Origin of the sequence: Acidovorax kalamii (genome assembly GCF_002245625.1) — a bacterium.
Lineage (GTDB): Bacteria > Pseudomonadota > Gammaproteobacteria > Burkholderiales > Burkholderiaceae_C > Acidovorax > Acidovorax kalamii.
In genome coordinates, this window is the sequence record NZ_NOIG01000007.1 from 1 (window position 1) to 56887 (window position 56887).

Genomic DNA, 56887 nt, shown 5'->3' on the forward strand with positions numbered 1-56887 from the left:
TGGCCCCGGCGGCAGCGCCCGCTGCGGCCCCGGCTGAGGTGCCCAGGGCCAGGGCTGTGCCGTCGATGCGGCGCGGCGCGGGCAGCGGTGGGGCCAACTGCGCCGACGGCATGGCAGGCGCGGCGGGCTCGCCATGCAGGGCGCGCAGCGTGGCGTCCAGCGCGCGCACCTGGTCTGCGTACTGCGCAGCGGCGGCATCTGGCGGCAGGCGGGTGAGTGCGGCGCAGGCGCGCAGGTGCTGCGCCAGCGCCTGCAGGGCCTGGCCAAAACGCAGTTCATTGCGTTCCACCCAGGCGGCGCGCAGGCGGGCCAGGGCATGGTGCTGGGCGGGCAAGGCAGGGCTGAGCCGGTTGAACAGCGTGGGCTCCAGCACCCAGCTGGCGCCAAAGTCTTCCCAGCGCAGCGCCACGTGAGGGGCGGCCTGCCAAGCGGGCGGGAGTGGGTCGGCGGTCCAGGCCAGCACGGCGTCCACGGGCTGCCCCGTGTGGTCGGTGAACCGCAGGTGGTCGCCTTCCGGGGTCTGCAGGCTGGAGCCCAGCAGCACCTGGGCTTGTGCCTGCGGGCCGTGCAGGCCGATCACCAGGTCGCCCGGCAGGCTGGCGCGCAGCGTGTCGAAGGCGGGGCCTTGCGGGTCGATGTGGCCCTGCCACCGGAGTTCGCGCCAGCGCGCCCAGGCGGCCAGGGCCAGGCGCGGCAGCACCACGGCCAACAGCAGCAGGCCCACGTACATGCCGACCCAGCGGCTGCCAGCGGCACCGCCCATGCCTGCCGCGCTGCTTTCGCCCGCAAAGTTCTGCGTGGCCGCGATCTCTTGCAGCGTGAAGGGCGCCAGGCCCAGCAGCAGGGTCAGCGGCGCAAACAGCACCGAGACGATAGCGTGCACCTGCGTGGCGTCGAGAAAGGTGCTCTCCCAGCCAAACTGGTAGCGCACCACCAGCCCGCGCAGCAGCAGCGACAGCGCAATGCCCGCGCCCCAGGCGGCGGCGCACAGGTGCAGCACCCGCGCGGCGCGCTGCTGCAGCAGGTCGGCCGCATGGGCCCACCAGCGCTGGTGAAAGTCGGCCGCAATGCGCGCGGCCAGCCCGCGCCCCTGCTCGGCACGGCCAAAGGGATGGTGGAGGGGGCGCAGCGCCTGCCGCAGCCATGCGCCGTGCGCCTGGGGCGGGCGCATGGCGCGCCAGGCGATCAGCAGGTAGACGGCGAGGTTCCAGGCCAGCACGGTGAGCAGCGGGGGCGAGAGCAGGTCTACCCGGTGCGCGTTGCTGATGCGGTCGGTGGCCAGGCCCAGCAGCAGCGCTGCCAGCGGCAGGCCACGCGCCACCCAGGGCCCCAGCCCGCCTGTGCCGGGCTTCTGTGGGTGCAGCGCGGCCACGGTGCTGTCGCGGCCGCTGGCGTGGTCGGCGATGGTGGTGGCGCGTTCCAGCATCACCTCGGCCACCCCCACGCGGGGCAGCCCGCGCGCCCGGGCAGCAGCCATGGCGCTGCGCGTGGCGTCCTGCAGCTCCACCGCGCTGACCAGGGTGTGCCGGGCGTCGGTCTGCTCGATGGCCTGGGCCAGCAGCAGGGTGCGCAGCTGGGGCTCGGTCACGCGCATGGATGCTCCTGATTCAATAGCTATCAGCGCATGGTGGACGCGCGCAGAAGGGCATTTTTAACCTTACTTTGGCCACAGCGCCCACAGCCGCAGGTTCTGCTTGAGGCGCCCGGCAATGTCGCCCGCCTCGGGGCCCCAGCCGGTGAAGTAGTCGGCCCGCACCGCGCCCAGGATGGCGCTGCCCGTGTCCTGCGCCAGCACCATGCGGCTGAGCTGCACCTGCGGGCCGCTGGAGGCCAGCCACACGGGCGTGCCATAGGGGATGCTCTGGCGGTCCACCGCAATCGAGCGGCCGGGGGTGAGCGGCACGCCCTGTGCGCCCTTGGGGCCAAAGCTGGCATCCATGCCCACCAGGGGTTCCTCCTTGAAGAACACGTAGCGCGGGTTGGTCCACATCAGCTCGTTGGTGCGCTGGGGGTTGGCCGCCAGCCAGGCGCGGATGCCGGGCCAGGTGGCGTCGCGGGTGTAGCCCTGGTCCAGCAGCCAGCGGCCGATGCTCTGGTAAGGCTGGTCATTGGTGCCCGCGTAGGCCACGCGCACGGTGGTGGTGCTGCCGTCGGCCTCGGTGATGCGCAGGCGGCCCGAGCCCTGGATGTGCAGCACCATGGATTCCACCGGGTCGCGCAGCCAGGCGATGGCGCGGCCCGCGAGTGCGGCCTGGGCTTCGGGCAGGGTCTCGATCTGCTGGCGCGTGTACCAGGGCTTGCGTGCGCCAAAACCGGCGGGCAGGCGGTAAACAGGCACGGTGAAGCCGTTGCCGGGCTGGCGCGCGGCGTCCATCATGGGTTCGTAATAGGCGGTGAGCAGGCCCTCGGCATTGCCGTCGGTGGCCTCGACGCGGTAGGGCTGCAGGCGCGCGACGAGCCAGGCGCGCTGCTCGTCGGCGGTGGCAATGCTCAGCTGGCGCACGTCGCTGCACAGCGCGGTGAAGGGCGGTACGGGCCGCTCGCAGCTCTTGATCCACGCGTTCCAGGCTTCGTGCAGGGCGTCTTCGGTGAAGCCCGGCAGTTCGGCCCAGCGCACGGGCACCCAGCGGCTTTTGGGTTGCGCCAGCGGCGGCGGCAGCGGGCCGGTGTCGCCGGGCAGCACCACGGAGCTGGCGGGCGGCGGGGGCGGGATGGCCCCGGGGCGGGAGGGGCTTGGGGCGGGCGGCGTGGAGCAGGCGGCCAGCGTTCCTACAATCAGCGCCGTCACAACAAGGCGCAGGGGGTTCAAGGTCATGGGGCTGATTTTGCTTGAAGCGCTGCTGGCGCTGGTGCTGCTGGTGGCCATCGTCTGGTGGACCATGTTCTCGGGCCGCAAGAAGGGTGAGCTGCCAAGCGACGATGCCGATCAGCCACCCAAGTAACTCATTTATTTATAGCTACAAAGCGCCACTGGATGAGCGCAAACGGCCTGAAAAGCTCTGAGCCCGCAGTCCAGGGCCGATGAAGGTCAGCCCGCCCCCCGCAGCAGGTTGGCCAGCTCCACGGCCGACTTCACCTGCATCTTGTCGAACACGCGCGAGCGGTGCACTTCCACCGTGCGCACACTGATGTCGAGCTGGTCGGCGATCAGCTTGTTGGGCAGGCCCGCCACCACCAGGTCCATCACATCGCGTTCGCGGTCGGTCAGCTCGCCCAGGCGCACCTGCAGACCACTGCGCGCACGCAACTGGTTGAGGCGTTCGGTGGACTGGGCCAGCGCCTGCTCGATGCGGTCCACCAGCGCGTTGTCGGAGAAGGGCTTTTCGCAGAAGTCGAACGCGCCGCGCTTGACAGTGTCCACCGCCGTGGGCACGTCGGCATGGCCGGTGAGAAAAATCACCGGCATGGTGGCCAGGTCGCCGCGCGCGGCCAGCAGGTCGAACAGTGCCAGCCCGCTCATGCCGGGCATGCGCACGTCCAGCAGCAGGCAGCAGGGCTGGCGCTGGGCCGGGCGGCTTTGCAGCATGGCGTCAAAGGCTTCGGCGCTGTCGTAGGACTCGCTGGGCAGCCTGCGCGAGCGCAGCAGCCAGGCCAGGGCTTCGCGCACGCTGGCATCGTCGTCCACGATGTACACGGTGGCGTTGGTGATGGGTTCCATCAGGGTCTTGAATCAGGTTGGGACGCAGGCAGCGTAAAAGTGAACACCGTACCACGGGGCTCATTCGGTGCGAACCCGAGAAAACCGCCGTGCTGTTCGATCACCGTGCGGCACATGCTCAGGCCCAGGCCCATGCCCTCGGGGCGGGTGGTGAAGAAGGGGGTGAAGAGCTTGGCGGCCACCTCGGGCGGGATACCGGTGCCCTGGTCGGTCACGGTGAATTCGATCCAGCCGCTGGATTTGCTGGAGGCCGCGTGCCGCACCCGGATGTCGAGCACGCGGGTGCGCACGGCCGGGTCGTCCATGGCCTGCATGGCGTTGCGCGCCAGGTTCAGCAGCACCTGCTCGACCATGGTGCGGTCGCACAGCGTGGGGGACAGGCCGGGCTCCACGGTGGTGTGCACGCGCACGCCCAGCTTGCGCGCCTGCAGGCTCACCAGCGGCAGGATGGCGTCGAGCAGCTGCTGCGCGTGCACCGCCTCGCGCGCCTGGTCGCGGCGGCGCACGAAGTCGTGCACGCTCTTGATCACGCGGCCCGCGCGTTCGGCCTGGCGCGCAATCTGCCGCATGGCCATGCGCACGTCATCGAGCGCATCGGGGGTGGGCGCGGCGGCGGTCCCCGAGGAGGCAGACGCAGATGCCAGGGCGGGCGTGGCCTGCTGCTCCAGCAGGTTCAGCGAGCCGTTGGCGTAGCTGGAGATGGCGGCCAGCGGCTGGTTCAGTTCGTGGCTGAGCAGCGATGCCATCTCGCCCACTGTGGCCAGCCGGGCCGTGGCCTGCAGCCGCTCCTGTGAGGCGCGCGAGAGTTCCTCGACGCGCCGCTGCTCGCTGATGTCCAGGAAGGCGCTCATCCAGCCGGTGTGCTGGCCCTGGGCGTTGATCAGCGGCGCCTCGATGATGAGCACCGGGAAGCGCGTGCCGTCCTTGCGCATAAATTCAGACTCGAAGCCCTCGCGCGGTGGCATATAGCCCGCAAAACGGATGGCCTGGCGCTGCTGGTATTCCTCCACCCGTTCGGGCGGCCAGTAAGGCGCCGACATGCTCAGGCCCAGCAGTTCCTGCGGGCTGAAGCCCACCATCTCGCAAAAGGCCGGGTTCACATAGGTGATGCGGCCCTGCAGGTCACGTGCGCGCAGGCCGGTGACGAGCGAGTCCTCCATGGCCTTGCGAAACGCCAGCGCGTCGGCCAGGTCACGTTCGGCGCGCAGGCGGCGGCGGTTGTCGCGCACCAGCACCACCATCACCGTCACCAGCGCAATTGACATGGCAGTGACCAGTGCCGTGAGCACGTTGGGGAACACGCTGGGCGCGGTGTGCCAGCCGTCCATGCGCAGCACCAGGGTGGCGCCGGGCAGGTCCAACAGATGCTGGGCGGTGAACATGCGCGAGCCCCGGCGGGCCGCGCCCATCACGGCCAAACGGGTGCCGTCGGGTTCGGTGAACGAGGCCTCCTGGCTGCGCGTGAGGTTGTGCGCCACCAGGTTCAGCAGGATGTCCTGCAGCCCGTAGGTGGCCACCAGGAAGCCGGTAGTGCGTCCGCCAGCGGTCAGGGGCACGCACAGCTCCATCATCTCGGAGCCCAGGCCGTCACCGTGCGGCTGGAAGTAGCTGGTGGAATAGGCGGGGCTGCCCAGGCGCCGGGCGTTGGTGCAGGCGATGGTCAGGTCGGACTGGCTGCTGTCGCGCAGCCGCATGTCCCAGGCCACGGGGCGGTAGGGGGATTGCACATGGGTGCGCAGCTTCAGGTGGGCGTCGCGCCACTCGATGCGCACCAGTTCGCGGCGGATGCGCAGCAGCTCCGAGGCTTCGACCTCCCAGGCAAGCTGCCCCGGCGCATCGGCGGGCAGGGCCTGCAGGCTCTGCAGGTTGTGTGTGAGGGCGGTGCGGATGTCGGACACCGCATCGGCCGCGTCGCGCTCCAGGCGCGTCTGCACCTGGCTGGCCTCGTAGCGCCCTGCCAGCCACACCATGGTGGCCAGCATCGACACCACTAGCAGCACCAGCGCCGTCCACAGCGACCAGCGGCGCCAGGCGCCGCGCCAGCGCTGCAGCAGGGTGCGGGGGGGGCGTGGGGCGCGCGGGTCGGTCACGGCAGCACGCGGTGCGTGAGCGCGGGCAGCTGGGCGCGCACAGCGCGCAGCCGCTCGGCGTCGAGCACCCCGGCCACGGTGCCGGGGCCCTGGTCCTGCTGCGCCAGCACGGTGCCCCAGGGGTCCACCAGCATGCTGTGGCCCCAGGTGTGGCGCCCGTTCTCGTGCACGCCGCCCTGGGCGGGGGCCAGCACATAGGCCAGGTTTTCGATGGCGCGGGCGCGCAGCAGCACCTCCCAGTGCGCCTGCCCCGTGGTGTGCGTGAAGGCGCTGGGCACCAGCAGCAGGTCGGCCCCCGCGCGGGCATGGGCGCGGTACAGCTCGGGAAAGCGCAGGTCGTAGCACACCGACAGGCCCACGCGCCAGCGCCGGCCGTTGCGTGCCTGCAGGTCAAACTGCACCAGGGTGTTGCCCGCCTCGATCACGCGGCCTTCGTCGTACAGCTCGCGCCCGTTGTCGAAGTGGAACAGGTGGATCTTGTCGTAGCGCGCCACGCAGGCGCCGGTGGGGTTGAAGACCAGCGTGGTGTTGCGCACGCGATCCGGGGCGGTGGTCTGCAGCGGCAGGGTGCCGCCCACGATCCACATCTGCAGCGCGCGCGCCGTGTCGGCCAGAAAGCGCTGGATCACCCCGTCGCCGTCGGCCTCGCGCAGCGCGAGCTTGTCGGTGTCCTTGTGGCCCATCACGCAGAAGTATTCGGGCAGCACGGCCAGCTCGGCGCCGCCCTGCGCGGCTTCTTCCAGCAGTGCACGCGCCGCGCGCAGGTTGTCGTCGCGCAGGGTGCCGGACACCATCTGGATGGCGGCTACTTTCATGAGGGCTCTCCGGTCTTGGGGGGGCTGCTGCGGGGCGGGGCGTCGGTGGTGGGGTTGGCTTCGCGGCCCCGGCGCGCCACGCGCACCACGCGCGGGTCGGCCCAGGTGCCGTCCACGCGGAACTCCTGCGTGGCGGCCTCGATGAGCGGGCCGCGCAGGAACACCTGGGCCAGGAAGCTGCCCAGCCCGATCACGGGGTTGATGGCCGTGGCCACCAGCGAGGCCGTCATGGCATTGATCTCGGGCACCACCACCACGCGCAGGTCCTGGGTTTCGTGGTCGATGTTGGCGTGGCCTTCCATCAGCACGGCGGCGTTCACGCCCTTCATCTGCAGGTTGTTGGTGGTGGCCACGCCCTGCTCGATGCGCAGGTCGCCGCGCACGAAGTCGAACGCAAAACCTTCGCTGAACACGTCGCGGAAGTCGAGCGTGAGGCGGCGCGGCAGCGACTGCAGGCTCAGCACGCCCAGCAGCTTGGCCAGGCCCGGGTCGGCCTTGAGGAACTGGCCGGACTCGATGTTGAGGTTGATCTGCCCGGTCATGCTGCGGTAGTCGGGGCTGAAAGGCGCGCCGATCCAGGCCACCTGCCCCTCCATGCGGCCCTTGCCGCGCCGCACCACATTGGCCATGCCCATGCGGCCCAGCAGGTCGCCCGAGTCGCGGATATCAAGCTTGAAGTTCAGCACCGTGCGCCGCTCTGCCGCGCGCGGGGTGGCCCCTGCCGCATTGAGCACGGCCCAGTTGCCGTTGGCCGTGAGGCTGGCTTCGGGTGCGGTGATGTTGAACTTGGCGAGGCGCCACTCGCGCTGGGCGCCCTCGCCGCCCCGGTTCTGGGCCTCCATCTCGACCCGGCCCAGGCGTTTGCCGCGCAGCTCGAAGTCGTCCACCACGATGTCGAGCGCGGGCAAGGTGCCGGGCTGTTCGTCCAGCAGCGCCTCGACCTGGGTCACGTCGCTTTGTGGCATGTTCACGCGCGAGAGCCGTGCAAACAGGCGCCCGTTCGGATGGTCGGCGCTGCCCGGCTGGCGGTACTCCAGATAGCCATTGAGTTCGGTGGCGTCCAGGTTGGCGCGCCAGGTCGTACCGTCGCGCAGGGCCCCAGCCACCACGTTGTGCAGGGTGCGGCCCTGCAGCGTCAGCTCGCGCGCGCGCAGTGCCAGGGTGGTGGGCAGGTAGTCCTGCGCCATGGCTGGGCCGGAGGGGCCGGGCGTGGCGCTAGCGGCTGGGGCCGTGCGGGCGGGGGGCTCGGCCGTGGTGGCCTGCGTCAACACCGCCTCCCAGGCGTCCACATCCACCTTGCCCTGGCTGATGTTGGCGGCCACGCCCTGCACAGGCACTGGCGCTGATTCACCGCCGCTCAGCCCCAGACCAATGGCGCCGCGCAGCACGCGGGGCTGGGGGCCGCTCAGGTCACGCAGGTAGGTGGCCGAGCCCAGGGCGCCCAGGTCCAGGGTGATCTGGTCGCGCAGTGGGGGCGCGTTGTTGCCATTGCCATTGCCGTTGGCGGCCAGGCCGGTGAGGGATTCGCGCGCCACCTGGGTCTCGAAGCGCAGGGGCAGGCTGCTGTCGGCGGGTTTACCCAGCGGCGGCGGCAGCGCCAGCGCCAGGCCCTGCAGCGTGGTGCTTACCTGCAGTTCTGGCACACCCCGGCGGAACGCCAGGGCCAGGGTGTAGGGCGTGCTGCCGGTGGCACGGCGCGCCAGCTGCGCCAGCGTGCCCAGCTGCGGCGTCTGCTGCAGGCCTTCGGCGGTGGCTGTGCCCTGGGCGCGCAGCTGCACGGCCGATTCGGTGGCGGGCGCGTTGGGCGCCAGCGCCCGCATGCCGCCTTCCAGCCGCACGTTGCCGCCCAGCGCCTGGGCCTGCACGTTGGTCAGCGAGAACCCGGTTTCGCTGAACTGCACGGCACCCCGCACCCGGCTCAGCGCGGGCGTGTCGGGGGTGATGCGCAGCTCGTTGCCCGCCAGCGTGACGGTACCCTGCACCTTGGATTTGGTGATGTCGCTGATGGGCAGGGCGAGGCGCAGCTGGAAGTCGGCATTGCCGGTACCGCTGGCCTGGTCGAGCGCGTGGCCGGTCATGCCCCCCAGGGGCGAGGTGGTCATGAGCGCGAGCAGCTCGGCCAGCGGGCCACGCGCGTCGGCGTTCACGGCCACCACGGTGTGTTCCAGGTCGGGGATCTTGGCGTCCACCTTGGACAGCCGCAGGCCTTTGCTGCCCGCAAAGCTGCCGCTGGCGCCGCGCACCATCATCGAGGAACGCTCAAAGATCAGCTCGCCGCCCAGTTCCGTGAGCGCGGGCCAGGGCAGGGTGCCCGCTGGCTGGAGCGAAGAGGGCACATAGGCGTAGGTCACATCCTTGACCCGCGCGGCGATGCGGAATTCGCCCAGCTTGGGGTCGTTGAAGGGCAGGTCGTGCAGATCGCCCTTGACGCGGAACTGCACGTTGCTGGCGCTGCCTGCCACCACCGCATCGCGCACATAGTGGCGCGACTCGGCAGGGATGGACAGGGGCAGGTAGCGGTGCACGCGCGTGCCGTCGGCACGGTTGAGCGTGCCGGTGAGGTCCAGCACCCCGGGGAAGCGCGATTTGTGGGGCGCCTTGCTGGCATCGCTGGTGTGCCAGGTGGCGCGGGCCTCGCCCTGCGCATCGGCGTTGGCAAACTGCACGTCGTTGGCCTGCACGGCGATGCGGCTGCCTTCGATCTGCCAGCGCAGATCGGCGCTCAGCCGGTCCAGCGGCAGCAGCGGGTCTTCGAACACGCCCGGCAGCACCAGCGCCCCCGAGGCCATCGTGAGCGCGGCCTTGCCACCTGCCTGGGTCATGTCGATGTCCACCGTGGCGCCGCGCAGGCCCAGGTGGGTGGGTGCCGTCCCTGTGGGGGCTCCGGCCAGGGCCAGGCCCCGGATGCGGCCCTTGACCTGGTACTGCTGCAGAGCATCGAGCGGGCCCTTCCAGGTGGCCTGGATTTCATCGACCAGGCCCTCGGGGGTGTAGGTACGCACGGCATCGTGGGCCGTGGGCCCCAGGGGCAGGCGGCTGGCGATTTGTGCCAGCGCGGCCAGGTCCAGGCGGTCGGCACGGAACTCGCCCTGCTCCGGGGCCTTGCCCGTGGCCGCCGTGTGAATGAGTCGCAGGTTGCCGCCGGGCCAGGTCAGGCCGTCGTCGGTCCGGAACTGCAGGCCCTGCGTGGAGAACTCGAACCCGCCGTTCAGCCGCCGTCCGCCCAGGCGCCCCTGGACGGAGGGCAGCACCAGCGCCTGCAGGTCGGGGCTGAGGGTGGTGTTCACATCGGCCAGCGCCAGGTCGGCAGTGCCACCCACAATCTGCCCGCCCCGTACATCGGCCCATGCACGCAGCGCGCCTCGGCCCTGTGCTACTTGAATGCCCAGGTCGGCGTGGTGGCGCAGCTGCGAGACATCGACCCGCGCGAAATCGGCAAAAACCTGGCCGTTCCAGTGTTTCCAGTTGCCGTCGCCAGCGCGCAGCAGCGGCGCGCGGAACAGGCCCACCACCGTGAAGCGGTCGCCCCAGGCCGGCGGGGGGGTGGCATCCAGGCGCATGTGGTGGTGCCAGTTGCCGTTGCGCAGCACCAGGTTGACCTTCTCCAGCGCCAGCGCGGGGGCGCCGCGCTGCTCGTCGGTCCAGCGCACGGTGCCGTCCTGGATGAACACTTCGCCCTGCGAAAAAAGCCAGTCGGCCGCGTCGTTGTTGTCTCCCTGGTTCTGGGCAAACTCCAGCCCCGCCACGTAGATGCGGCCGTCGGTGGCGCGGCGCACGTCCAGCTCCGGCCCCTGCACATAGAGCTGCTCGAACCCGCCCTTGAGCAGCGAGCGGGGCGACAGCGCCACTACCACCCGGGGCAGTTGCAGGGCGGCGCGGCCCGATGCGTCCAGCAGCGCCACATCTGTCAGTTCAATCGACGGCACCAGCCCCTCGGTGCGGGCCGCGATGGCGCCGATCTGGACGGGAACCCCCAGAGCCCGTGCGGCATGCGCCTCCAGCTGTGGGCGGAAGTCCCCGATTCGCGGCACAATCCAGCCATGAAGGGCCCCCCACGCGATGGCCAGCAGCAGCCAGAAGGCCAGCAGCAACCCCAGTGACCACCGCGCAAAACCTGCCACGATTTTGAGCAGGCGTGAGGGGTGCGTGGTGGGATCGATCATGGTGGGATTGAATGTGGCAGGAATTATGACCCGCGTGCCTCACGTGGGTTCACTACAAACTCAGTACGCAGCCTCGGGCTTCCCGCGCCTTGTCCACCATGACCGCACCGTCCTCTGACCCCCGCTGCAACCAGCCCTTCCCCGAGGGGCCGCTGGCCGAACACTCGCGCTTCTACCAGCGCCTGCACCGCCGCTACGCGAACGACCTGACTTTGCTGCCGCCCGGTTTTCCGGTGTTGGCCACCATGGAGCAGGCCTACGATGCGCTGTGCGCCCGGGGCTGCGACACCGGCACTGCCCTGCGCATGTTGCGCCAGCTGGTCATGGAACGGCTCATCCGGCTCGATTGCGAGGCACAGGCCCCGCTGGCCTACATCACCCGTGCCGTGACCGAACTGGCCGAGCTGGCCCTGGACCGCGCCTGCGCCCAGGCGCGCCGCGAACTCGACGAACGCCATGGCGCGCCCTGCGGGCCGCAGGGCCAGCCCGTGCAGCTCTGGATCATCGGCATGGGCAAGCTGGGAGCCCGCGAGCTGAACGTGTCCAGCGACATCGATCTGATCTACGTGTACGAGCACGACGGCGAAACGGCGGGCGTGGAGGGTGGCCGGGGCCGCATCTCCAACCACGAATACTTTGCGCGCGCCGTCAAGGCCATCTACAGCCTGGTGGGCGACACGACCGAGCACGGGTTTGTGTTCCGTGTGGACCTGGCGCTGCGGCCCAACGGCAATTCGGGCCCGGCCTCGGTCTCGCTGGCCGCGCTGGAGGAATACCTGCAGATCCAGGGCCGGGAGTGGGAGCGGTTTGCCTGGCTCAAGAGCCGGGTGGTGGCCCCGCGCGACTGCATTGGTCGCCCCGAGGTGCAGGCGCTGCGCGGGGTGGTGCTGCCCTTTGTGTTCCGCCGCTATCTGGACTACAGCGTGTTCGATGCGCTGCGCTCCCTGCACAGCCAGATCCGCGACCATGCGTCCAAACGCAGCGCCGGGCACCCCGAGCGCGCCAACGACGTGAAGCTCTCGCGCGGCGGCATCCGCGAGATCGAGTTCACCGTGCAGCTGCTGCAGGTGGTGCGTGGTGGTCAGTTCCCCGAGCTGCGCCGCCGCCCCACGCTCGACGCCCTGCAGCGGCTCGCCCACGCAGGCCTCATGCCGCAGGCAACGGCCGACGCGCTGGCCCAGGCCTATGTGTTTTTGCGCCGGGTGGAGCATCGCATCCAGTACCTGGACGACCAGCAGACCCATGTGCTGCCCACCCGCGACGACGACCTGGCCTGGATCGCCCAGACCCTGGGCTTCAAGGACTGCTGCGCGTTCTTGCATGAGCTGGACGCCCACCGCGAGCTGGTGGCGCAAGAGTTCGACACCCTGCTGGGTGGGGCGGGCAAAAAACAGTGCAACGGTGGCGGCTGTGGTGGCCCCCGCGCCGCCGCGCCCCCACCGCCCGAGCTGGAGGCCCTGCTGGAGCAACTGCCCGGGGGCTTCCGCGAACGCGTGGCCGAATGGCGCAGCCACCCGCGCGTGGAGGGTTTGCGCGACGAGGCGCGCGCGCGGCTGTTCCGCCTGGTGCAGCGCACCGCGCAGTGGCTGAAAGAAGGCCGCGTGACCGAAGAGGCCGCTGTGCGCCTGGCCAACTGGCTGGAGCCCCTGCTGCGCCGCGAGAGCTATCTGGCGTTGCTGCTGGAGCGCCCCTCGGTGCACGAACAGCTGTTGCACCTGCTGGGCGCCGCCAAATGGCCCGCGCGCTATTTGCTGCAACACCCGGGCGTGATCGACGAACTGGTGGGTGACCACCTGCTGTCCGAGCGTTTTGTGGTGGCCGACTTCGAGCGGGAGCTGGGCATGCGCCTGGCCTCGCTGCGGTCCACTGGCGAGGACGACGACGAAACCCTGCTCAACCTGCTGCGCCGCGCGCAGCACGCCGAAACCTTCCGCACCCTGGCGCGCGATGTGGAACGCCGCATCACCGTCGAACAGGTGGCTGACGACCTCAGCGCCCTGGCCGACAGCGTGCTGCGCATCACCAGCCAGTGGTGCTGGAGCCGCCTCAAGAACCGCCACCGCGACGAACCCCAGTTCGCCATCATTGGCTACGGCAAGCTGGGCGGCAAGGAGCTGGGCTATGGCAGCGACCTCGACATCGTGTTTGTGTTCGACGACGACGATGACCGCGCGCCCGAGGTCTATGCGGCCTTTGTGCGCAAGCTCATCAACTGGCTCACCGTCAAGACTGGCGAAGGCGACCTGTACGAGATCGACACCGCACTGCGGCCCAACGGCAACTCCGGCCTGCTGGTGACGAGCTTCGAGGCCTATGCCAACTACCAGCAGCAGCGTGGCAGCAACACCGCCTGGACCTGGGAACACCAGGCCATGACACGTGCGCGGTTTGTGATGGGCAGCGAGGCCTTGCGCGAGCGCTTCGACGTCGTGCGCGAAGCCGTGATCACCTCCGCCCGCGACCCGCTGGCGTTGCAAGGCGAGATCGTGACCATGCGCGAGCGGGTACGCTCGGCCCACCCCACGCCCGCCGGGCGCTTCGATGTGAAGCACAGCCCGGGCGGTATGGTGGATGCCGAATTCGCCGTGCAGTACCTGGTGCTGTCGCAGTCGGCGGCGCACCCCGAGCTGCGCGGCAACCTGGGCAACATTGCGCTGCTGCAACGCGCCGAGCAGGTGGGCCTGCTGCCCTCCGGTGTGGGCGTGGCGGCCGCTGATGCCTACCGCGAGCTGCGCCGCGTGCAGCACGTGGCGCGTCTGGACGAAGCCCCGACCCAGGTGACCCCTCCCGCCCTGCAGGCCGAGCGCGATGCGGTGCTGGCGCTGTGGCGGGCGGTGTTTGGCGCGGAGGCATAGGGCCTTCGGGGGGCGACGGTGACAAATGGTTGCATCTTGGTGCGGCACCGCTTCATGAAAATTTCATTAATTCAAACAACTGTTTGAATTCTGGTGGTTTAATCCGGGGCCATGAGTTCCGGTGCCCTCCCTTCCATCATTCCTGCCTCCCAGCGCACGGCCCGCAGTGACGGCGAAGACACGCGCGCGCGCCTGCTGCAGGCTGCGCTGCAGCTCTTTTCTGAAAAGGGGTTTGCCCAGACTTCCGTGCGGGCCATCGCCCAGGCGGCGGGCACCAATGTGGCGGCCATTGCCTACCACTTTGGCGACAAGGCGCAGCTCTACACCGCCACGTTCTACGAGCCCTTTGGCAGCGGCAGTGACCTGATCCCGGTGTTTGCCGACCCGGCGCTGGATCTGGCGGGTGCGCTGCGCCAGTACTTCGCAGGCTTTCTGGAGCCGCTCAAGCACGATGACCTGGTGACCCAGTCGCTGCGCCTGCATGTGCGCGAGCTGCTGGACCCCACCCATGTCTGGCCCGAACTCATCGAACGCGAGTGCCGTGCCCCCCACATGGCACTCATCCAGGTCCTGTGCCGACACATGGGTGTCTCGGTGGTGGACGACGATATGCACCGCCTCGCCTTCTCTCTGGCGGGTCTGATCATGCAGCTGTGGACACAGCGCGACCCCTTGCAGGCCATTGCCCCCCAGCTGGCGATAGCGGCGGCGGTGGACCAGTGGGTGGAGCGGCTCACCGGCTACGCATTGAGCATGGTGCACGGGGAAATCACGCGGCGGAAGGCCACACAAGGGCCTGCGCGCCACGCTTCCAGGACTTCGCACAAAAAGGAATCCAACGCATGACATTGAGCACGACCTTGCGCACCCGCCAATGGGCGTGGGCGGCCTGGGCTGTCTGGATGCCCCTGGCCCTGGGCGCCTGCGCAACCACCGCGCCGCCTGCCCAGGTGCCTGCAGCACCTCCGGCGGGCTGGCAGGCCCCGCTGCCGCACCAGGGCTCGCTGGGTGATATGGCCCGCTGGTGGACCCAACTGCAAGACCCCCTGCTGGTCGAGCTGATCGACGCCGCCCAGGCCGTGAGCCCCGGCATTGCCCAGGCCCAGGCGCGCCTGGTGCAGGCCCGCGCCACGCAGGTCAGCAGCCGCGCCGCGCTGCTGCCGTCGCTGGATGCGCAGGCGAGCGCGAGCCGGGGCTTGAATGAGCAACTGGCACGCGTAGCCACCACGGCGCAGGCTGGGCTGCAGGCGAGCTGGGAGATCGATCTGTTCGGAGCAAACCGGGCCACCAGGACCGCCGCCGACGAGCGGCTGGCGGGCGCGCAGGCGCTGTGGCACGAAGCCCGCGTGAGCGTGGCGGCCGAGGTGGCGCTGCAGACCAGCAGCCTGCGCACCTGCCTGGCGCAGCTGCAGGTGGCCGAGCGCGATGCGCAGTCGCGCGGCGAGACCGCGCGCCTCTCCGATCTGAGCGAGCGTGCGGGTTTCACAGCGCCTGCCACGGCGGCCCTGGCCCGCGCCAGTGCGGCCGAGGCCCAGGCCCGCGCGTCGCAGCAGCGCATGCTGTGCGATGTGGACGTGAAGACCCTGGTGGCGCTCACGGGCTGGGAGGAACCCACCCTGCGTACCCGCCTGGCCGCGCCCGTGGCGGCAGCGCCCGACACTCTGTTTGCGATTGCCGCATTGCCCGCCCAGGTGCTGGCCCAGCGCCCCGACGTGTACAACGCCGAGCGCGAAGTGGCCGCCGCCAGTGCCGAGGTGGGCAGCGCGCAGGCGCAGCGCTACCCACGCCTGTCGCTGAGTGGCTCGGTAGGCAGCGCCTGGGTGCGCGCCAACGGCGTGACGACCGACCTGAACACCTGGACCATCGGCCCGCTGGCGCTGAGCGTGCCCCTGTTTGACGGCGGCCGCCGTGCCGCGCTGACCGATGCCGCGCAGGCCCGCTACGACGAGGCCGCCACGCTGTACCGCGCCAAGGTGCGCCAGGCCGTGAGCGAGGTGGAGCAGGCACTGGTGCGGCTGCAGAGCACGGCCGAGCGCAACGCGAGCGCGCGCACGGCGGCCGAGGGCTACCGCGCCTCGTTCGACGCGACCGAGGCGCGCTGGCGCGGTGGACTGGCCAGCCTGGTGGAGCTGGAGGACGCGCGGCGCACTGCGCTCGCTGCCGAGAATGCCCTGGTTGCTTTGCAGCACGAGCGCCAGGCCGCCTGGATTGCGCTGTACCGCGCTGCGGGCGGAGGCTGGGACGGTTCAGCGGCCGTCGCCTCCGCCGCCCCCTCTGCGGCAGCCACCGCTGCACGCTGAACCAAACCCCGGGGGCCAGGCCGATCGCCGGCCTCCATTTCCTGACACCGACTGGATGAACGGATAGACAACATGCCAACGCAACGCTTTCAATTTTCTGCCACTGCCTTCGCCGTGATCACCGCCTGTGTGCTGGCCACGGGGGGCGCCCTGGTGTACTCCGGCGCATCGCGCGCAGCCGACGAACCCAAGGCGGGCCAGCCTCGCCCCGCGCTCACGGTGAGCACGGCCCAGCCGCAGCGCACCGCCGTGCCCGTGCGTCTGGCCGCCAACGGCAATGTGGCCGCGTGGCAGGAGGCCAGCATCGGCGCCGAGAGCAATGGCCTGCGCCTGACCGATGTGCGTGTGAACGTGGGCGACGTGGTCAAGGCCGGCCAGGTGCTGGCCACCTTCTCGGCCGAGACGGTGCAGGCCGATGTGGCGCAGGTGCGCGCCAGCCTGCTCGAAGCCCAGGCCAACGCAGCCGAGGCTGCCGCCAACGCCGACCGGGCCCGCGCGCTGCAGGCCACGGGCGCATTGAGCCAGCAGCAGATCCAGCAGTTCACCACGGCCGAGAAGACGGCCCAGGCGCGGGTGGAGGCGGCCCAGGCCACCCTCAACGCACAGCAGCTGCGGCTGAAGTACACCCAGGTCGTGGCGCCCGACAGCGGCGTGATCTCGGCGCGCACGGCCACGGTGGGCGCGGTGGTGGGGGCGGGCACCGAGCTGTTCCGCATGGTGCGCAAGGGCCGCCTGGAGTGGCGCGCCGAAGTCACCTCCACCGAGCTGCGCCGCATTGCGCCCGGTGCCAAGGTCAGCGTGACGGCGGCCAGCGGCGCAACGGCCGAAGGCACGGTGCGCATGGTCGCGCCCACGGTGGACCCGCAGACGCGCAACGCCTTGGTCTACGTCGATCTGCCCGCCAACGCCGACTTCCGTGCGGGCATGTTTGCGCGCGGCGAATTTGCGCTGGGCAACAGCGATGCCCTCACCGTGCCGCAAGAGGCGCTGGTCGTGCGCGATGGCTTCTCGTACGTGTTTGTGGTGGGCCCCGAACAGCGCGTGCAGCAGCGCAAGGTGCAGGCAGGCCGCCGCGTGGCCGACCGCGTGGAAGTGCTCACGGGCCTGGACGCCAATGCCTCAGTGGCCGTGCGCGGGGCGGGTTTCCTCAACGACGGCGATCTGGTGCGCGTGGCCGCAGCCCCTGCAACCCCCGGTGCGCCCCTGCAGACGTCCGCCGTGGGAGATTTAAAGCAAAAACAGCCTTCACCGCGCGATGGTAAAGCGCTGAATGCTATCAATTGAGGAGTATCAGGATGAATCTATCCACCTGGTCCATCAAGAACCCGATACCGGCGCTGATGCTGTTTGTGCTGCTGACCTTCGGCGGCCTGCTGTCCTTCAATGCCATGAAGGTGCAGAACTTCCCGGACATCGACCTGCCCACCATCTCGGTGACCGTGGCGCTGCCGGGCGCATCGCCCGCGCAGCTCGAAAACGACGTGGCGCGCAAGATCGAGAACAGCATCGCCACGCTGCAGGGCCTCAAGCACATCTACACCAAGGTGCAGGATGGCGGGGCCACCATCACCGCCGAGTTCCGCCTGGAGAAGCCCACGCAGGAGGCGCTGGACGATGTGCGCTCGGCCGTGGCGCGTGTGCGTGGCGAGCTGCCCGGCGATGTGCGCGACCCCATCGTGACCAAGATGGATCTGGCCGCGCAGCCCGTGCTGGCGTTCACCATCGCCTCGACGCGCATGGACGACGAGGCGCTGTCCTGGTTTGTGGACGATGCCGTGGCCAAGAAGTTGCTCACGGTGCGCGGCGTGGGCGCGGTCAACCGCGTGGGCGGTGTGCAGCGCGAGGTGCATGTGGCGCTCGACCCGGTCAAGCTGCAGGCCCTGGGCGCCACGGCCGCTGATGTGTCGCGCCAGCTGCGCCAGGTGCAGACCGAAAGCGCTGGCGGCCGCACCGACCTGGGCGGCAGCGAGCAGCCCGTGCGCACGCTGGCCACCGTGCAGTCGGCGCAAGAATTGGCGGGCCTCACGCTGGCCTTGTCCGACGGGCGGCATATCCGTCTGGACCAGGTCGCCACGGTGTCCGACACCATTGCCGAGCCGCGTGCGCTGGCGCTGCTCAACGGCAAGCCGGTAGTGGGCTTTGAGGTGGCGCGCAGCAAGGGCGCGAGCGAGGTCGAGGTGGGCGCCGCCGTGCAGGCGGCGCTGCAGGAGATGCGCGCGCAGCACCCCGATCTGGAGATCACCGAGGCCTTCAACTTCGTGTTGCCGGTGCAGGAGGAATACGACGGCTCCATGCACCTGCTGTACGAAGGCGCGCTGCTGGCCGTGCTGGTGGTGTGGCTCTTTCTGCGCGACTGGCGCGCGACCTTTGTCTCGGCCGTGGCGCTGCCGCTGTCGGTGATACCGGCGTTCATTGGCATGCATCTGCTGGGTTTTTCCATCAACGTGATCACGCTGCTGGCGATGTCGCTGGTGGTGGGCATCCTGGTGGACGACGCCATCGTGGAGGTGGAGAACATCGTGCGCCACCTGCGCATGGGCAAGACGCCCTACCAGGCGGCCATGGAAGCCGCCGACGAAATTGGCCTGGCCGTGGTGGCCACCACCTTCACGCTGATTGCGGTGTTTTTGCCCACCGCGTTCATGAGCGGCATTGCGGGCAAGTTCTTCAAGCAGTTTGGCTGGACGGCGTCGCTCGCGGTGTTTGCCAGCCTGGTGGTGGCGCGCCTGCTCACGCCCATGATGGCGGCCTACATCCTCAAGCCCATCGTGGGCGACCACAAGGACCCGCGCTGGATGACGACCTATCTGCGCTGGGCGGCCTGGTGCATCAAGCACCGCTGGATCACCTTCCTGGGCACGGCGGCGTTCTTCATCGGCTCGCTGGCGCTGATCCCGCTGCTGCCCACGGGCTTCATCCCGCCGGACGACAACTCGCAGACCCAGGTGTACCTGGAGCTGCCACCCGGCGCCACGCTGGCGCGGACGCGTGCTGCGGCCGAGGATGCGCGTGAGCGCATCGCCAAGGTGGACCACGTGAAGAGCGTCTACACCACCATTGGCGGTGGCACGGCCGGGGGCGACCCGTTCATGGGCAGTGCCAACGCCGAGACGCGCAAGGCCACGCTCACCATCCTGCTGGCCGAGCGCGGCGACCGCCCGCGCAAGCAGGGCATCGAGAACCAGATCCGCGCTGCGCTGGAAACCTTGCCCGGTGTGCGCAGCAAGGTGGGCCTGGGCGGCTCGGGCGAGAAGTACGTGCTGGTGCTCACCGGCGACGACCCGCAGGCGCTGACCACGGCCGCACTCGCGGTCGAGAAGGACCTGCGCACCATCCCCGGCCTGGGCAGCGTGTCGTCCACTGCCAGCCTGGTGCGGTCCGAGATCGCCGTGCGCCCCGACTTCGCGCGCGCCGCCGACCTGGGCGTGACCAGCAGCGCGATTGCCGAGACGCTGCGCATCGCCACCGTGGGTGACTACGACGTGTCGCTGCCCAAGCTCAACCTCGCCTCGCGCCAGGTGCCCATCGTGGTCAAGCTGCGAGACGAGGCGCGCAAGGACCTCGCGCTGCTGGAGCGCCTGCCGGTGCAGGGCAGCAAGGGCCCGGTCATGCTGGGCCAGGTGGCCACGCTGGAGTTCAGCGGCGGCCCGGCCGTGGTGGACCGCTACGACCGTGCGCGCAACGTGAACTTCGAGATCGAACTCTCGGGCCAGCCCCTGGGCGATGTGACCAAGGCCGTCGCGGCCCTGCCCTCCATCCAGAACCTGCCGCCGGGCGTGCGCCAGATCACGATTGGCGATGCGGAGATGATGGGCGAGCTGTTTGCGAGCTTCGGCCTGGCCATGCTCACCGGCGTGCTCTGCATCTACATCGTGCTGGTGCTGCTGTTCAAGGACTTCCTGCACCCGGTCACCATCCTGGCGGCGCTGCCGCTGTCGCTGGGGGGCGCGTTTGTGGGCCTGCTGGTGGCGCAAAAGAGCTTCTCGATGCCCTCGCTCATCGGGCTCATCATGCTCATGGGCATTGCCACCAAGAACTCCATCCTGCTGGTGGAGTACGCCATCCTGGCGCGGCGCGAGCACGGCATGACGCGCTTCGAGGCGCTCATCGACGCCTGCCACAAGCGCGCGCGGCCCATCATCATGACCACGCTGGCCATGGGCGCGGGCATGCTGCCAATCGCCATCGGTTTTGGCGCGGCGGATGCGAGCTTCCGCTCGCCCATGGCGGTGGCGGTGATCGGGGGGCTCATCACCTCCACGCTGCTGAGCCTGCTGGTGATTCCGCCGGTATTCACCAGCGTGGACGACCTGGGCCAGTGGTTCGGGCGCATGCTGCGCCGGTTGCGGGGGCTGCACCCGGTGCGTGCGCCAGCCGAAGCCCTGCCGTCCACGCCACCTGCAGCGCATTGACCACCTGCCAGGCCGTGAGGGCCTGGCGGCGAGCTGGGGGTTTCGTCGGCTGAAAAGCCGGGAAATCACCCGGCAGGCAAAGGGTTTGGCGGGGGCAGGGCGTTAGATAATGTAACGAGCACCATGAACCTCGTCAGCCTCAACATCGAATCCATCCAGCTCGGCCACCCGCTGCCTTTTGTGCTGCGGGGCTCCGACGGTGTCCTGCTGGCCCAAAAAGGCTACGTGATCCGCACCCGCGAGGAACTGGCCAAGATGGTGGCCCGGGGGCGCCAGCTGTGTGTGGACACCGACGAGTCGGGCGAAAGCCACCGCGCTTACCTGGCCCAGCTGCAGCGCATGCTGATCGCCGACACCAACCTGGGCGAGATCGCATCGATGAAGATGAAGGCCGCCGAGGAGACCGCGAGCCGGGCCCGCGCCGCGGCAGCCCGGGCCCAGGCGGACTGGCCCGAACTGCAACTGCGCGCCACGCAGCTGCTGCGTTCGCCCTCGCCCAGCGACTTTGGCGGGCGTTTCCAGGCGCTGCACGACGAACTGGTGCGCCACTGCGAGCAGACACCCGATGCCACCCTGCTGGCGCTGATCTACCTGTCGGCCCAGGAAACCCGCATGTACAGCGCCACGCATTCGATGCTGGTGAGCTGCGTGTGCATGGTGGTGGCGCGTGAGATGCTGCGCTGGCCCGCAGGCCGAGTGCAGCAGGTGGGGCATGCGGCCCTCAGCATGAACATCGCCATGACCGAGCTGCAGGACCAGCTGGCCCAGCAAACCCACCCGCTGACCGCCGCCCAGATTGCGGCAGTGGAGGACCATGCCGCGCGCTCCGAGGCGCTGCTGCGCCACCTGGGCGTGGCCGACCCCGTGTGGCTGGAGGCCGTGCGCTGCCACCACCACCGCACGCCCGGCCCGCTGGACAAGAAAACCGAGGCCCAGCAGATGGCGCGCCTGGTGCAGCGTGCCGACATCTTTGGCGCCCGCCTGGCGCCCCGCGCCGCCCGCTGGCCCATGCCCGTCACGGCGGCCATGCAGGCCAGCTACTACGATGAAGAGCAGCAGGCCGACGAAGCCGGTGCGGCACTGGTCAAGACCCTGGGGGTGTACCCGCCGGGCGCCTTTGTGCGGCTGGCGAGCCGCGAGGTGGGCGTGGTGATCCGCCGGGGCACCACGGCCACCACGCCCAAGGTGGCCGTGGTGACCAACCGCGACGGCATGCCCACCGGCGAGCCCATCCCGCGCGACACGGGCATGCCGCCCTGGAAGGTCACCGGCGTGGTGGCTTTCAAGGATGTGCGCGTCAAGCTGTCGCTGGACCGCCTGCTGCAGATGGTCTGACCCCTGGCCATGCCCCGGGTGTGCGGGGTGTGGCCAGCCGTTTCTCCCCTCCTTCCCCTTTTTTTCTCTGCCCTGCCTGCCGGCCCTGTGCGCCCTGCGGGCATGGCCTGCGTGCGCCTGCCTGACCGCGGGCAGTTCGGCGGGCAGGCCCGCCCATGCCGCCATGTCGGAAATCTGAATCCAAACGCTGTGATGCTGCGTATACCGTTCAGTACAAATAAAAACTCATGTGGACAAAAAATAATGAAGCGGTTAAATTGCCTCCATCGCCCGCTTGCCGCCGCACACACCATGAACACACTGTCTCGCTGTTTCCCTCTGGCCGCCCTGATGGCGGCGGGGCTGTTGCTGTCGCCCGCCGCCCAGGCGGCCGATGCGCCCGCCAATTGCCCGGCCACGCTGCAGCACAGCTTTCCGCGCCTGCAGGACGAAAAGCCCCAGTCGCTGTGCCAGTACAGCGGAAAAGTGGTGCTGGTGGTCAACACGGCCAGCTTCTGCGGCTTTACCGGCCAGTACAAGGGGCTGGAGGAGCTGTATGCGCGCTACAAGGACAAGGGCCTGGTGGTGCTGGGCTTCCCATCCAACGACTTTGCCCAGGAAAAAGGCAGCAACAAGGAAATCGCGGACTTCTGCGAAAACACCTTCGGGGTGAAGTTCCCCATGTTCGCCAAGAGCAGCGTGAAGGGCCCCGAGGCTTCGCCGCTGTTCCAGCAGCTGGCACAGCTGTCGGGCACCGCGCCACGCTGGAACTTTCACAAGTACCTGCTGGGGCGTGACGGCCAGGTGGTGGACAACTATTCCAGCCTGACCAGCCCCGACAACAAGGGCCTGGTGCGGGCCATCGAACAGCAACTGGCCCGGCCCGTCCCCCGGTGAGCGCCATGGTTTCTTTACGTTTCTTTAAAAAAAATCCGGGCGGGCCCTGGAACTTCGCGGAAATGGCACCACTCTATCCATTGCGCAAGACGATTGCGCGGCGTACAGTTTTAACGTTGCGAAGCCTTTCGGGCCCCTGGGTTCCGACTGACCTCCTGGAGCGCTTCTCCTCCCTCCCTCTCTTATTCGTTTCGGGACGCTTCGCAACCTTTTTATTCCAGGCGCCGGCCAGAGGGGGCCGGCCATGAAAATCGCCATCATCGGCTCCGGCATCTCCGGGCTGTCGGTCGCGCACCAGTTGCGCGGCCAGGCGGACATCACACTCTTTGAGGCGGGCGACTACTTCGGCGGTCACACCCACACGGTGGATGTGACGCTGCCCGACGCCTCGGGCACCCCCGTCACCCATGGCGTGGACACCGGCTTTCTGGTGTTCAACGAGCGCACCTACCCCCATCTCATCCGCCTGCTGGCCGAGCTGGGCGTGGAGACGGCCAAATCCGACATGTCGTTTTCGGTGCAGGTGCCCGCGGCCCTCGGCGGTGGCCGCGCGCTGGAGTGGAGTGGCACCAACCTCAGCACCGTGTTTGCCCAGCGCTCCAATCTGGTCAACCCGCGCTTTCTGGGCATGCTGCGCGACCTGCTGCGTTTCAACAAGCTTTGCACGCGCATTGCCGAAAAGCAGGCCGAGGCCGCGCTGATGCAGCCGCTGGGCGACTTCCTGCGCGAGCACCGCTTTGGCGACGCGTTCCGTGACTGGTACTTCCTGCCCATGCTGGGCTGCATCTGGAGCTGCCCCACCGACCAGATGCTGAAGTTCCCCGTGGCCACCATGATCCGCTTCTGCCACAACCACGGCCTGATCCAGGTGAGCAACCGCCCCCAGTGGTGGACGGTGTCCGGTGGCGCACGCCACTATGTGGACAAGATCGTCGCGGGCATTGCCGACAAGCGCCTGAACACCCCCGTGCGCCGCATCGAACGCGACGCCGCCGGTGTGCGCGTGGTGACTGCAGACCGCACAGAACACTTCGACAAGGTGGTGCTGGCCACGCACTCCGACCAGTCGCTCGCGCTGCTGGCCCAGCCCACCAGTCAGGAGCGCGCGGTGCTCGGCGCCATCCGCTACCAGGCCAACCGCGCCGTGCTGCACACCGATACGTCTGTGCTGCCCCAGCGCCGCGCCGCCTGGGCCGCCTGGAACTACGAGCGCGCCCAGCAGCGCAGCCGCGAGTCGGCCCGCGTGTGCCTGCACTACCTCATCAACCAGCTGCAGCCCGTGCCGTTTGCGCAACCCGTGGTCGTGTCGCTGAACCCGGTGCGCGACATTGCGCCCGAGCATGTGATCGGCGGCTACGAATACGCCCATCCGGTGTTCGACATGGCCGCCATCCGTGCCCAGCAGCAGGTGGGCAAGCTGCAAGGGCAGCAGCACACCTGGTTCTGTGGCGCCTGGACGGGCTATGGCTTCCATGAAGACGGCCTGAAATCCGGGTTGGCGGTGGCCGAGCAATTGCGGGCGGCCCTGCCCGCTCCCCTGGCGGAGGCCGCGTGAGCCACGCCCCGGCCCCCACCGCAGCGCCCCTCATCGGCTTCGGCCAAGTGCGCCACACGCGGCTGCGGCCCCGGCGGCATGCATTTGCCTACCCCACGTTTTTTCTGATGCTGCCGATGCGCAGCCTGTCGGGCGCGGAGACGCCCCTGGCCGTGAACCGCAGCGGTGCCATCAGCTTCCATGACGTGGACCACGGCGACGGCCGCAGCGCCGCGCAGGGCGGTGCGCTGGCCTGGCTGGACGAGCTTCTGCACACCGAAGGCATCACCGACGCCACGGGCGAGGTCTGGCTGCACTGCTACCCGCGTGTGCTGGGCTACACCTTCAAGCCCGTGAGCTTCTGGTATTGCCACCGCGCGGACGGCCCCCTGCGTGCCATCGTGGTGGAGGTCAACAACACCTTCGGCGAGCGCCATTGCTACCTGCTGGATGCGCCGCAGTACGGCGTGGAACAGCAGGCACGCAAGGTGTTCCATGTGTCGCCGTTCTGCGCGGTGAGTGGCGGCTACCGCTTTCGCTTCATGCGCACCGAGGCCAGCGCGCAGGATGCAGGCCGCACCGTGGTGCGCATCGACCACGACGACGACACAGGCCCGCTCATCCAGACCAGCGTGAGCGGCACCCTGCAGGCCATCACCGCACAGACCCTGCGCCAGGCACTCTGGGGCTACCCCGCGATGACGCTCGCCATCATTGCCCGCATCCACTGGCACGCGCTGCAGCTGTGGCTCAAGCGCGTGCGTTTCCACCGCAAGCCCGAGGCGCCTGCATCCATCGTGACCCGCTGAATTCCATGACGAACGAGAACGCCGCCATGAACTCCACCACCGCCCCCCGCACCGCTCTGGCCTTGCCTGCAGGCACACCGGCTGCCGCCCGCACGGCGCTCAAGCTGCTGCAGCGCCTGCAGCACGGCCACCTCACGGTGCAGCTGCCCGACGGCACCTTGCAGCATTTCGGCCATGGTGAGGGCCCCTCGGCCGCGATCACGCTCAAGAACTGGAACGTGTGCAGCGCCGCGCTCAAGTCCGGCGACATCGGCTTTGCTGAGAGCTACATCGCGGGCGACTGGACCACGCCGCACCTCACCGACCTGCTCAAGCTCTTCATCGCCAACCGCCAGCAGGTGGAAGGCGTGATCTATGGCACCTGGGCGGGCCGGCTGCTGTACCGCATCAAGCACCTGCTCAACCGCAACACCCGCGCCAACAGCCAGAAAAACATCCACGCCCACTACGACCTGGGCAACGCGTTCTACGAACTCTGGCTGGACGACACGATGAACTATTCGTCCGCCTGGTTTGAGGGCGATGCGGGCGGCGACATGCGCAAGGCCCAGCACGCCAAGGTGCGCCGCGCGCTGCGCATGGCGGGGGTGGAACCAGGCTCGCGGGTGCTGGAGATCGGCTGCGGCTGGGGTGCGCTGGCCGAGATGGCGACGGTCGAATTTGGCGCGAATCTGACGGGGGTGACGCTCTCCACCGAGCAGCTCGCATTCGCGCAAAAGCGCATGGCCCAGCAGGGGGTGGCTGAGCGTGCTGACCTGCGCCTGCAGGACTACCGCGACATCCAGGACGGCCCGTACGACGCCATCTGCTCCATCGAGATGGTCGAGGCCGTGGGCCGCGAATACTGGCCCACCTACTTCCAGTCGGTGAACCGCCTGCTCAAGCCCGGTGGCAAGGCCTGCATCCAGAGCATCGTGATCGACGACAGCCTGTTCGAGCGCTACATCAGCTCCACCGACTTCATCCAGCAATACATCTTCCCCGGCGGATGCCTGCCCTGCCCGCGCGAGTTCCGCCGCGAGGCCGAAGCGGCGGGCCTGCGCGTGGTGGATGAATTTGCGTTTGGCCAGGACTATGCCGAAACCCTCAAACGCTGGCGCGAGCGTTTTCTGGCGCAGCGCGCGCAGATCCTGCAGCTGGGGTTTGACGAGCGTTTCATGCACATCTGGGAGTTCTACCTCGCCTACTGCGAGGCCGCGTTTGCGATGCGCAACATCGACCTGGTGCAGTACACGCTGGTGAAAGCATGAATGCTATAAAAAAGATAGCTATCAGCGCTCTGCTAGCGGGCGCAGGGGCCGTTTTTTGCTCAAATTTTGCTATGGCGCAAGGGGCAGAAGGGGCGGTGAGCGCGTCGCCAGCCGCCAGCACACCGCTGGCGGGCGCGCGCCTGGTGGGCCAGGGCACCATGCGCTTCCTGGGGTTCGAGGTGTACCGCGCGCGCCTGTGGGCCCAGCCCGGTTTTGACGCCGACCAGTACAGCGCCCACCCGCTGGCGCTGGAGCTGACCTATCAGCGCAACTTCACGGCCGAGGCGATTGCCAAACGCTCCATCGAAGAGATGCGCCGCGTGGGCAGTTTCACGCCGCAGCAGGCCACCCGCTGGCAGCAGGCGCTGCAGGCCGCGTTGCCGGATGTGAAACCCGGCGACCGCTTGCTCGGCTTGTACCAGCCCGGCGCGGGCGCCGTGTTCAAGATGGGCGGCCGCGTCGTGGGCGAGGTGCCCGACGCCGAGTTCTCGCGCCTATTCTTTGGCATCTGGCTATCGCCCCAGACCTCCGAGCCCGGGCTGCGGCAAGAACTGATCGCAGCCACCCGCACCGCAGGCCAAGGGCAGCCATGACCACCACCACGCCCATGCGCGCCGGCCACGGCCTGGCCTATGGGCTGCTGGGCCTGCCCCTGGCGTTTGTGGCGCTGCCGCTGTATGTGCTGCTGCCCAACCACTACGCGCGCGAATTCGGCATGCCGCTGGCCACGCTGGGCGCCGTGCTGCTGGCCGCGCGGCTGTTCGATGCGTTCACCGACCCGCTGCTGGGCCGCCTGGCCGACCACCTGTTTGGCCGCTCGGTGCGCGCCGTGCTGGCGGTGGGTGCGGTGTCGGCGGCGGTGCTGGCACTGGGGTTGACCAGCTTGTTTTTTCCCCTGGTGCGCGGGGCCGATGCGCTCGTCGCCTGGGCGCTGGTGGCGCTGCTCATCACCTACACCGCCTACAGCCAGCTCAGCATTGCGCACCAGTCCTGGGGCGCTCGGCTGGGCGGCGACGAGCTGCAGCGTAGCCGCATCGTGGCCTGGCGCGAGGGTGCTGCACTGGTCGGCGTGGTGCTGGCATCGGTGCTGCCCGCGCTGCTGGGCCTGCCGGTGATGCTCAGTGTGTTTGCCATCACCCTGCTGCTAGGCTGGTGGGCCTGGACCAGAGCCCCTCGCCCCGCAGCGCATGCGGGTGTCGCCGTGGCCGGTGTGTACCGCCCCCCGCAGCGCGCCAGCCTGTGGCGGCCCTGGGGCCGCCCTGCCTTCCGCCGCCTGCTGGCGGTGTTCATGCTCAACGGCATTGCCAGCGCCATACCGGCCACACTGGTGCTGTTTTTTATTCAGGACCGGCTGCAGGCCCCGCCCGCGCAGGAGCCCATGTTCCTCGCGGCCTATTTCGTGTGCGCTGCGCTGTCCATCCCGCTGTGGCTGCGTGCCGTGGCGCGCTGGGGCCTGGCGCGCACCTGGTTGTCGGGCATGCTGCTGGCGATTGCCGTGTTTGTGTGGACCGCGTTTCTGGGCGCGGGTGATGTGGTGCCGTTCCTCGTCGTCTGTGCGCTGTCCGGCGTGGCCCTGGGCACCGACCTGGCCCTGCCCAGCGCCCTGCTGGCGGGCGTGATCGCCGCCGAGGGCGACAGCGGCCAGCACGAAGGCGCCTACTTTGGCTGGTGGAACTTTGCCACCAAGCTCAACCTGGCTTTGGCCGCAGGCCTCGCGCTGCCCCTGCTGGGCTGTTGGGGCTACACCCCCGGCACACGCAGCGAAGAAGGCCTGCAGACCCTGAACTGGGCCTATGCCGTGCTGCCCTGCGTGCTCAAGCTGCTGGCAGCAGGGGCGCTGTATGGGCTGGTGCTCCGGCCTGCACGCGGCCTGGCCAGCGCCTGATTTTTCAAGGGATGCCCAATATGCAAAGACGCCTTCTTCTCTCCGCCGCCGTGGCCACACCCGTGGCTCTGTCTGGCTGCGCCAGCCAGAGCATTGACGGCTACGCCAGCGAAAAACCGGTGCTGGACCTGGCCCAGTATTTCAACGGCAAGATCGACGCCTACGGCATCTTCCAGGACCGCAGCGGCCAGATCGTCAAACGCTTCACCGTGGTGATGGACTGCAGCTGGAAGGGCAACGAGGGCGTGCTGGACGAAGCCTTCACCTATTCCGACGGCACCACACAGCGCCGCATCTGGCGCCTGACGAAACATGCCGACGGCCGATACACCGGCACCGCCGACGATGTGGTGGGCACTGCGGGCGGCCAGACGCGCGGCAACGCCTTCCGCTGGAACTACACGCTGGCCCTGCCCGTGGACGGCAAGGTCTACCACGTGGACCTGGACGACTGGATGTACCTCATCGACGACCGCGTGATGCTCAACCGCGCGACCATGAGCAAGTTCGGCGTGCGTCTAGGCGAGATCACCCTGTCCTTCACCAAGCGCGCACCATGAAACTCAACCCACCCTTGCGCGACTGGCAGGGCCGCCGGGCCTGGCTCATCGGGGCCAGCAGCGGCATTGGCCGGGCCACGGCGGCAGCGCTGCATGCGCGCGGCGCGCAGGTCATCGTCTCGGCCCGGAACAGCGATGCACTGAACGCCTTTGTGGTGCAGCACCCCGGCAGCACGGCGCTGGCTTTTGACACCGCCGAACCGGCCCAGGTGCAGGCCGCCTCCGCGCAGGTGCTGGCGGGTGGTGCACCCGACCTGGTGTGCTACTGCGCGGGTTACTACCGCGACATGCGCGCCACCGACTTCGATCTGGCCGTGATGCTGAGGCATGAGCAGATCAACTACAACGGCGCACTGCATGTGCTGGCCGCCGTGCTGCCCGCCATGCTCACTGCCGCCCAGGCGGGGCGCCCGGGCCATGTGAGCCTGATCAGCAGCGTGGCGGGGTTCCGGGGTCTGCCCAAGAGCTTGGCCTACGGCCCCACCAAGGCTGCGCTCATCAACCTGGCCGAGGCGCTGTACCTGGACCTGCACGACCTGGGCATGGGCGTGAGCGTGATCAACCCCGGCTTTGTGGCCACGCCGCTCACGGCGGGCAACGACTTCACCATGCCTGCGCTCATCTCCCCCGAAGCGGCAGCCGACGCCATCCTGCAGGGCTGGGCGCGGGGGCAGTTCGACATCCACTTCCCCAAGCGCTTCACGCGCGTGATGAAGCTGCTGCGGCTGCTGCCGTATCGGTGGTACTTTCCTGCCGTCCGCAAGTTCACGGGACTCTGAGTTTCCATGCAGCCCCCTTACACCGCCCCCGCCACCGAAGAAGCCGTCACGCGCATCATTGCGTTCTTTGAAAACTTGTCGCCCGCCGACGTGGCGACCATCGGCCGGTTCTACGCGCCCCAGGCGCGCTTCAAGGACCCGTTCAACGAGGTGGTGGGCGTGCCCGCCATCCAGGGCATCTTTGCCCACATGTTCGAGGCACTGGAGCAGCCGCGTTTTGTGGTCACGGGCCGCGTGGTGCAGGGGCAGCAGTGCTTCTTGACCTGGGACTTCCTGTTCGCCTTCAAGGACTTCCACAAGGGCGTGACGCAGACCGTGCGCGGTGCCTCGCACCTGGTGCTGGATGCCCAGGGCCAGGTGACCTTGCACCGCGATTACTGGGACGCGGCCGAAGAGTTGTATGAGAAGCTGCCGGTGGTGGGCGCGCTGATGCGCTGGCTCAAGAAACGCGCCAACAGTTGATCGTTGGCGGATGGCGGATCACGCCAGGGTTTTGATGCGCGGATGCCCCGGCAGCGGCACCGCGCGCTGCAGCACCCCTTCGGCCAGCCACAGTGCACTGTTCCACGCCCGCTGCGCCACGTAGGGCAGGGGCAGCTGCTGGTAGTCGTCGTTGAAGACCTCAAAGCTGTAGTCGCCCTGGTAGCCCATGCCGTCCAGCGTGCGCACCAGCTCGGCCAGGGCCTGGCTGTGCACGCCTTCGCCGGGGAACACGCGAAAGTGCCGCGCGGTCTCGATGCGCTCCTGCACCGTGCGGGTCTCCTGCCACATGAAGTCCGACAGCTGCACGAGGTAGATCTTCTCGGGGTCTACATCTTCCAGGGCCGAGAGCGGCGTGCTGGTGGCGAACTGGTGGTACGAGTCGATGGCCAACCCGAGGTTGGGGCAATCGGCCTGCTCTACGGCGGCCCAAGCCTGGTGCACCTCGTTGATGTGGCGGCCCCACGAGAGTCCTTCAAACGCCACACGGATGCCGTGGGGCAGCGCCAGCAGGGCCAGCTTGCGCAGGTCGCGCGCAATGGCCTCGGCATCCGCCGTGGCGTGCGATGACGTGGAGCTGCAGGCCAGCAGCACGGGCGCGCCCAGGTCGCGCGCCATCAGGATCATCTGCTTGGCAATGTCCACCTTGTAGCTGTGCAGGTGGCCCGACAAGCCCTCGAAGTCGCGCAGCACCTGAAAGCCTGTGACGCGCAGGCCGCTGCTGCGCACCGCGTGCACGGCGGCCTCGATGCCCTGCGGGTGGCCCACGATATCGCGCGCGGCCAGCATGATCTGGCCAAAGCCGGCGGCTTTCACGGCGGCCAGCTTGGCCTCCAGTGGGCCCGCCAGGCTGATGGTGTCCATGCCGAAATCGGCGACGTTGCGTTGCATGGTGGATTGGCGCATGGGCGGTCTCCTGGCTCAGCGGGCGCTGCGCACCAGCTCGAAGCTGGGCGAGGCCGCATCGGCACGCGTCAATGCGCCGCGCGTGCCGGTGTGCACGCCCGTGGGCGATTCGACAAACTCCACACCGCGCGCACGCAGCGCCTGCACCGTGGCCAGCACATCGGGTGTGCCAAAGGCCACGCGCTGCAGCAGCTCCTCTGGGTCGGCATCCAGCGCATCGACCAGCGGCTCGATCAGCTGCCAGTGCAGCGTGCCACAGGGGCTGGCCAGGATGCGGCCATGGGTGAGCACGCCAAACGACTGATCCGGCGCCAGCTCGGCAAAGCCGAACAGTTCGCTGTAGAAGTGGATCCAGTCCGCCCCCCGGCCCAGGCCGATGTACTGCACCACGCCAAACAGGTGCAGACCCTGCAGCGCGGGCGGGCGGGGGTTGACGGTGGGGATGGGCACAAAGTCCACGTCGTAGATCGAAAACTCCTTCCAGCGGTCCACAAAGTAGATGCGGCTCGCGCCCACGCCGTGGATGGCGGGGATGTTCAGCTCCATCACCTCGACCTCGGTGTGCACGGCCCACGCGCCCAATTCCAGCACGCGGCGAAATGCTGCGGCCGCATTGCCCACGCGGAAGGCGATGGCGGCCAGCACCGGTGTTTCGGTGAGTGCGGGCGGCGCATGCACGCCGGTGCGTTCGGTGTCCTGGTGGGCGTTGACGATGATGTTCATGTCGCCCTGGCGGTACAGCAGCACCTCGCGCGAGCGGTGGCGTGCCACGGGCTGAAAGCCCATGCGCTCCAGCGCCTGACCCAGCGCCTGCGGGCGGCTGGTGGCGTATTCGATGAACTCGATGCCCTGCAGGCCCAGGGGGTTGGGCATGTCGCCCAGCGCTTCGCGGGTGGCCACCATCGGGGTGCTCATGGGTTCAGTTCCTTGTGTTGTCGTGCACGGAAGGGGTCAGCGGGCGCTGCTGACCAGGCGGCGAAAATGCGCGTCCATGCGGGCGGCGTCGGGCGCCTCGCCAGTGAACAGCTCGAACGCGCCCACGGCCTGGCCCACGGCCATGCCACCGCCGTCCGACACCCGGCAGCCCAGCGCGCGTGCGGCCTGGACCAGGGCGGTGTCGAGCGGGAAGTAAACGACTTCGGACACCCACATCGCGGGCCGCAGCAGGCCCACATCCAGCGGCAGGCCGGGCAGCTTGTCCATGCCCGTGGGCGTGGCGTGGATCAGCCCGGTGGCGTGGGCCATGGCCGAGCGGATTTCACCGGCCTCGGCGCGCGCGCCGTAAAGCGCATTCACGTCGGCCGCCAGTTGTGCGGCGCGTTCGGGTTGTGCATCCACGATGCTCAGGTGCTGTGCCCCCAGGCGCAGCACGGCATGCGCAATGGCGGCGCCTGCACCGCCCGCGCCCAGCAGCACCACGCGGCTGAGGTCGGCACCGGGCAGCGCGCGGGTGAAGCCCCAGGCCCAGCCCGATCCGTCGGTGTTGTGACCTACCAGTTTTCCGCCCTGGATGACCACGGTGTTCACGGCGCCCATGGCGCGCGCTTCTTCCGACAGGCTGTCGAGGTGCGGGATCACCGCCTGCTTGCAGGGGTAGGTCACATTGCAGCCTGCATAGCCCATGATGCGCGCCGCCGACAGCAGCGTGGGCAGTTGCTCGGGTGAAGACGCCGAGCGGTCCAGGTCGATGAGCTGGTAGTGCAGGCGCATGCCGTGGTGGCGCGCCTCTTCCTCGTGCAGGGCGGGCGACAGCGACTTCTGGATGCCGGCACCGATCAGCCCGATCAGCACCTTGCGGGGGCTAGTGGAAGACATGGTGGAGGTAGTGGGGATGACCGGGGGATCGAGGAGCTGGAGGCTCATGGGGCGGGCGGGATGCGGGGTGGGCGCGCTGCCGGTGGGTGTGTTCACCGCCCGGCAGCACAGGGGTGGCGGCGGTGGCTTACTTGCCGCCGCGCAGTTTTGCCAGCGTGGAATAGACCTCTTGCACGGTCTCGGCGCCGACCTTGTCGCTGTGTTTTTCAACCACGGGCTTGACCTTGGCGCGCAGCTTGTCCAGCTCGGCGGGCGAGAACTCGGACACCTGCATGCCTGCCTTCTTGAGGTCTTCCAGCGCCACGTTGGCCTGCACGCGCGACACACCGCGCTGGAAGGTGGTGGCCTCGGCCATGGCGTCGTTCAACGCCTTCTGGTCGGCGGGGTTGAGGCTGTCCCAGAACTTCTTGCTCACGATGACGGCCTGGGGGTTATACATGTGGCGCGTCACAGTGAGGTACTTCTGCACCTCGGCAAACTTGGACGACAGGATGGTGGAGAAAGGGTTCTCCTGGCCGTCCACGGCCTTTTGCTCCATGGCGGTGTACAGCTCGGGGAACGGCATGGGCACGGCATTGGCGCCCAGCGCGTTGAAGAGGTCGATGTAGATCGGCGACTGGATCACGCGGATCTTCAGGCCCGCAATGTCCTCGGCCTTGGTGATGGGTTTCTTGCTGTTGGTGAGGTTGCGAAAACCCAGCTCCCAGTAGCCCAGGCCCACCAGGTTTTTGGCCTGCAGCTTGTCGAGCAGTTTCTTGCCGAAGGGGCCGTCGGTCACGGCATCGGCCTCTTGCGGCGTGGCGAACAGGAACGGGAAGTCGTAGATGCCGAACTCTTTGGACTGCGCGGCCAGGATCCCCGCGTTCAGCACGGTCATCTCCACGGTGCCGCCCTGTAGGGCCGACACGGTCTGCAGGTCGCCGCCCAGCGTGCCGCCGGGGAAGAGCTTGACGGCAATGCGGCCGCCGGTCTTGGCGGCCACCAGGTCGGCGAACTTCTGTGCACCCTGGGCCTGCGGGTGGTCTTTTTGGTTCTGGAAGGCGAACTTGATGGTGCGTTCCTGGGCGTGTGCAGCGGGCAGCAGCGACGCGGCCACCAGGGCCGTGGCGAGCAAGGTTTTGAGCAGCTTCATGGAAATGTCTCCTTGGGTTCTTGGGGCGGACAAAAAAAGGGGCGAGAAACCTTGGGTGCGGTTCAGCCACCCAGCCAGCGCAGCGGCACGGTGACGATGGAAGGGAACAGCACCAGCAGGAACATCACGGCCAGCTGGGCCAGCATGAAGGGCATGACACCGCGGGTGACCTGCGACATCGAGATGCGGCCGACACCCGCCACCACGTTGAGCACCGTGCCCACGGGCGGGGTGATGAGCCCGATGGCGTTGTTGATGATGAAGAGCACGCCGAAGTACACCGGGTCGATGCCTGCGGCCTTGACCACTGGCATCAGCACGGGCGTAAGGATCAGGATGGTCGGCGTCATGTCCATGGCCGTGCCCACCACCATGACCAGCAGCATGATGGCGATCAGTAGCAGCGTTGGGTTGCCCATGAAGGGCTCCAGCATGCCGATGACCTTGGAGGGCAGGTCGGCCACGGTGATCAGCCAGGCGGACACCATGGCGGCAGCCACCAGGAACATCACCACCGCGCTGGTGCGGGCCGAGGCGCGGAAGATGTCGGCCAGTTGGTGCCAGCTCAGCTCGCGGTAGACCACCATGGACACGAACAGCGCATACACGGCGGCCACCACGGCGGCTTCGGTGGGGGTGAAGACACCCATGCGCAGCCCCACCAGGATGATGATGGGCAGGCCCAGCGCCCACACGGCCTCTCGCAGGGCCACGGCCAGTTCGGCACGGGTGGCCCGCTTGGGGGGCGCCACATCCTCGCGCCGCACCAGCCACCACCAGGTGAGGGCCAGCGCCACCCCCAGCAGGATGCCGGGAACAATACCGGCCAGAAACAGCTTGCTGATAGACACGTTGGCCGCCACGCCAAAGATCACGAAACCGATGGACGGCGGGATCACCGGGGCGATGATGCCGGCGGACGCGATGAGCCCGGCCGAGCGTTCCTTGTTGTGGCCCGCAGCCACCATCATGGGCAGCAATAAAGAGGCCAGCGCTGCAGCATCGGCCACGGCCGAGCCCGACACGGCGGCCAGGATCACCGCCGCCATGATGGCCACATAGCCGAGGCCGCCGGGCACATGGCCGACCAGCGTGAGCGCCAGCTTCACGATGCGCTTGGACAGGCCGCCCACATTCATGATCTCGCCCGCCAGCATGAAGAAGGGCACGGCCAGCAGCGGAAAGCTGTCGGCGCCGTTGATCACGTTCTGCGCCAGGATCTGCGCATCGAACAGGTCCAGGTGCCACATCAGCGCCACGCCGCTGATGAGCAGCGCAAACGCGATGGGAATGCCGATCGCCATGGCGAGCAGCAGGGAGCCGAGGAAGATGGTGACGGTCATGGTGGAGTGCCTGTGCGGAGGGGTCAGGGGCGGCGGCTGCCGGGCGCTTCGTGGGATGTTTCGGCGCCCGCAGGGCGGTGCGCCAGGGCCGCCAGTTCTTCGCTTTCCTGCACCATGACCAGCTCATGCTCCGCCAGCGGAACGAACAGGGTGCGCAGCAGGTCGTGCAGCAGAATGGCCATGCCCGACCCGCCCATCAGCACGCCGCTGGCGTAGAAGATGCCCACCGAGGCGCCGGTCACGGGCGCTTCGGTTTCCCAGTTGATGAGCATCTGAGCCCAGCTGCCACTCAGCAGCAACCACGACACATACAGCATGGCGATCTGAGCCAGCACCAGGCAGGCCTTCTTGCCCACGGCGGGCAGGCGCGACACCAGCGCATCCGTGCCCAGGTGGCCGTGTTCGCGCAGCGCCACCACGGCGCCCATGAAGGTCAGCCACACAAACAGCCAGCGCGAGAGTTCTTCCGACACCGTGATGCCGGAGTTCAGGGTGTAGCGCAGCACCACATTGCCAAACACCAGCACCACCATCACCGCCAGACACAGGCCGGACAGTACATCCAGCACGCGGGTGTATCCCCGCAGCACGCGGTCGGCCAGTGCAAACATGGTGTCTCCAGTCGTTGTATTGAAACGCTGAAAGAATTTTGTACGAACTGGTTAGTATTTGATCTAGGTGCAAACCCTGCATGGTTTGTCATGGCAGGACGCAGCCATGCACGGCGCGCGCCCAGGGTGCCGATGAGGAGCTTTTTGGCGCGGGACCGGGGTGTGCCCGGGCCGGGAGGGTCAGGGCCGCAGAAAGCGCACGATCATCTCGATGATCGATTCACGGCGTTGCGCCGTGGCGGCAGGGGTGTCGAGCGAGCGCTTGAAGATCGCGCCAAAGGTGTGGCGGTTGGCCTCGTTGAAGAAGCACAGCGCCGAGATGGACATGTGCAGGTCCACCGGGTCTACATCGGGGCGGAACGCGCCCGCCGCCACGCCACGCTGGTAGACATCGCGCACGGCATGGATGACGGGGATGTTCAGTTCCTGGATCGTGGCCGACTTGCTGATGAATTCGCCCCGGTGCATGTTCTCGTTCATCACCAGGCGGATGAAGTCGGGGTTGGCAAGCTGGTAGTCCACCGTGAACCCCACCAGCGTGCGCAGGGCCTGCTCGGGTGCCAGGTCTTCCAGGTGCAACTCCGATTCGATGCGCCGGATGCGCCGGTAGGCCTCCTCCAGCACCGCGACGTACAGACCTTCCTTGCTACCGAAGTAGTAGTAGATCATGCGCTTGCTGGTGCTGGTCAGCGCCGCGATCTCGTCAATGCGTGCCCCGGCTAGGCCCTTGTCCGCAAACTCTGCCGTGGCCACCTGCAGGATGTTGGCCATCGTGCGGTCGGGGTCGTTGACGCGGACCCGGTCCGCCCCGGGCGTGGTGGCGGCCTCGCGCGCCGCGCGCTGGCGGGTGGCGCGTTCATCGCCGGGTTTCGAAGGTTTTTGAACCATTTCGTTCATAAGCGCCCAAGCATACGGCAAGCCCGGCGCGGGGTCTTTACCAAACCCGGGCTGCCTGCGCCCGCCGCTCAGGACGGCTTGGTGTCTGCAAAGCTCGGGCGTAGCATCAGCTTGTCAAGCAGCTTGCCCAGGTTGGGGTACTCGTTGCGCCAGGCGATGTCGGGGAAGCGGAACTCCAGCCAGCCCAGGGCGCAGCCCACGGCGATGTCGGACAGACTGAGGTGAATGCCGCTGCAATACGGCTTGTCGCCCAGGCCCTGGCTCATGGACTTGAGGCCGTCGTTCACCTTGACCAGTTGGCGGTCGATCCAGGCCTGGCTGCGTTCGCTGTCCTTGCGGTGGGCCCAGGTGGCTTCCAGGCGGGCCAGGATGGCGGCGTCCATCACGCCGTCGGCCAGGGCCTCCCAGGTCTTGACTTCGGCACGCTCGCGGCCCTGCGACGGGATCAGCTTGCCCACGGGCGACAGGGTATCCAGGTACTCGACGATCACACGGGAGTCAAACACCGCTTCGCCGCCTTCCATCACCAGGCAGGGCACCTTGCCCAGAGGGTTGGATGTGGCGATGTGGGTGTCGTCAGCCCAGACGTTTTCCTGCACGAACTGGTAGTCGAGCTTTTTCTCAGCCATCACGATACGTACCTTGCGCACGTAGGGGCTGGCGGTGGCTCCGATCAATTTCATGGTGTGTCTTCCAGTGCGCGGGGATGCTGAACAATTCGGGTTGGATTCTATCGACAGCGACCCGGCGTGAGCCTGACTGATGCGTGGCGCCTACACACCCCGCCTACAATTGCGCGCCATGAGCCTGTCCACCATCACCGCCCTGTCGCCGCTTGACGGCCGTTACGCCACCAAACTTGCCGCCCTGCGCCCGATCATGAGCGAGCACGGCTACATGCACCGCCGCGTGCAGGTGGAGGTGGCCTGGTTCATCGCGCTGTCGGATGCAGGTTTTGCTGAATTCAAGCCGCTCACGACCGGAGCGCGTGCTTACTTGCTGGGCTTGGTCAAGAACTTCTCCGAGGCCGACGCGGCCGCCATCAAGGAGATCGAAAAGACCACCAACCACGACGTCAAGGCGGTCGAATACTGGATCAAGAGCAAGTTCGAAGCCCGTCCCGAGCTGGAAAAGGCCTCTGAATTTGTGCACTTTGCTTGCACCAGCGAAGACATCAACAACACCAGCCATGCGCTGCAGCTGCGCTCGGGCCGCGACCAGGTCATCCTGCCGGGCCTGGACCGCATCGTGCTCAAGCTGCGCGAAATGGCCCACGCCTTTGCCGACGTGCCCATGCTCAGCCGCACCCACGGCCAGACCGCCAGCCCCACCACCGTGGGCAAGGAAATGGCCAACGTGGTGATGCGCCTGCAGACGGCCTGCGAGAAGATCGCCGCCGTCAAGATCATGGGCAAGATGAACGGCGCCGTGGGCAACTACAACGCCCACCTGTCCGCTTGGCCCGAGTTTGACTGGGAAGCCTTCAGCAAGAAGGTCATCGAAACGCCCGAGCCCCTGGGCCTGGGCCTGACCTTCCAGCCCTACAGCATCCAGATCGAGCCACACGACTACATGGCCGAGCTGTTCGACGCCGTGGCACGCGCCAACACCATCCTGATCGACCTCTCGCGCGACATCTGGGGCTATGTGAGCCTGGGCTACTTCAAGCAGCGCCTGAAGGCGGGCGAGATTGGTTCGTCCACCATGCCGCACAAGGTCAACCCCATCGACTTCGAGAACGCCGAAGGCAACCTGGGTCTGGCCAACGCGCTGCTCAAGCACCTGTCCGAAAAGCTGCCCATCAGCCGCTGGCAGCGCGACCTGACCGACAGCACCGTGCTGCGCAACATGGGCGTGGCCCTGGGTTACGCCACGCTGGCCTATGCCTCGCTGCTTACGGGCCTGAACAAGCTGGAAATCAACGAAGAGGCCCTGGCCGAAGACCTGGACGCCGCCTGGGAAGTGCTGGCCGAACCCATCCAGACGGTGATGCGCCGCTTTGGTGTGCAAGGCGCCTACGAAAAGCTCAAGGAAGTGACCCGCGGCAAGACCGTGACGGCCGAAGCGCTGCACGGCCTGATCAACTCGCTGGAAATCCCCCAGGCCGAAAAAGACCGCCTGCTGGCCATGACGCCTGGCAGCTACGTCGGCAAGGCGGCCGAACTCGCACGCCGGGCCTGACAGCGGTCATTCCAAGCCATTTTGGCCTCCAGCGCTTTTCCATTAAGCGCTGGCAGCTATCTATTTAGTAGTGAGGCTGCATGGCCATCAAATCCACCATCTTCAAGGCGAACGTCCAGATCGCCGATATCGACCACGGCTACTACGCCGACCACGCCCTGACCCTGGCCCGCCACCCGAGCGAGACCGACGAGCGCATGATGGTCCGTCTGGCCGCCCTGGCCATCCAGGCGCACCAGCTCAACGACCTGTGCAATGGCGACGCCACCCTGGCGTTTGGCGCGGGGCTGTCGGACCCGGATGACCCGGATGCGTCCCTTACCGACTTCACGGGCCGCAAGCGCGTGTGGATCGAAGTGGGTCAGCCCGAGGACAAGCCGCTGACCAAGGCCTGCAGCAAGGCCGATTCCGTGATCGTCTACTGCTTCAACCACGCCTCGGAAATCTGGTGGAAGGGCATCGAAAGCAAGCTGTCGCGGCTGGACAAGCTGCAGGTCTGGCGCATTCCCACCGAGGCATCGCAGGCACTGGCACAGTTGGCCGAGCGCAGCATGCAGCTGCAGGCCACGGTGCAGGAAGGGGCCATCACCCTGAGCAGCACCTTGGGCAGCGTGCACGTGGAGCCCGTGCGCTGGAAGTAGATTGTTCAGGCCGAAAAGGCCTTCTCCGCGCAATAGTCATACCCTTTTGGCTATTGAATTAATAGCATTGGTGGCATGTCTGCATGCCCAGTTGCCTGCATGCGTGGACAGGCGTTTCAGTTTCAGTCCCGCGGCATGAGTGCGCCACATTGCCAGCACTGCTCGAAGCCGCCCTCCACAATTTCGCCGCATCGGCAGGCCCAGTGGCGCTGCGGCAGGGCCTGCAACTCTTGCAGCAGCGTGCGAGCGCGGGTCGCGTGTTCCTCGTGGTCCAGCCAGATCTCGGGCAGGCATTGGTCGGGCGGCAGGTGCCCGGCAGCGGCACCCAGGTACTGGCGCTGCACCGACGCCGTCATGCCCGCCTCGCACAGGAGGTCGGCCCACAGCGTGGCGATGGCGATGTTCGGGGCTTGGGTCAGGCGCAGCATGGCTCCACCATAGCCGCTGCCGGGGTTGGCGTACAGCCCCTGCCTTTGTCGGCCTCAGGGCGCGGGTGATGGGGGTGTCGAGGCACCCTCGGCCGCACGTTCGGCGTAGCGGTTGAAGCGCCACGCAGAGTGCTCCAGGGTGATGCGGCGCCACACCACACGCTTTTCCACAGGGCTCATGGCCGGCCAGTGCTGCACTTCATCGAAGGTGCGCCCGCAGCCTTTGCAAAGGTCGTCCCCCTGGCTGGTGGAGCAGATGGCGATGCACGGGGTGTCGGGGGTCGTGTCGTACCAGGCATGCCATGCGGCCAACGCGCGCGCAGGCAGGTCGCCTTCACCGATGGTGGTCTGGTGGTGGTAAACCATCAGCGCATAGGCCTCTCCCAGGGCCTCGATCTCGGGCGCCAGCGCCACGCCATCCGGCGAGGGCGCGCGATGGCGCCAGTGGTTGATGGCGGCTTCGATGTCGGTGATGTGGATGGCGGCCATGGATGGGCGAGACACAAGGGGGCTGGATCATAGCCGCCCGCCCGGGGGATGCTGGCGGTGGTGTTATCCACAAAGGCTTATCGCGCAGGAACGTTCATACGCAGTAACCACAACATGCCGACCCTTGCGCGGCCGCGCTGGCGATGTTCCAATCGAGGGCTCGAAGGGGAGTAGCTCCCGACTTGTATTGCAGCGGGGCCCGGCCCTGATGGTCGCAGTGCAAGGCATCGGATTCGTCGTCAATACGAAGCATCGCTTCCGGCGTTCCGGGCTCCACGCACATGCTCCATGTGCAGAGCCGAGCAAGACCTTTGATGGGCCCACTGTGGGCTGATCAAGGCTGCCTCTTCGCGTGCCGCGCCCCCGCAGCGCGGTGGCAAGTCCCTGATCCTCCGACCGCAGGCCCTCTATCCCTGGGATGGACTCGGCGCTACAGTGGCGGCGCGGTCCTCCCTTCGCGCTCTTGATACTGAGGAATTTATGGACTTTTTGGCATCGCCCGAATTCTGGCTCGCACTGGGCCAGATCATCATCATCGACATCCTGCTGGGTGGCGACAACGCTGTGGTCATTGCGCTGGCTTGCCGCAAGTTGCCCCCTGCACAGCGCACCAAGGGCATCATCTGGGGCACGGCGGGCGCTATCGTCTTGCGGGTGATTCTGATCGCCTTTGCGATGACCCTGCTGGCCTTGCCGTTCCTCAAGTTCGTGGGTGCCATCCTGCTGGTGTGGATTGGTGTCAAGCTGCTGGCCCCCGATGAAGAAGGCCATGGCGACGTGCAGGGCAGCGACAAGCTGTTGGCCGCCATCAAGACCATCATCGTGGCCGACCTGGTGATGAGCGTGGACAACGTGATCGCCATTGCTGGTGCAGCACAGAACGCGGGCGAACACCAGTTCCTGCTGGTCGTGCTGGGCCTCTTGATCTCCATCCCGATCATCGTCTGGGGCAGCCAGCTGGTCATCAAGCTGATGGAGCGCTTCCCGATGATCATCACGCTGGGCGGCATGCTGCTGGGCTGGATCGCAGGTGGCATGCTGGTCACCGACCCCGCACTGGCCAACCCCGACAAGTGGCAGTGGATGCTGAAGATGCCTCTGGACGCTTCGGGCGACGTGCTCGACACGGTCAAGTACGGTGCCAGCGTGGCGGGTGCACTGTTGGTGCTGCTGGCCGGGAAAATCATTCTCGCGCGCCGCGCCGCTGCAGCGCCTGCCGAACAACAGCATTGATCTGATCGGTGCCCCGGGGGAGTGTTTCACGCCCCGGGGCCTTGGGGCTTTCACAGGAGGCGGTATGGACAGAGTCATCGTGTACGTGGACGACGCAGCGTATGCCCAGCAGGTGCTTGCACCCCTGTTTGCCCGTGAGGCAGCGGCACCGACCCAGTGGGTGCTGGTGGCCTGCGCCCCGCGGATGACCCACCGCATCAGCAAATGGGTGAGCCACAGCGCCCGCGAGAACTGGCGTACCAAGTGGGCGGACAAACTGTTTGCCCAGATACTCCCCGGCCTGCGGGCCCCCGCCAACAGCGTGACCACGGTGGTGGCCAAGGGTCCGTTGGTGGAGCTGACGGAGCAGCTGCAGGCGGCCCAGCCCTCTGCGGCCCAGGTGGTGGATGCCCGCCGCCCCAAATCCGATGCCCCGGAGGATGCGGAGAAAGGCCAGAAGGCGGGCCGCCGCTGGCCAACGCCCCGGCCTGGCACCCTCATGGGCAGCCTGCTCACGGGTTTTGGCACCCTGTGGGTGCTGGCGCTGGAGTGACTGGGCGCGTCGAAAGACGCCAAAGGGCCTGTCTGCTGATCGGAGCAGGTGCTGTGACAAAAAAGGGCCTGCAAGGCCCTTTTTTGCGGATCACTGGCCGGTGCTATTCTTTGGCCATGAAACTTCTTCTCAAATGGCTGCTCAGTGCAGCCGCGCTGTTGTTCGTGGCGTATATCTACAGCGGTGTCGAGGTGAAGAGCTTTCCCTCGGCATTGATCGCGGCCTTTGTGATCGGGCTGTTCAATGTGGTGCTGCGGCCGGTGCTGGTGGTGCTGACGCTGCCGGTCACCATCGTCACGGTGGGGCTGTTCCTTTTTGTGATCAACGCGCTCATGTTCTGGGCCGCCGCCAGCGTGCTCGACGGCTTCCATGTCGCGGGTTTTGGCGCAGCCCTGCTGGGCTCGCTCATTTATTCGGTGCTGGGCGTGGTGATCGAGTCAGCGCTCGGCGGCCTGTTCGCGAAGAAGTGACTCCGTGGCACGCAGCCGGGTGTCGATGATTGACGCCTCGATGTGGTCCGCTGCGGCGCCACCTCGGCGGGCCAGATCCTGGCCCGCTTTGAACCGGTCCACCGCCGCCGCATAGTCATACCGCGCGGCATGGGCCTCGGCCTCCGCGCGGACGGCGCGCAGCCCCTGGCCCTGGGCCTGCCACACGGCCGCCAGCAGCTGCCATGCGCTGGCATCCTTGGGGTGGTTCGCCACCCAGGTCTGCAATGAACTCACCGCCGCGCTGGCCTGGCCCGCCTGGAGCAGGATCCGGGTGCGCAGCAGCAGTTCCGGCCTGCGTGTAGTGGCGCCAAGACCAGTGCCTTTGGCTTCTAGCATTGCTGCCTGTGCCATAGAGGCATCACCGGCGGCCAGTTCAATCTCGGCGCGCAGCAAGCGCACGAGACGCAGCGCCGCAGGGTCGGCCTGCGCCAGCGTTTCGAGTTTCTGCACAGCCGACCGTGCACCTGCGGTGTCCCGCAGCTGCTGCGCCCCCAGGGCAGAGGCATACAGTGCCGCCGCACGCCGTTGCGGCGGCTGCGCCGCGAACCCGATGCCTTGGGGCTCTTGGATCCATTGGCGCAAGGTGTCTACCCCGGGGTTGGAGAGCACCCGGGCGCGCGCGGCCACCATGGCGTGCTCCAGCGAGGTGACCCCTGTCGCTTGGCCAGGGTTGGCGGCGGGTGGGTGGCGTGACTGCATGTCTGCCATGCGCTCGCTGGTCAGCGGATGGCTGCGCAGATAGGGCCACGAGCCATTGTCATTGAGTCGATTGGCTTGCTGCAGCTTGTCAAACATGCTCACAAATCCCAGAGGCGAGAACCCGGCGGGTGCCATCAGCCCGTAGCCGATGCGGTCCGCCTCCCGCTCCATGTCGCGCGAAAAATTCAGCTGGTTCTGCATGGCCAGGGCCTGGCCGCCCACCACCAGGGCCTGCGTGGCACCGGGGTTCTTGCTCGCCGCCAGGGCGCCCAGCACCAGCGCCCCTAGCAGCAGCGGGGTCTGCTTGCTCTGCTGCGTGATCAGGCGCGAGATGTGGCGCTGGGTCACATGGCTGAGTTCGTGCGCCAGCACTGACGCGAGTTCGTCACGCGTCGTCACCACCCCCACCAGGCCCAGGTGCACGCCCAGGTAGCCACCGGGCAAGGCAAACGCGTTCACCGTGCGGTCGCGTCCCAGCAGAATCTCCCAGGCGAAGCGCTCATCCAGCTCGGCAGAAAGCTCACCCCGCACCCGGGCCGCTTCCATCAGCGGCTGCCAGATGCCCTGCACATAGTCCGCGATGACCGGGTCGTCGATGTAGTCGGGATCCCGGTACAGTTCGCGAATGATGCGGTCGCCCAGGCGGCGCTCGGCGCTGGTGGTGAGGTCGCCGCTTTCGCCGAGGGTGGGCAGCTGCGACTGGGCATGAGCTGGGAAAGTTAAGCAAATTGCCGCAATATTGATAGCAACAAAGGCTTGACTAGCGCGCCAGAAAGGCGATTTTTTGCTAAAAATAGCGAGGGGATGGGGCCGCAACAAGGCGGCGAGCCCTCGGGGCCAAAAGCGATTCCGCATGCCCGTATGATGCCCTGAGCCACCGATTGTTTCGTAACAACAACCATTGCCGACCCACTGCCATGTCTTCCCTCACCCACTTCGACGCCCAAGGCCAAGCCCACATGGTGGACGTAGGCGCTAAACCCGCCACCCACCGCATCGCCGTAGCAACTGGCCGCATCGAGATGCAACCAGAAACCCTGGCCATCATCGAAAGCGGCACGGCCAAGAAGGGGGATGTGCTGGGCATTGCCCGCATCGCAGGCATCATGGCTGCGAAAAAAACCAGCGATTTGATTCCGCTGTGCCATCCGCTGGCGCTGACGCGGGTGGCGGTGGAGCTGGAGTCAGTGCCCGCCGATAACGCTATTCAATGCACGGCCACTGTTGAGACGGTGGGCCCCACCGGTGTGGAGATGGAGGCGCTGACGGCGGTGCAGGTCGCCTTGCTGACTGTGTATGACATGTGCAAGGCGGTGGATCGAGGGATGAAGATCCAAGGGGTAGAGGTGCTTGAAAAGCATGGCGGCAAGTCCGGAAGCTACCAAGCAAGAGGGGATCGCCACTGAAGGTGAGGCCCGGAGTCCAAAACGCTTTTAGAAAGAGTCTAGCGGCAAAAATCCCAGAGGCTTCGCCGTGTCGGGGTCAATCCACGCAGTCCATGCCTCTTTGCGCCCGACCATTGGAAGATACCGCAGTGTAGTCACAGGATGCCCCGTTTTTGCGATGGATCTGTCAATACGTTCAGCTTCGGCGGGAAAGCGGGCACGCAACTCAGACACGCTGCGCGATGCATGCAATATGGCCTCTTTTGAGGCTTCATAAGGCTGCCACAAATCGCTGCGAGCTGCCAAAGGCGCGCCACCCAATGCAGCCATCGTGAACTGAAACTGCTCATCCGCATCTTTGAAGGGACGCAAGGCGATCAGTGTTGGTCCCATCAATGGCAGGGCATGAAGCGCAGGCGGTGCCTTAGCCAGCAATTCCGGCTCAATATCAACCGCATGGACCACGCTCAGCCGAGAGTATTCGAAAACCAAGTGCACCGGCCGCGCTACGAAGACTGTCCATAGCCCGTAACCCAACGCCGCCAACTGAAGCATCCCCACGACGGTGAAGTCCATCACCAGTTCGCGCCGAGGCTTGGAACGATTAAAAATCGCCAAAGTGATCAGCGGCCCCATGGCGACATCCACTGCGACGACCAGAAAAAAAAGGCCGCGGCCACCGGAGATTTCACGGTAGGGGTAGGGGTACCAGAGGCCAAAAACCAAGAGGGCAGCCAGTGTTGCTACGAGAAGGCTGATGCACAAATGGATTCCGCTGGCACGCAGGCGGTTTTTGAAATCGATGTGAAATTTCGTCATGGTGTCAGAACCGCTTTGAGTTCTGGATATTGCTCATTCTCCATCGAGCGCAGAACGTCGATAGCCGCTTGATAGTAGTAGTCACCATACATTCCACGGATGACTTGCATCTGTTTTGACGCGGCTTGCGGTTGCCCATTGAGACCCAGGGACAGCGCATAGCGTACAGCAAGTGCACCGTATGCAAACCGTAGGGAAGCCGTTCGTAGCTTCTCTATGTCGGCTGGGTCCATGTTTCGTACTGGGCGCAGCCGAGAGGCATCCAGCATAGTGCCCAGTTGCGACAAAAGGTAGATGTCATTGGGTGGTTGGTATTCTGCTGGAGTGCGCCCAATGCGCAGATTTTCAAAGCGGACTACGCGAAAATCCTCCTCTACTTGCATGTACTCGTAGACTATCCGACAGCCCAAGGCGAGCCAGGCTGCGATAAAGATTGCCAGGAGGGGGCGTGGTAGCAGGACAAACCGCTTCTTAGTTTGCGGGTGGTGAGCTTCGGTGATTCCTACCATTAGCGCGCCGGCCACCAGGAAGTAGGCGTAGGCAAACGGATACTCCAAAAGGCTGTGAATGCCTATCGGAATGAGCGAGGCTAGTGCGTAGATTCCATTGGGCTCTGACGCGCGAAGGAGACGGGATGCGAGCCAGTAAGTACACATCAAAGTCAGCAGCAAGCCGAGTGGGATCCCGTTCCATGCAATCAGATCCAGGACGACATTGTGTGCATTGGTGTAGGTGAGGCTTCCAGGAAACGCAATTGCCCCAGCTGCGTGAGCGGTCGGTGTCTGGTTCCAGCCAAATCCAAACCAGGGGGATTCCAAAGTACCGGCCAGCACTTGTTTCCAGATGGTGATACGACCGTTGTCGCGTATCAGGCTCATGTCACGCCGGCCTGCCATCATCAGAAGCTCATGAACCCATGGAAGCAACTGCAGCGCGACCAGATACGACGCTGTCCAAATTGCAATCTGCTTTGGCCTTAGTCGCATTGCGCTTCGCGAGGCTTTCCAGGTTAGATACACAGCAACGGCCAGACCGCTCACAACCCCGGCACGGGATTGACTCAAGACCAGCACCAAGGTCAGGAATCCCGCGCCAAAGGCCAGCCCTAGGCCGCCGATATGTTTACGCTCATATATCCACACCAGAGCGGCAAGCCCCATGAGCAGAAGGGTGGCCAATTGGTTGGGTTGGCCGAGATTGCCCATCGCCCGATCGCCAAAATCGGTCTGGACCACGTACATCGCAAGGGCCTCTTGCAGTCCCAGCCATTGGAGTAATCCGATGACGGCGGAAATCAGAGCGACAACCCATACGAGAAAAAAAATGGATGTTAGGTCGCTGTCACGTTCGTCCCTTGCATACGTGTAACCCAAGGCCACTGCCACCGCAAACGCGCACAGGTACAAAGATGCGAGCAGTGCATCGCCAGCAAACAATGAAACCCCAGCCAACCACTGCAACCAGGGAATCACTGCAAGGGCAATCAATATCCAAAACCAGAAGGGTGAGGTCGTGGGAGCTTGCCCCGTTGGTCGCGACAAGCGGCTAAATGCAAATAGCCCTATGCTGAAAATTGCCAATGCTTCGGAGTGAAAGTTGACCCATGGACGGTAGTGGTCGTAAGACAGCCAAGCGCTAGCAAAGATCAACAAACCAAAAACATGAAGCAGCGATGTGTGCATGAAAAGAAATAAAAAAGGCGGCCGAAGCCGCCTTTAGGTCCGAAAGAAAATTAGCCTGCTCGGCAAGAGCCGGGGAGGAACTTTGCTGCAACAGGAGTGCCGGTGGCACCGGGGCCGCAGAGCCAGCTGTTAACCGCCGCACCGAATGTTGGCTGCACGCAAGTAGCAAACGTAGTTTGCGTGGCTGCCGAGCAAGGAGCCATGCGAATCGTGCCATCCGCCCCTGGGGCAATAGCTTGTGTTGTGACAATGATGTTCACGCCACCGCCAGCAGCTGCACCGGAAGCTGTAGTTGCAACGGAGCTGACGTACTTGGTGCCGCTACCCGTGGAAACTTCACAGCCCCAGTTATCTGCGGCAATCGCTGTGCCGGACGAGGCAGATTGGATGGTTTCAGTAATGCTGGTGCGGCAAGAAGATGCGGCCAAAATGGCTTCAGAAATTTTTGCGCGGGCCGTGTAGTCCTGGTAGGCCGGCAGCGCGACGGCAGCCAAGATGCCGATGATCGCAACCACGATCATCAGTTCGATCAGGGTAAAACCCTTTTGGATAGAGCGCTTCATGAAAAACTCCTAGGAAAAGTTGCAAATGCGCAATCGTTATGCAAGCTGCGTGCCTGCTAGGTTCGCCGCTGGACTGCGGTGCCCAGCCTCGCAACAGGCAACTTGCACCCTCGTAAAGAGGGTGGCGAATCAGCAAAGTCAAGCACTTAACGAACAAACCTCGGTAAAGAAGCGTGTTCGTCAACATTGTTCACAAGTCTCCTGGGAGGTCGGTGCTTGAGCGATCTGCTGCGCGTCAAAAAAAGCCCCTTCAAATCCTGTTGGATTACATTTTTGTCATCCAGTATTGTCAAGCTGGCACCTCACACCTCCAGCGTTTGACCGGCGCTCAGCCACCGGATGTCATGCGGGCCCAAGGAGCCGCTTGTGCCATCCAGCTGCCGAATCTCCTCCATGATGAGTTCGGTCTCTGATGGCTTGGTGTGTGTGATGTAGATGGGATAGCGGTTTGCCGGGTGGATGTGTGCCAGTTCCTGGGCCAGGGTGTCGGGTGACAGATGCAGGCTGCGGCGGGCAAGATCGCGCTCGCGGTTGCTGAAAGCGGTCTCTATGACGAGGTTGGTCACGGGCAGCGTGTTAACGCGGTCCCAGAAGGCTTGGTTGCGTTCGGTGTCGCCACTGAACACCCACCAGCCCGAGTCTCCACGCACGGCGAAGCCTACCGCAGGAACGGTGTGGCGTGCAGGGAGAACTTCGATTTCGAACCCGTCTATCGCTAGCAACTCGCCAGTCGAGAAGGTTTGATACTGCAGAAATGGCGATGCTTGCGATGGAATGGCGCTGAAGTCTGGCCAGATGATGTTGTTGAACACATGTGCCTGAAGCGCCTCAATGGTGGCGGGCAGTGCATGAACCTGCACGGGGCTGCGGCGCAGGGACGAGACGGCGTCCAGCATCAGCGGCAGTGCAGCAATGTGGTCGAGGTGGGAGTGGGTGAGAAGCACATGGTCGATACGGCCCATTTCCTCCAGGGTCAGGTCGCCCACGCCGGTGCCCGCATCGATCAGGATGCGGTCTCCAACCAAGAACGATGTCGTGCGACAGTCCTTGGCGATGGCGCCGGAGCAGCCCAGCACACGAATCTGCATGTGAAGCCTTCCCGCTTTTGCTTGCTCGTCTACTTGGTATCGAAGTTGGTGGCGCTGTCCCAGTCTGGGTTGTAAGGCAACAACCGAAGACTGGCCACGCGCTCGGCGTACAGCGCGTGCAGCACGGAATGGGGTTTGAATTCTTTCAAGCGTGCCAGCAGTGCATCACATTGTGCCCATTCCTGTGCGGCGTAGGCGGCCAGAAATTGGCCCCATAGTTCGAGCTCTTCAGCTTGCCGAGGTGCTAGCTGGCCCAGTTTTGCCAACGGCTGGTAGATTGGAACCGCCTGGGCCTTGCCTTTGACGCGGACACGGTCCATCTGTTGCCAGGCGAATTGGGGGGCGAGTGATTTGGCGCTTTCACTCACCACAATGGCGGTGCCGTAGTGTTTGGACAGGCCTTCCAGCCGTGAGCCCAGGTTCACGGCGTCGCCGATGACGGTGTAGGCGCGCCGGATGTCCGAGCCCATGTCGCCCACGCACATGACACCGGTGTTGAGCCCGATGCCTACCCCGATTTCGGGCAAGCCACGCTGCCGGTGGTCGGCATTGATCTGCCCTATGGCCTGGGCCATCTCCATCGCGGCCGATACGGCCAGGTGTGCGTGGTCCGGGGTAGCAACGGGTGCGCCCCAGAAGGCCATGACGCAATCGCCCATGTACTTGTCGATCGTGCCCCGATGGCTGCGGATGATGTGGGTGAGCTTGCTGAACACCTCGTTGAGCAGCGCCTGCAACTGCAGCGGCTCCATGCGTTCCGACATGGCGGTGAAGCCGCGCATGTCGCAGAACATCACTGTCAGCTCGCGGTTGGTGGCCTGCATGCTGTAGTGCTCGGGCTGCTTGACCATCTCGGCCACCAGCTCGGGCGGGACATAGGCGCTGAACAGGGTGGCCAACTCGCGTTTGGAGCGACTTTCCACAAAGTAGCCGTAGGCCATGTTCAGTGCAAACGCCAGCAGCGCCATCACCACGGCGGTGGCGAGTGGCAAAGCCAGCCCGTGGGCGAGATAGAGCCAGAGGTTCAGGCCCACCAGTGATGCCACGACGCCGCCGCTGAGCAGCACCGCTGCGGAGGCTGACAGCAGGGGCAATGCCACGGCCAGCAGCAATCCCGCACACAGCAGTTGCAAGGCATCGAATCCGACGGCGTAGTCGGGCCGCACGATGTTCTTGCCGTCCAGAAAGGCCGAGAGCACATTGGCGTGCGCCTCTACGCCCGGATAGGTTCTTCCGACCGGGGTCACCCGCAGGTCCAGCAGGCCCGGGGCGGTGGAGCCCACCAGCACCAGCTGGTCTTTGAGTTGGCCGGGTGCAAGCTTGCCTTCCAGAACATCCGAAGCCGAGACGTACCGGAACGAGCCGCCCCGGGCGTCGCCCGGGCCCCGGTAGGGGATGAGGGTGGCCAGTTGATCGTCCACCGGCAGGGCCAAGGAACGCCCATCGGCGCGCAGCACAATGCTCTGCAGGGCGTCATGCGAACCATTGGGGACCGGGTTGGCGAAGCCCGGGTAGATGTCTGGCGAACCAATGACGGCGCGGAACATGGCCAGGGCCAGGGATTCGTAATACCGCCCCTGGTACTCGGCCAGTAGCGGGAGGGAGCGCACCACGCCATCTTCATCGGTGATCGAATTGAAGAACCCGGCGGTGGGTGCGGCGGCGGACAGACTTTCGATGTTGCTGCTGTAGCCTTTCCACGATGTGGCGATCAGCGGCAGGCCACGCAGGCGGTCCAGCGGCAGCGCGGGTGCGGGGAGGGCCCCCTTGGTAATGCCGTCGCGGTCATCGCCGGATAGGTAGTAACCCAGAACCACTGGGCGGCCTTGCAGTGATTGTGCAAACAGTGCGTCGTAGTTCAGCGAGGGGGCGAGGCGTTCCAGCTGCTCCTGAAACACGGGTTGATTGCGCAACGGCCCCTGGGCCAGCTCACGCAATGTGGACAGGCCCGAGCTTTCGTCCGCCTCGGCGAACACCACATCGAACCCCAGCACGGACACCTGCTGCCGCTCGAACAGTTCGCGTGCCAGGGCCGCCAGCTTGTCACGCCTCCAGGGCCATTGCCCGACCTGGCCCAGGCTTTTTTCGTCGATGTCGATGATGACGATGCGCTCGTCCAGCGTGCGGGGCATGGTGACCCGCAAGCGCGTGTCATAGATGATGTTGTCCAGCCGCTCCAACACCTGGAGGTGGAGCACATCCGAGATGTGCAGCAGCGCAAAAACCAGCGGTATCAGGGTGACGGCGATGCGCCGCCAGCGGCGCAGAAACAGGTGCGAGAGCTGCTGTCGCATGGGCCTGGCCGCATGGGGGTGTCAATGGGAGATGGCAGCGCTGGGGCAACCGCCGACAGGGCGCCGCACCATGCGCAGACCGTCAACCTTGTTCGAACTGCATCTCGGTGCCGGCCAGTTCCAGCCGGTCTCCATGCTTGAGCGGCACAGGAGACGTGCCGATGGAGGCGCCGTTGAGCAGCGGCATTTCTGGGCCCTCCACATGGGCCAGCACAAAGCCATGATGGCGCTTGGTAATAGACGCAACGGCCACGCCGGGTTTGCCAATGGTTGTGACGACCTTTTGCAGAGATACTTCACGCCCTGCTGCTGCACCTGACATGACGCGGATCACGGCGGCGATGGGCGCCGGAGCGGGCGCTGCCGGGGCAGGCCGTGTCGCCCCGCCCACAGGGGGCACCATGCCCGGCTTGAAGATCATGGTCTTTTCGAAGTTCTGGCCTTCGGCTTCCTGCAGAAAACGAATCTTGTACTTGCCCACTTCAATCGTGTCGCCATTGCGCAAATCCTGGCGCTTGACGGCTTTGGCATTCACATAGGTGCCGTTGGTGCTGCCCAGGTCTTCGATCTCGACCTCGTGTTCTGCCATGTGGATCACGGCGTGTTCCCCGCTCACGGCGAGGTTGTCGATCACGATGTCGTTGTACGGGCGTCGGCCGAGCGTGGTCCGCTCCTTGGTCAGTTGCACTTCCTTGATGACGACCCCGTCGATTGAAACGATCATTCTCGGCATGATCCACTCCTGATGTGATGAATTGTTGTGGTTTGGGCCATTCAGACGGCCCCTAGCAATCGGGACATAAGGCCGCGCTTCTTGCCTCCCGCAGCGGCCTGCACCAGCAGCACGCTCACGTTATCACGCCCGCCGTTCGCGTTGGCGGTGTCGATGAGCAATGTGGCTTTTTCTTCCAGTGGGAGTGGCGCGCGCACCATCTCCGCCAGGTCGGGGTCGGGCACCATGTCCGTGAGGCCATCCGAGCACAGCAGAAAGAGATCATTCGCAGCCACCTGGAACTCGTTGACTTCCATCATGACGTTGGGCTCCACGCCCAGGGCACGGGTCACCAGATTGCGGTTGGAAGACAGCGCCGCCTGCTGGGCTGTCAGCAGACCGGCATCGATCTGCTCCTGCAACCACGAGTGGTCCCGCGTGATTTGCTGCAATGCGCCATCTCTCAGCCGGTAGCAGCGCGAATCGCCAATGTGCCCGAGGATGAGGCGGCTGCCATGGAACACGGCGACCACCAGCGTGGTTCCCATGCCGGCATATTGGGGGTTCGACAGCGATGCACCCAGGATGGCGTGGTTGGCATTCTCCACGCAGATTTCGAGCGCACGCCGCACATCGGTGGATTGGGGCGTGGTGCCCGCCTGGGCCAGCCAGCGGGCCATTTCGGTGCGGATGAAGGTGGTGGCCATGCCGCTGGCGACCTCCCCGGCGTTGTAGCCACCCATGCCGTCTGCGAGTATGGCGACTTGCGCTTCGCGATCGACCGCCACCGCATCTTCATTGTTGGTGCGCACCCGGCCCTTGTCGGTCCGCGCGAAAAATTCGTAGGTCATGGGTGTGTGGGCGAGCGTCATTGGGCGCCTGAAACGGGCGGGGCTGACGCTCCCCGCACGGCGGGGGGATCCATCACGGTTTCCTGAAAATCCGTCATCTCATGCCCTGTTGCATCGCGGTCCGCATCATAGACCACTGTTTCGGGCGCGGGCGGGCTCTCGGCGCCGGCTGCTCCAGCGGCAGCCTGCCGCAGATCGGCGGCAAACTGGCGGCCTGTCTGGTAACGGGCCTCCGGGCGTTTTTGCAGGGCCAGCGCCACCACCCGGGCGACGGCGGGAGAGAGTTCGGGGCGCAACTCGCGGATATCTGGCGCGTCCACGCTGGCAATCTTGTGCATCAGCTCAGTCATGGAGGCGCCCCGCAGCGGAAGGGTGCCGGTCAGCAACTGGAACAGCGAGATACCCAGCGAGTACAGGTCCGACCGGCCATCCACCTTTTTCCCGGCGAGCTGCTCTGGCGACATGAAGCTGGGGGTGCCCAGCACCAGCCCCGTGCGGGTCTTGCTGGAGTCGGTAATGCGCGCAATGCCAAAGTCCGTCACCTTCACCGCGTGGGTGCTGCTGTCAAACATGATGTTGGCGGGCTTGATGTCGCGGTGCACCACGTTGTGCGCATGGGCATAGTCCAGCGCATCAGCCACACACGCGGCAATGGACAGCACGGTGGGCACGGGAAGCAAATGTTCCTTCGCGCAGGCATGGGCCAGGTCCCTGCCTTTGAGGAATTCCATGGCGATGTAGGCCAGATCATGCTCTTCGCCCGCATCGAAGATGGTCACGATGTGGGGGTGCTGCAGGCGCCCGGCCGTCTCGGCTTCGCGGAAGAACCTGGCCCGCGCATCGATCAGCGCATCGCCCTCGAACTCCTGGCCCAGGGCCAGGGTCTTGATGGCGACGATACGCCCGATCTTGGGGTCCCGCCCCAGGTAGACGACGCCCATGGCCCCTTTGCCAATTTCCCGGTCGATCTGGTAGCGCCCCAGCATGGGCATGCCCAGCGTGGCGTCGCCGGGGAGCCGTGGGCTGGCAGGGGTGCCCTGTGGGGGAACGGACGCAGGCTGGCTGTTGGGGCCGCCGCTGTCGGCCTTGGCGCGTGCCCGCTTGTAGCGGCTGCGCGTGTCTTTGTACTGCCGGTTGTGCCGCAGGATGTGCTCGTACACCGCCTTGGCCTTGGCAAAGTTGCGTTTGCGTTCAAAGTCTTCGGCCAGGTGGTACAGGTTGTCCAGCAAGGCGTCGCTGGCGGGCACTTTGCGCAGGCGCTCGAATGCCATGTCCAGCTGACCTTGCCCGTGCAGGGCCAACCCCATCATCCGGTCTGCTTCTGCGGCTTCCGCCGACGGTGCGCGGCCCCGGCCGTTTTTCCATCCGAGCAGCAGGCTCGCGACGATCCCCGCCGCGAGCCCGGTGGCAGGCAGCGCCAGCGCAACCCACAGGCCCGCGTAGTGCAGCAGCCCCCACCCGGCGCCTGCGAGTGCCAGCACCAGCGCTGCGCCCACACCCAGCGCAACAGGCGCGCGCGCCCGGTGGGCCAGCAAGGCCACGTACAACAGCGCGCCTGCCGCCACCAGCCCCGATGCCCAGGGGCCCCAGGTGGGTTGCTGCACGCCCAGGCCCAGCCGGATCGACGACACGGTGCGCGCCAGCGTCTCGACGGGGTACAGCGGGCCCTGCCCCCCCTGCGGCGCCAGTGACTCAGTGGTGCTGCCCACCAGCACAATCTTGCCCTTGAAGCTGCTGGCGGGCGTTTTGCCGTCGAGCACGCTGCTGAAGGAATGCGTGGGGAACGCCGGGTTGTCGCCCGGCACCGCTTGCACGCGCGGGCGCATGACAGCGGTGGCATCTGTTGCAATGTGCAGCCCGCCCAGGCGCAGCCCGGGAGGGCTGTCCTGGATGTGCACATCACTCGCACCGAGGTGAAGGCTGTGCTGGGCCGCCAGCAGGGCCAGCGCAGGAATCCCGGCGTTGTCGTAGCGCAAAAGCAGAGGCACCCGGCGGGTTTTGCCATCCTCATCCACCTTCGGAAAAAGGTGGCCCACGGCGGCAGCAGAGGCCCCCAGGTTTCCAACGGGGTGTTGCGCGGACTGGACGGGCGTGGCGAAGGTGCCGGGGTCGGGCAGCGTGCTGCGGCGCACCTGGGACGGCAGCGCTGTGGGCGTTCCCGCAGAGGCGTAGCGCGATGCCAGCAGCACGTTGCCCGCACGCTGAATGGCACTTGCCAGGCGGGCATCCGTGTCGAGCGCCTGGTCGGCGTCGGCCGCGATGCGGCTGAGTTCGGTGGCCAACGGGCTGTTGTCGCCGGAAGCGGCGAGCAATTCCCGGATCTTGCGCACATGGCCCAGGCCCCGGTCACTCTGGGGTTCTGTGAAGTAGGCGGTGTGGACGATGGTCTTGGCGCCGCTGGCTGCAAGCTGATCGATCAGCCGCGCGTGGATGTCACGGGACCAGGGCCAGGGGCCCAGCGCGGCCAGGCTTGCGTCGTCGATGTTGACGATGGCGATTTCAGGCAGGGGGGCGGAAGTGGTGGTGCGGATGGCCGCGTCATACAGCGCAAGGTCCAGCCGCTGGACAAGGCCCGTGACCACGCACAGGGCCACTGCCGCCAGCCCCGCCAATGCGCTCCAGAAGCCATCGGTACGCCACACATTCAGTCGCCGTGCCGAGGATTTTCTGCCCACTTGCTCTTGTTCCACTCAGGTATTGAACCGTCATTTAAGCAATAACTGCGCCCAGGTCTTGGGGCTGAAATTTTGCGAATTTTTGTAACGAACAACGCTGTGGGAATGCTGCCTGTGCCGTTCTTGTCGCGTCTGTGGCTTGATGTTCAGCGGAGATGCCATTTTTGTCACATTGAATGATGCTTGCTCCCGGTGTGGGAGAACCTGCCGCCACGTTGGCTTGGGCGCAAAAAGGGCAGAAAAAAGCGCCCGGAACCGAGGTTCCGGGCGCCTGGAGCCACTGCGCATTCGCCCCTTTGGCGGCGGCCATGCAGAGCGCATGGCCGTTGCCGTGGGCGAAGCGTGACTTACTTCAGCTGGGCCTTCAGCAGCTTGCCCAGTTCCGATGGGTTCCGTGTGATCACGAAACCGGACTCTTCCATGATGGCCAGCTTGGCGTCGGCCGTGTCGGCGCCGCCAGAAATCAGGGCGCCTGCGTGGCCCATGCGCTTGCCGGGAGGAGCGGTCACGCCAGCGATGAAGCCCACCACGGGCTTCTTCATGTTGGCCTTGCACCATTGGGCGGCTTCGGCTTCGTCCGGGCCACCGATTTCGCCAATCATGATCACGGCATCGGTGTCTGGATCGTCATTGAAGGCCTTCATCACGTCGATGTGCTTGAGGCCGTTGATGGGGTCGCCACCAATGCCCACGGCACTCGACTGGCCCAGGCCGACTTCGGTCAGCATGGCCACGGCTTCGTACGTCAGCGTGCCCGAGCGGGACACCACGCCGATACGGCCCTTGCGGTGAATGTGACCGGGCATGATGCCGATCTTGATTTCGTCAGGCGTGATCAGGCCGGGGCAGTTGGGGCCCAGCAGCAGGGTCTTCTTGCCGCCAGCAGCTTCCTTGGCCTTCATCTTGTTGCGCACCATCAGCATGTCCTTGACGGGAATGCCTTCGGTGATGCAGATGGCCAAGTCCAGGTCGGCTTCCACGGCTTCCCAGATGGCGTCCGCAGCACCTGCTGGAGGCACATAGATTACCGACACGGTAGCGCCGGTCTGCTGGGCAGCTTCCTTGACGGAGGCATAGATCGGGATGTTGAAGATGGACTCGCCAGCCTTCTTGGGGTTCACGCCTGCCACGAAGGCATTCTTGCCGTTCGCGTATTCCTGGCACTTCTCGGTGTGGAACTGGCCCGTCTTGCCCGTGATGCCCTGGGTGATGACCTTGGTGTCTTTGTTGATGTAGATCGACATGTGTGTTCTCCGGGCTTACTTGACGGCAGCAACGATCTTGGTCGCAGCTTCGGCCATGGTGTCTGCAGCGATGATGGGCAGGCCGGACTCGGCCAGCATCTTCTTGCCCAGCTCTTCGTTCGTACCCTTCATGCGCACGACCAGCGGCACATTCAGGTTCACGGCCTTGCAGGCGGTGATCACGCCGGTGGCGATGGTGTCGCACTTCATGATGCCGCCGAAGATGTTGACCAGAATGCCCTTGACCTTGGGGTTCTTGAGCATGATCTTGAAGGCTTCGGTCACCTTCTCGGGGGTGGCGCCGCCGCCCACGTCGAGGAAGTTGGCGGGCTCGCCGCCGAACAGCTTGATGGTGTCCATGGTGGCCATGGCCAG

Annotated in this window: 50 protein-coding genes (1 of these 50 cut by a window edge); 22 read left to right on the plus strand and 28 right to left on the minus strand. The window is 66.4% G+C overall.

Features of this window, described 5'->3' with window-relative positions; translation table 11 throughout:
• Together CBY09_RS11030 and mltA are read right to left on the minus strand one after the other, a co-directional pair.
• Positions 1–1594: DUF2868 domain-containing protein (locus CBY09_RS11030; RefSeq protein ID WP_094289465.1), on the minus strand; the 1594-nt coding region annotated here is incomplete at its 3' end.
• Between the two features lie 63 nt (positions 1595–1657).
• Positions 1658–2866 carry a murein transglycosylase A gene (gene mltA / locus CBY09_RS11035; RefSeq protein ID WP_420807448.1) on the minus strand — a complete coding sequence of 403 codons (1209 nt, stop codon included), beginning with the start codon at positions 2864–2866 and terminating at the stop codon, positions 1658–1660.
• On the opposite strand from mltA, the gene CBY09_RS24295 reads away from it, so the two are divergent.
• Complete coding sequence (locus CBY09_RS24295) at positions 2814–2942, plus strand: hypothetical protein (RefSeq protein WP_420807449.1); 129 nt, start codon at positions 2814–2816, stop codon at positions 2940–2942. The genes mltA and CBY09_RS24295 overlap by 53 nt on opposite strands.
• 86 nt (positions 2943–3028) lie before the next feature.
• Here CBY09_RS24295 and CBY09_RS11040 read toward each other — a convergent pair whose 3' ends face one another.
• The 4 genes from CBY09_RS11040 to CBY09_RS11055 are packed head-to-tail and all read right to left on the minus strand — an operon-like array spanning position 3029 to position 10726.
• Entirely contained in the window at positions 3029–3658 is a 630-nt protein-coding gene (locus CBY09_RS11040; protein ID WP_094289469.1) for a response regulator transcription factor, read from the minus strand.
• Positions 3658–5748, minus strand: a complete 2091-nt coding sequence (locus CBY09_RS11045) for a two-component system sensor histidine kinase NtrB (RefSeq protein ID WP_094289471.1) — start codon at positions 5746–5748, stop codon at positions 3658–3660. Before CBY09_RS11045 ends, CBY09_RS11040 begins: the two co-directional genes overlap by 1 nt.
• A complete protein-coding gene (locus CBY09_RS11050; protein ID WP_094289473.1) occupies positions 5745–6563 on the minus strand; it encodes a carbon-nitrogen hydrolase family protein in 819 nt (272 codons plus the stop codon). The genes CBY09_RS11045 and CBY09_RS11050 overlap by 4 nt, the downstream gene beginning before the upstream one ends.
• Positions 6560–10726, minus strand: a complete 4167-nt coding sequence (locus CBY09_RS11055; protein WP_094289475.1) for a YhdP family protein — start codon at positions 10724–10726, stop codon at positions 6560–6562. Before CBY09_RS11055 ends, CBY09_RS11050 begins: the two co-directional genes overlap by 4 nt.
• Positions 10727–10824: 98 nt before the next feature.
• On the opposite strand from CBY09_RS11055, the gene glnE reads away from it, so the two are divergent.
• The 15 genes from glnE to CBY09_RS11130 all read left to right on the plus strand — a co-directional run bounded on the left by glnE (position 10825) and on the right by CBY09_RS11130 (position 29783).
• On the plus strand, positions 10825–13581 hold the full coding sequence (glnE, locus tag CBY09_RS11060) for a bifunctional [glutamate--ammonia ligase]-adenylyl-L-tyrosine phosphorylase/[glutamate--ammonia-ligase] adenylyltransferase (RefSeq protein ID WP_094289477.1): 2757 nt from the start codon (positions 10825–10827) through the stop codon (positions 13579–13581).
• A 111-nt stretch (positions 13582–13692) separates the two neighbouring features.
• Complete coding sequence (locus CBY09_RS11065) at positions 13693–14427, plus strand: TetR/AcrR family transcriptional regulator (protein ID WP_094289479.1); 735 nt, start codon at positions 13693–13695, stop codon at positions 14425–14427.
• A gap of 56 nt (positions 14428–14483) precedes the next feature.
• Positions 14484–15881 (plus strand): efflux transporter outer membrane subunit, encoded by a 1398-nt coding sequence (locus CBY09_RS11070; RefSeq protein WP_420807450.1) that lies wholly within the window; start codon positions 14484–14486, stop codon positions 15879–15881.
• A gap of 72 nt (positions 15882–15953) precedes the next feature.
• A complete protein-coding gene (locus tag CBY09_RS11075) occupies positions 15954–17165 on the plus strand; it encodes an efflux RND transporter periplasmic adaptor subunit (RefSeq protein ID WP_240515682.1) in 1212 nt (403 codons plus the stop codon).
• An 11-nt stretch (positions 17166–17176) separates the two neighbouring features.
• Positions 17177–20293 carry an efflux RND transporter permease subunit gene (locus CBY09_RS11080; RefSeq protein ID WP_094289483.1) on the plus strand — a complete coding sequence of 1039 codons (3117 nt, stop codon included), beginning with the start codon at positions 17177–17179 and terminating at the stop codon, positions 20291–20293.
• Between the two features lie 123 nt (positions 20294–20416).
• Entirely contained in the window at positions 20417–21628 is a 1212-nt protein-coding gene (locus tag CBY09_RS11085) for an HD-GYP domain-containing protein (RefSeq protein WP_094289485.1), read from the plus strand.
• A gap of 291 nt (positions 21629–21919) precedes the next feature.
• Positions 21920–22504, plus strand: coding sequence for a glutathione peroxidase (locus tag CBY09_RS11090; protein ID WP_094289487.1), 585 nt, complete (start codon positions 21920–21922; stop codon positions 22502–22504).
• Positions 22505–22748: 244 nt separating this feature from the next.
• Positions 22749–24059: an NAD(P)/FAD-dependent oxidoreductase gene (locus tag CBY09_RS11095; protein WP_094289489.1), complete on the plus strand. Its 1311-nt coding sequence runs from the start codon at positions 22749–22751 to the stop codon at positions 24057–24059.
• Positions 24056–24847, plus strand: a complete 792-nt coding sequence (locus CBY09_RS11100) for a DUF1365 domain-containing protein (RefSeq protein ID WP_094289491.1) — start codon at positions 24056–24058, stop codon at positions 24845–24847. The genes CBY09_RS11095 and CBY09_RS11100 overlap by 4 nt, the downstream gene beginning before the upstream one ends.
• A 26-nt stretch (positions 24848–24873) precedes the next feature.
• Complete coding sequence (locus CBY09_RS11105) at positions 24874–26097, plus strand: SAM-dependent methyltransferase (protein ID WP_094289625.1); 1224 nt, start codon at positions 24874–24876, stop codon at positions 26095–26097.
• Positions 26098–26168: 71 nt separating this feature from the next.
• On the plus strand, positions 26169–26690 hold the full coding sequence (locus tag CBY09_RS11110; protein WP_094289493.1) for a chalcone isomerase family protein: 522 nt from the start codon (positions 26169–26171) through the stop codon (positions 26688–26690).
• Positions 26687–27982: an MFS transporter gene (locus CBY09_RS11115; protein ID WP_094289495.1), complete on the plus strand. Its 1296-nt coding sequence runs from the start codon at positions 26687–26689 to the stop codon at positions 27980–27982. Before CBY09_RS11110 ends, CBY09_RS11115 begins: the two co-directional genes overlap by 4 nt.
• Positions 27983–28002: 20 nt before the next feature.
• Complete coding sequence (locus tag CBY09_RS11120) at positions 28003–28542, plus strand: DUF3833 domain-containing protein (protein WP_094289497.1); 540 nt, start codon at positions 28003–28005, stop codon at positions 28540–28542.
• Positions 28539–29321, plus strand: coding sequence for an SDR family NAD(P)-dependent oxidoreductase (locus CBY09_RS11125; protein WP_094289499.1), 783 nt, complete (start codon positions 28539–28541; stop codon positions 29319–29321). Before CBY09_RS11120 ends, CBY09_RS11125 begins: the two co-directional genes overlap by 4 nt.
• A 6-nt stretch (positions 29322–29327) precedes the next feature.
• Positions 29328–29783 carry a nuclear transport factor 2 family protein gene (locus CBY09_RS11130; protein ID WP_094289501.1) on the plus strand — a complete coding sequence of 152 codons (456 nt, stop codon included), beginning with the start codon at positions 29328–29330 and terminating at the stop codon, positions 29781–29783.
• Positions 29784–29801: 18 nt separating this feature from the next.
• Here the strand turns inward: CBY09_RS11130 and CBY09_RS11135 are convergent, their stop codons facing one another.
• The 8 genes from CBY09_RS11135 to CBY09_RS11170 all read right to left on the minus strand — a co-directional run bounded on the left by CBY09_RS11135 (position 29802) and on the right by CBY09_RS11170 (position 37188).
• Positions 29802–30707 carry a sugar phosphate isomerase/epimerase family protein gene (locus tag CBY09_RS11135; protein WP_094289503.1) on the minus strand — a complete coding sequence of 302 codons (906 nt, stop codon included), beginning with the start codon at positions 30705–30707 and terminating at the stop codon, positions 29802–29804.
• 15 nt (positions 30708–30722) lie between these two features.
• Entirely contained in the window at positions 30723–31622 is a 900-nt protein-coding gene (locus CBY09_RS11140; RefSeq protein ID WP_094289505.1) for a VOC family protein, read from the minus strand.
• A gap of 36 nt (positions 31623–31658) precedes the next feature.
• Complete coding sequence (locus CBY09_RS11145) at positions 31659–32570, minus strand: shikimate dehydrogenase (RefSeq protein ID WP_094289507.1); 912 nt, start codon at positions 32568–32570, stop codon at positions 31659–31661.
• Between the two features lie 79 nt (positions 32571–32649).
• Entirely contained in the window at positions 32650–33654 is a 1005-nt protein-coding gene (locus tag CBY09_RS11150; RefSeq protein WP_094289509.1) for a TRAP transporter substrate-binding protein, read from the minus strand.
• Between the two features lie 62 nt (positions 33655–33716).
• Positions 33717–34997 carry a TRAP transporter large permease gene (locus CBY09_RS11155; protein ID WP_094289511.1) on the minus strand — a complete coding sequence of 427 codons (1281 nt, stop codon included), beginning with the start codon at positions 34995–34997 and terminating at the stop codon, positions 33717–33719.
• 23 nt (positions 34998–35020) lie between these two features.
• On the minus strand, positions 35021–35608 hold the full coding sequence (locus CBY09_RS11160; RefSeq protein ID WP_094289513.1) for a TRAP transporter small permease: 588 nt from the start codon (positions 35606–35608) through the stop codon (positions 35021–35023).
• 180 nt (positions 35609–35788) lie between these two features.
• Positions 35789–36505: a TetR/AcrR family transcriptional regulator gene (locus CBY09_RS11165; protein ID WP_094289515.1), complete on the minus strand. Its 717-nt coding sequence runs from the start codon at positions 36503–36505 to the stop codon at positions 35789–35791.
• A 68-nt stretch (positions 36506–36573) separates the two neighbouring features.
• Positions 36574–37188, minus strand: coding sequence for a glutathione S-transferase N-terminal domain-containing protein (locus CBY09_RS11170; RefSeq protein WP_094289517.1), 615 nt, complete (start codon positions 37186–37188; stop codon positions 36574–36576).
• A 118-nt stretch (positions 37189–37306) separates the two neighbouring features.
• On the opposite strand from CBY09_RS11170, the gene purB reads away from it, so the two are divergent.
• Together purB and CBY09_RS11180 are read left to right on the plus strand one after the other, a co-directional pair.
• A complete protein-coding gene (gene purB / locus CBY09_RS11175; protein WP_094289519.1) occupies positions 37307–38686 on the plus strand; it encodes an adenylosuccinate lyase in 1380 nt (459 codons plus the stop codon).
• An 80-nt stretch (positions 38687–38766) separates the two neighbouring features.
• Positions 38767–39327 (plus strand): YaeQ family protein, encoded by a 561-nt coding sequence (locus CBY09_RS11180; protein ID WP_094289521.1) that lies wholly within the window; start codon positions 38767–38769, stop codon positions 39325–39327.
• A 122-nt stretch (positions 39328–39449) separates the two neighbouring features.
• On the opposite strand, the gene CBY09_RS11185 is transcribed toward CBY09_RS11180, so the two are convergent.
• Together CBY09_RS11185 and CBY09_RS11190 are read right to left on the minus strand one after the other, a co-directional pair.
• Positions 39450–39755 (minus strand): putative signal transducing protein, encoded by a 306-nt coding sequence (locus tag CBY09_RS11185; RefSeq protein WP_094289523.1) that lies wholly within the window; start codon positions 39753–39755, stop codon positions 39450–39452.
• Between the two features lie 54 nt (positions 39756–39809).
• Positions 39810–40244: a DUF3717 domain-containing protein gene (locus CBY09_RS11190; RefSeq protein WP_094289525.1), complete on the minus strand. Its 435-nt coding sequence runs from the start codon at positions 40242–40244 to the stop codon at positions 39810–39812.
• A 480-nt stretch (positions 40245–40724) separates the two neighbouring features.
• On the opposite strand from CBY09_RS11190, the gene CBY09_RS11195 reads away from it, so the two are divergent.
• From CBY09_RS11195 to CBY09_RS11205, 3 genes are all read left to right on the plus strand, one after another.
• Positions 40725–41477: a TerC family protein gene (locus CBY09_RS11195; protein WP_094289527.1), complete on the plus strand. Its 753-nt coding sequence runs from the start codon at positions 40725–40727 to the stop codon at positions 41475–41477.
• 64 nt (positions 41478–41541) lie between these two features.
• Positions 41542–42009 carry a hypothetical protein gene (locus CBY09_RS11200; RefSeq protein WP_094289529.1) on the plus strand — a complete coding sequence of 156 codons (468 nt, stop codon included), beginning with the start codon at positions 41542–41544 and terminating at the stop codon, positions 42007–42009.
• A gap of 116 nt (positions 42010–42125) precedes the next feature.
• Positions 42126–42479, plus strand: coding sequence for a phage holin family protein (locus CBY09_RS11205; RefSeq protein ID WP_063459689.1), 354 nt, complete (start codon positions 42126–42128; stop codon positions 42477–42479).
• On the opposite strand, the gene CBY09_RS11210 is transcribed toward CBY09_RS11205, so the two are convergent.
• Positions 42447–44054 carry a M48 family metalloprotease gene (locus tag CBY09_RS11210; protein ID WP_094289531.1) on the minus strand — a complete coding sequence of 536 codons (1608 nt, stop codon included), beginning with the start codon at positions 44052–44054 and terminating at the stop codon, positions 42447–42449. The genes CBY09_RS11205 and CBY09_RS11210 overlap by 33 nt on opposite strands.
• 62 nt (positions 44055–44116) lie before the next feature.
• Between CBY09_RS11210 and moaC the strand changes: the two genes are divergently transcribed.
• Entirely contained in the window at positions 44117–44605 is a 489-nt protein-coding gene (moaC, locus tag CBY09_RS11215; RefSeq protein ID WP_094289533.1) for a cyclic pyranopterin monophosphate synthase MoaC, read from the plus strand.
• A gap of 27 nt (positions 44606–44632) precedes the next feature.
• Here moaC and tfpZ read toward each other — a convergent pair whose 3' ends face one another.
• From tfpZ to sucC, 11 genes are all read right to left on the minus strand, one after another.
• The gene (tfpZ, locus tag CBY09_RS11220; protein ID WP_094289535.1) at positions 44633–45403 is read right to left on the minus strand and encodes a TfpX/TfpZ family type IV pilin accessory protein; all 771 of its coding nucleotides are present in this window, start codon (positions 45401–45403) and stop codon (positions 44633–44635) included.
• The gene (locus CBY09_RS11225; protein ID WP_094289537.1) at positions 45400–47085 is read right to left on the minus strand and encodes a PglL family O-oligosaccharyltransferase; all 1686 of its coding nucleotides are present in this window, start codon (positions 47083–47085) and stop codon (positions 45400–45402) included. Before CBY09_RS11225 ends, tfpZ begins: the two co-directional genes overlap by 4 nt.
• A 50-nt stretch (positions 47086–47135) precedes the next feature.
• On the minus strand, positions 47136–47648 hold the full coding sequence (locus tag CBY09_RS11230) for a pilin (protein ID WP_094289539.1): 513 nt from the start codon (positions 47646–47648) through the stop codon (positions 47136–47138).
• 302 nt (positions 47649–47950) lie between these two features.
• Positions 47951–48736 carry a 3',5'-cyclic-nucleotide phosphodiesterase gene (locus CBY09_RS11235; RefSeq protein ID WP_094289541.1) on the minus strand — a complete coding sequence of 262 codons (786 nt, stop codon included), beginning with the start codon at positions 48734–48736 and terminating at the stop codon, positions 47951–47953.
• 29 nt (positions 48737–48765) lie between these two features.
• Positions 48766–51030, minus strand: coding sequence for a CHASE2 domain-containing protein (locus CBY09_RS11240; protein WP_094289543.1), 2265 nt, complete (start codon positions 51028–51030; stop codon positions 48766–48768).
• A gap of 82 nt (positions 51031–51112) precedes the next feature.
• Complete coding sequence (locus CBY09_RS11245; RefSeq protein WP_094289545.1) at positions 51113–51763, minus strand: FHA domain-containing protein; 651 nt, start codon at positions 51761–51763, stop codon at positions 51113–51115.
• A 41-nt stretch (positions 51764–51804) separates the two neighbouring features.
• Positions 51805–52593: a Stp1/IreP family PP2C-type Ser/Thr phosphatase gene (locus CBY09_RS11250; RefSeq protein WP_094289547.1), complete on the minus strand. Its 789-nt coding sequence runs from the start codon at positions 52591–52593 to the stop codon at positions 51805–51807.
• A 17-nt stretch (positions 52594–52610) separates the two neighbouring features.
• Positions 52611–55235 carry a CHASE2 domain-containing serine/threonine-protein kinase gene (locus CBY09_RS11255; RefSeq protein ID WP_240515683.1) on the minus strand — a complete coding sequence of 875 codons (2625 nt, stop codon included), beginning with the start codon at positions 55233–55235 and terminating at the stop codon, positions 52611–52613.
• Between the two features lie 67 nt (positions 55236–55302).
• Positions 55303–55578 carry a hypothetical protein gene (locus tag CBY09_RS23690; protein ID WP_133066279.1) on the minus strand — a complete coding sequence of 92 codons (276 nt, stop codon included), beginning with the start codon at positions 55576–55578 and terminating at the stop codon, positions 55303–55305.
• 37 nt (positions 55579–55615) lie between these two features.
• Positions 55616–56512, minus strand: coding sequence for a succinate--CoA ligase subunit alpha (gene sucD / locus CBY09_RS11260; RefSeq protein WP_015016294.1), 897 nt, complete (start codon positions 56510–56512; stop codon positions 55616–55618).
• A 15-nt stretch (positions 56513–56527) separates the two neighbouring features.
• A protein-coding gene (sucC, locus tag CBY09_RS11265; protein WP_094289549.1) for an ADP-forming succinate--CoA ligase subunit beta crosses the window boundary here: on the minus strand, positions 56528–56887 show its 3' end. The gene runs 801 nt beyond the window's last position; 360 of the gene's 1161 nt are visible here — the last part of the coding sequence; its start codon lies beyond the right edge, outside the window — the gene reads right to left on this strand; it ends in the stop codon at positions 56528–56530.

Excerpts from the sequence above, each read along its gene's own strand:
- CBY09_RS11190 (WP_094289525.1), bottom strand. The coding sequence starts at position 40,244 with ATGGCCGCCATCCACATCACCGACATCGAAGCCGCCATCAACCACTGG.
- tfpZ (WP_094289535.1), bottom strand. The coding sequence starts at position 45,403 with ATGACGAAATTTCACATCGATTTCAAAAACCGCCTGCGTGCCAGCGGA.
- CBY09_RS11160 (WP_094289513.1), bottom strand. The coding sequence starts at position 35,608 with ATGTTTGCACTGGCCGACCGCGTGCTGCGGGGATACACCCGCGTGCTG.
- CBY09_RS11040 (WP_094289469.1), bottom strand. The coding sequence starts at position 3,658 with ATGGAACCCATCACCAACGCCACCGTGTACATCGTGGACGACGATGCC.
- CBY09_RS11240 (WP_094289543.1), bottom strand. The coding sequence starts at position 51,030 with ATGCGACAGCAGCTCTCGCACCTGTTTCTGCGCCGCTGGCGGCGCATC.
- CBY09_RS11235 (WP_094289541.1), bottom strand. The coding sequence starts at position 48,736 with ATGCAGATTCGTGTGCTGGGCTGCTCCGGCGCCATCGCCAAGGACTGT.
- CBY09_RS11200 (WP_094289529.1), top strand. The coding sequence starts at position 41,542 with ATGGACAGAGTCATCGTGTACGTGGACGACGCAGCGTATGCCCAGCAG.
- CBY09_RS11075 (WP_240515682.1), top strand. The coding sequence starts at position 15,954 with ATGCCAACGCAACGCTTTCAATTTTCTGCCACTGCCTTCGCCGTGATC.
- CBY09_RS11085 (WP_094289485.1), top strand. The coding sequence starts at position 20,417 with ATGAACCTCGTCAGCCTCAACATCGAATCCATCCAGCTCGGCCACCCG.
- CBY09_RS11055 (WP_094289475.1), bottom strand. The coding sequence starts at position 10,726 with ATGATCGATCCCACCACGCACCCCTCACGCCTGCTCAAAATCGTGGCA.
- CBY09_RS11185 (WP_094289523.1), bottom strand. The coding sequence starts at position 39,755 with ATGCTGCGCCTGACCCAAGCCCCGAACATCGCCATCGCCACGCTGTGG.
- CBY09_RS11070 (WP_420807450.1), top strand. The coding sequence starts at position 14,484 with ATGCCCCTGGCCCTGGGCGCCTGCGCAACCACCGCGCCGCCTGCCCAG.
- CBY09_RS11180 (WP_094289521.1), top strand. The coding sequence starts at position 38,767 with ATGGCCATCAAATCCACCATCTTCAAGGCGAACGTCCAGATCGCCGAT.
- CBY09_RS11210 (WP_094289531.1), bottom strand. The coding sequence starts at position 44,054 with ATGCGGAATCGCTTTTGGCCCCGAGGGCTCGCCGCCTTGTTGCGGCCC.
- CBY09_RS11170 (WP_094289517.1), bottom strand. The coding sequence starts at position 37,188 with ATGAAATTGATCGGAGCCACCGCCAGCCCCTACGTGCGCAAGGTACGT.
- mltA (WP_420807448.1), bottom strand. The coding sequence starts at position 2,866 with ATGGCCACCAGCAGCACCAGCGCCAGCAGCGCTTCAAGCAAAATCAGC.
- CBY09_RS11105 (WP_094289625.1), top strand. The coding sequence starts at position 24,874 with ATGAACTCCACCACCGCCCCCCGCACCGCTCTGGCCTTGCCTGCAGGC.
- CBY09_RS11155 (WP_094289511.1), bottom strand. The coding sequence starts at position 34,997 with ATGACCGTCACCATCTTCCTCGGCTCCCTGCTGCTCGCCATGGCGATC.
- CBY09_RS11250 (WP_094289547.1), bottom strand. The coding sequence starts at position 52,593 with ATGACCTACGAATTTTTCGCGCGGACCGACAAGGGCCGGGTGCGCACC.
- CBY09_RS11145 (WP_094289507.1), bottom strand. The coding sequence starts at position 32,570 with ATGAGCCTCCAGCTCCTCGATCCCCCGGTCATCCCCACTACCTCCACC.
- CBY09_RS11110 (WP_094289493.1), top strand. The coding sequence starts at position 26,169 with ATGGCGCAAGGGGCAGAAGGGGCGGTGAGCGCGTCGCCAGCCGCCAGC.
- CBY09_RS11135 (WP_094289503.1), bottom strand. The coding sequence starts at position 30,707 with ATGCGCCAATCCACCATGCAACGCAACGTCGCCGATTTCGGCATGGAC.
- CBY09_RS11120 (WP_094289497.1), top strand. The coding sequence starts at position 28,003 with ATGCAAAGACGCCTTCTTCTCTCCGCCGCCGTGGCCACACCCGTGGCT.
- CBY09_RS11230 (WP_094289539.1), bottom strand. The coding sequence starts at position 47,648 with ATGAAGCGCTCTATCCAAAAGGGTTTTACCCTGATCGAACTGATGATC.
- CBY09_RS11205 (WP_063459689.1), top strand. The coding sequence starts at position 42,126 with ATGAAACTTCTTCTCAAATGGCTGCTCAGTGCAGCCGCGCTGTTGTTC.
- CBY09_RS11115 (WP_094289495.1), top strand. The coding sequence starts at position 26,687 with ATGACCACCACCACGCCCATGCGCGCCGGCCACGGCCTGGCCTATGGG.
- CBY09_RS11225 (WP_094289537.1), bottom strand. The coding sequence starts at position 47,085 with ATGCACACATCGCTGCTTCATGTTTTTGGTTTGTTGATCTTTGCTAGC.
- CBY09_RS11095 (WP_094289489.1), top strand. The coding sequence starts at position 22,749 with ATGAAAATCGCCATCATCGGCTCCGGCATCTCCGGGCTGTCGGTCGCG.
- sucD (WP_015016294.1), bottom strand. The coding sequence starts at position 56,512 with ATGTCGATCTACATCAACAAAGACACCAAGGTCATCACCCAGGGCATC.
- glnE (WP_094289477.1), top strand. The coding sequence starts at position 10,825 with ATGACCGCACCGTCCTCTGACCCCCGCTGCAACCAGCCCTTCCCCGAG.
- CBY09_RS11065 (WP_094289479.1), top strand. The coding sequence starts at position 13,693 with ATGAGTTCCGGTGCCCTCCCTTCCATCATTCCTGCCTCCCAGCGCACG.
- CBY09_RS11195 (WP_094289527.1), top strand. The coding sequence starts at position 40,725 with ATGGACTTTTTGGCATCGCCCGAATTCTGGCTCGCACTGGGCCAGATC.
- moaC (WP_094289533.1), top strand. The coding sequence starts at position 44,117 with ATGTCTTCCCTCACCCACTTCGACGCCCAAGGCCAAGCCCACATGGTG.
- CBY09_RS11090 (WP_094289487.1), top strand. The coding sequence starts at position 21,920 with ATGAACACACTGTCTCGCTGTTTCCCTCTGGCCGCCCTGATGGCGGCG.
- CBY09_RS11130 (WP_094289501.1), top strand. The coding sequence starts at position 29,328 with ATGCAGCCCCCTTACACCGCCCCCGCCACCGAAGAAGCCGTCACGCGC.
- CBY09_RS11080 (WP_094289483.1), top strand. The coding sequence starts at position 17,177 with ATGAATCTATCCACCTGGTCCATCAAGAACCCGATACCGGCGCTGATG.
- CBY09_RS11140 (WP_094289505.1), bottom strand. The coding sequence starts at position 31,622 with ATGAGCACCCCGATGGTGGCCACCCGCGAAGCGCTGGGCGACATGCCC.
- purB (WP_094289519.1), top strand. The coding sequence starts at position 37,307 with ATGAGCCTGTCCACCATCACCGCCCTGTCGCCGCTTGACGGCCGTTAC.
- CBY09_RS11245 (WP_094289545.1), bottom strand. The coding sequence starts at position 51,763 with ATGCCGAGAATGATCGTTTCAATCGACGGGGTCGTCATCAAGGAAGTG.
- CBY09_RS24295 (WP_420807449.1), top strand. The coding sequence starts at position 2,814 with ATGGGGCTGATTTTGCTTGAAGCGCTGCTGGCGCTGGTGCTGCTGGTG.
- CBY09_RS11165 (WP_094289515.1), bottom strand. The coding sequence starts at position 36,505 with ATGAACGAAATGGTTCAAAAACCTTCGAAACCCGGCGATGAACGCGCC.
- CBY09_RS11050 (WP_094289473.1), bottom strand. The coding sequence starts at position 6,563 with ATGAAAGTAGCCGCCATCCAGATGGTGTCCGGCACCCTGCGCGACGAC.
- CBY09_RS23690 (WP_133066279.1), bottom strand. The coding sequence starts at position 55,578 with ATGGCCGCCGCCAAAGGGGCGAATGCGCAGTGGCTCCAGGCGCCCGGA.
- CBY09_RS11150 (WP_094289509.1), bottom strand. The coding sequence starts at position 33,654 with ATGAAGCTGCTCAAAACCTTGCTCGCCACGGCCCTGGTGGCCGCGTCG.
- CBY09_RS11125 (WP_094289499.1), top strand. The coding sequence starts at position 28,539 with ATGAAACTCAACCCACCCTTGCGCGACTGGCAGGGCCGCCGGGCCTGG.